The 56,646-nt window shown below is 62.9% G+C and carries 54 protein-coding genes (1 of these 54 only partly in view); 28 read left to right on the top strand and 26 right to left on the bottom strand.

All coding sequences use genetic code 11. From position 1 onward, the window contains the following. From MB818_RS17810 to MB818_RS17785, 6 genes are all read right to left on the bottom strand, one after another. Positions 1-553, bottom strand: partial view of an ABC transporter ATP-binding protein gene (locus tag MB818_RS17810; RefSeq protein WP_234137512.1) — the 5' portion only. It extends 446 nt beyond the left edge of the window; 553 of the gene's 999 nt are visible here — the first part of the coding sequence; the start codon lies at positions 551-553; the stop codon falls past the left edge of the window. Next, positions 554-1,543, bottom strand: a complete 990-nt coding sequence (locus MB818_RS17805; protein ID WP_238905917.1) for an ABC transporter ATP-binding protein — start codon at positions 1,541-1,543, stop codon at positions 554-556. Further along, a complete protein-coding gene (locus MB818_RS17800) occupies positions 1,543-2,430 on the bottom strand; it encodes an ABC transporter permease (protein ID WP_238905916.1) in 888 nt (295 codons plus the stop codon). Before MB818_RS17800 ends, MB818_RS17805 begins: the two co-directional genes overlap by 1 nt. Beyond that, positions 2,427-3,404, bottom strand: a complete 978-nt coding sequence (locus MB818_RS17795) for an ABC transporter permease (RefSeq protein WP_234142888.1) — start codon at positions 3,402-3,404, stop codon at positions 2,427-2,429. Before MB818_RS17795 ends, MB818_RS17800 begins: the two co-directional genes overlap by 4 nt. A 67-nt stretch (positions 3,405-3,471) precedes the next feature. After that, complete coding sequence (locus MB818_RS17790) at positions 3,472-5,046, bottom strand: ABC transporter substrate-binding protein (protein WP_238905915.1); 1,575 nt, start codon at positions 5,044-5,046, stop codon at positions 3,472-3,474. A 90-nt stretch (positions 5,047-5,136) separates the two neighbouring features. Continuing rightward, positions 5,137-6,099, bottom strand: a complete 963-nt coding sequence (locus MB818_RS17785; protein WP_234142886.1) for a LysR family transcriptional regulator — start codon at positions 6,097-6,099, stop codon at positions 5,137-5,139. A 98-nt stretch (positions 6,100-6,197) separates the two neighbouring features. On the opposite strand from MB818_RS17785, the gene MB818_RS17780 reads away from it, so the two are divergent. Both MB818_RS17780 and MB818_RS17775 read left to right on the top strand, forming a co-directional pair. After that, positions 6,198-7,841 carry an amidohydrolase gene (locus MB818_RS17780; RefSeq protein WP_238905914.1) on the top strand — a complete coding sequence of 548 codons (1,644 nt, stop codon included), beginning with the start codon at positions 6,198-6,200 and terminating at the stop codon, positions 7,839-7,841. After that, the gene (locus tag MB818_RS17775) at positions 7,841-8,737 is read left to right on the top strand and encodes a CobW family GTP-binding protein (protein ID WP_238905912.1); all 897 of its coding nucleotides are present in this window, start codon (positions 7,841-7,843) and stop codon (positions 8,735-8,737) included. The genes MB818_RS17780 and MB818_RS17775 overlap by 1 nt, the downstream gene beginning before the upstream one ends. Positions 8,738-8,743: 6 nt before the next feature. On the opposite strand, the gene dnaE is transcribed toward MB818_RS17775, so the two are convergent. Continuing rightward, positions 8,744-12,244 carry a DNA polymerase III subunit alpha gene (dnaE, locus tag MB818_RS17770; protein WP_238905906.1) on the bottom strand — a complete coding sequence of 1,167 codons (3,501 nt, stop codon included), beginning with the start codon at positions 12,242-12,244 and terminating at the stop codon, positions 8,744-8,746. Then, positions 12,241-12,618 carry a hypothetical protein gene (locus MB818_RS17765; protein WP_234137503.1) on the bottom strand — a complete coding sequence of 126 codons (378 nt, stop codon included), beginning with the start codon at positions 12,616-12,618 and terminating at the stop codon, positions 12,241-12,243. Before MB818_RS17765 ends, dnaE begins: the two co-directional genes overlap by 4 nt. A gap of 227 nt (positions 12,619-12,845) precedes the next feature. On the opposite strand from MB818_RS17765, the gene xdhA reads away from it, so the two are divergent. From xdhA to MB818_RS17720, 9 genes are all read left to right on the top strand, one after another. Beyond that, the gene (gene xdhA, locus MB818_RS17760) at positions 12,846-14,285 is read left to right on the top strand and encodes a xanthine dehydrogenase small subunit (protein ID WP_234137502.1); all 1,440 of its coding nucleotides are present in this window, start codon (positions 12,846-12,848) and stop codon (positions 14,283-14,285) included. Further along, on the top strand, positions 14,282-16,612 hold the full coding sequence (xdhB, locus tag MB818_RS17755) for a xanthine dehydrogenase molybdopterin binding subunit (RefSeq protein ID WP_238905904.1): 2,331 nt from the start codon (positions 14,282-14,284) through the stop codon (positions 16,610-16,612). Before xdhA ends, xdhB begins: the two co-directional genes overlap by 4 nt. Further along, positions 16,602-17,570, top strand: a complete 969-nt coding sequence (xdhC, locus tag MB818_RS17750; protein WP_238905902.1) for a xanthine dehydrogenase accessory protein XdhC — start codon at positions 16,602-16,604, stop codon at positions 17,568-17,570. Before xdhB ends, xdhC begins: the two co-directional genes overlap by 11 nt. Beyond that, positions 17,567-19,084: an ABC transporter ATP-binding protein gene (locus MB818_RS17745; RefSeq protein WP_234137499.1), complete on the top strand. Its 1,518-nt coding sequence runs from the start codon at positions 17,567-17,569 to the stop codon at positions 19,082-19,084. The genes xdhC and MB818_RS17745 overlap by 4 nt, the downstream gene beginning before the upstream one ends. A gap of 39 nt (positions 19,085-19,123) precedes the next feature. Next, the gene (locus MB818_RS17740) at positions 19,124-20,206 is read left to right on the top strand and encodes an ABC transporter permease (protein ID WP_238905900.1); all 1,083 of its coding nucleotides are present in this window, start codon (positions 19,124-19,126) and stop codon (positions 20,204-20,206) included. A gap of 3 nt (positions 20,207-20,209) precedes the next feature. Then, the gene (locus MB818_RS17735) at positions 20,210-21,130 is read left to right on the top strand and encodes an ABC transporter permease (RefSeq protein WP_234137497.1); all 921 of its coding nucleotides are present in this window, start codon (positions 20,210-20,212) and stop codon (positions 21,128-21,130) included. A gap of 53 nt (positions 21,131-21,183) precedes the next feature. Then, positions 21,184-22,257, top strand: a complete 1,074-nt coding sequence (locus tag MB818_RS17730; protein ID WP_234142876.1) for a BMP family ABC transporter substrate-binding protein — start codon at positions 21,184-21,186, stop codon at positions 22,255-22,257. Positions 22,258-22,504: 247 nt separating this feature from the next. Beyond that, entirely contained in the window at positions 22,505-22,738 is a 234-nt protein-coding gene (locus MB818_RS17725; RefSeq protein ID WP_234137495.1) for a hypothetical protein, read from the top strand. Between the two features lie 5 nt (positions 22,739-22,743). After that, entirely contained in the window at positions 22,744-23,142 is a 399-nt protein-coding gene (locus tag MB818_RS17720) for a hypothetical protein (RefSeq protein WP_234215999.1), read from the top strand. 45 nt (positions 23,143-23,187) lie between these two features. Here MB818_RS17720 and MB818_RS17715 read toward each other — a convergent pair whose 3' ends face one another. Together MB818_RS17715 and MB818_RS17710 are read right to left on the bottom strand one after the other, a co-directional pair. After that, positions 23,188-24,426, bottom strand: coding sequence for an HlyD family secretion protein (locus MB818_RS17715; protein ID WP_234142875.1), 1,239 nt, complete (start codon positions 24,424-24,426; stop codon positions 23,188-23,190). Positions 24,427-24,429: 3 nt separating this feature from the next. Beyond that, positions 24,430-24,831: a hypothetical protein gene (locus MB818_RS17710; protein WP_234216000.1), complete on the bottom strand. Its 402-nt coding sequence runs from the start codon at positions 24,829-24,831 to the stop codon at positions 24,430-24,432. Between the two features lie 151 nt (positions 24,832-24,982). Between MB818_RS17710 and MB818_RS17705 the strand changes: the two genes are divergently transcribed. The 4 genes from MB818_RS17705 (at position 24,983) to MB818_RS17690 (ending at position 28,041) form a co-directional block, all read left to right on the top strand. Next, positions 24,983-25,921, top strand: coding sequence for an aldo/keto reductase (locus tag MB818_RS17705; protein ID WP_238905899.1), 939 nt, complete (start codon positions 24,983-24,985; stop codon positions 25,919-25,921). Continuing rightward, on the top strand, positions 25,918-26,988 hold the full coding sequence (locus tag MB818_RS17700; protein WP_238905898.1) for an NAD(P)/FAD-dependent oxidoreductase: 1,071 nt from the start codon (positions 25,918-25,920) through the stop codon (positions 26,986-26,988). Before MB818_RS17705 ends, MB818_RS17700 begins: the two co-directional genes overlap by 4 nt. Further along, on the top strand, positions 26,985-27,635 hold the full coding sequence (locus MB818_RS17695) for a DUF938 domain-containing protein (protein WP_238905897.1): 651 nt from the start codon (positions 26,985-26,987) through the stop codon (positions 27,633-27,635). The genes MB818_RS17700 and MB818_RS17695 overlap by 4 nt, the downstream gene beginning before the upstream one ends. 70 nt (positions 27,636-27,705) lie before the next feature. Then, complete coding sequence (locus MB818_RS17690; RefSeq protein ID WP_234137488.1) at positions 27,706-28,041, top strand: carboxymuconolactone decarboxylase family protein; 336 nt, start codon at positions 27,706-27,708, stop codon at positions 28,039-28,041. A gap of 48 nt (positions 28,042-28,089) precedes the next feature. On the opposite strand, the gene MB818_RS17685 is transcribed toward MB818_RS17690, so the two are convergent. The 3 genes from MB818_RS17685 to MB818_RS17675 form a co-directional block, all read right to left on the bottom strand. Continuing rightward, positions 28,090-29,016, bottom strand: coding sequence for a PLP-dependent cysteine synthase family protein (locus MB818_RS17685; protein ID WP_238905896.1), 927 nt, complete (start codon positions 29,014-29,016; stop codon positions 28,090-28,092). A 4-nt stretch (positions 29,017-29,020) separates the two neighbouring features. Then, on the bottom strand, positions 29,021-29,632 hold the full coding sequence (locus MB818_RS17680; protein WP_234137486.1) for an MliC family protein: 612 nt from the start codon (positions 29,630-29,632) through the stop codon (positions 29,021-29,023). A gap of 73 nt (positions 29,633-29,705) precedes the next feature. Continuing rightward, positions 29,706-30,557 carry a LysR family transcriptional regulator gene (locus tag MB818_RS17675; protein ID WP_234142867.1) on the bottom strand — a complete coding sequence of 284 codons (852 nt, stop codon included), beginning with the start codon at positions 30,555-30,557 and terminating at the stop codon, positions 29,706-29,708. Positions 30,558-30,658: 101 nt separating this feature from the next. On the opposite strand from MB818_RS17675, the gene MB818_RS17670 reads away from it, so the two are divergent. Both MB818_RS17670 and MB818_RS17665 read left to right on the top strand, forming a co-directional pair. After that, complete coding sequence (locus MB818_RS17670; RefSeq protein ID WP_238905895.1) at positions 30,659-31,249, top strand: HD domain-containing protein; 591 nt, start codon at positions 30,659-30,661, stop codon at positions 31,247-31,249. A 308-nt stretch (positions 31,250-31,557) separates the two neighbouring features. Next, positions 31,558-31,986: an EF-hand domain-containing protein gene (locus MB818_RS17665; RefSeq protein WP_234137483.1), complete on the top strand. Its 429-nt coding sequence runs from the start codon at positions 31,558-31,560 to the stop codon at positions 31,984-31,986. Between the two features lie 56 nt (positions 31,987-32,042). Here MB818_RS17665 and MB818_RS17660 read toward each other — a convergent pair whose 3' ends face one another. The 4 genes from MB818_RS17660 to MB818_RS17645 form a co-directional block, all read right to left on the bottom strand. Next, positions 32,043-34,550: a GcvT family protein gene (locus MB818_RS17660; RefSeq protein WP_238905894.1), complete on the bottom strand. Its 2,508-nt coding sequence runs from the start codon at positions 34,548-34,550 to the stop codon at positions 32,043-32,045. A 255-nt stretch (positions 34,551-34,805) separates the two neighbouring features. Continuing rightward, positions 34,806-36,203, bottom strand: coding sequence for an FAD-binding oxidoreductase (locus MB818_RS17655; RefSeq protein WP_234137481.1), 1,398 nt, complete (start codon positions 36,201-36,203; stop codon positions 34,806-34,808). A 102-nt stretch (positions 36,204-36,305) separates the two neighbouring features. After that, a complete protein-coding gene (ggt, locus tag MB818_RS17650; protein WP_238905893.1) occupies positions 36,306-38,096 on the bottom strand; it encodes a gamma-glutamyltransferase in 1,791 nt (596 codons plus the stop codon). A 96-nt stretch (positions 38,097-38,192) separates the two neighbouring features. Next, on the bottom strand, positions 38,193-39,179 hold the full coding sequence (locus MB818_RS17645; RefSeq protein ID WP_234137479.1) for a 2-hydroxyacid dehydrogenase: 987 nt from the start codon (positions 39,177-39,179) through the stop codon (positions 38,193-38,195). A 200-nt stretch (positions 39,180-39,379) separates the two neighbouring features. On the opposite strand from MB818_RS17645, the gene MB818_RS17640 reads away from it, so the two are divergent. Next, on the top strand, positions 39,380-39,841 hold the full coding sequence (locus MB818_RS17640) for an SH3 domain-containing protein (protein WP_235775929.1): 462 nt from the start codon (positions 39,380-39,382) through the stop codon (positions 39,839-39,841). 28 nt (positions 39,842-39,869) lie between these two features. Here the strand turns inward: MB818_RS17640 and MB818_RS17635 are convergent, their stop codons facing one another. From MB818_RS17635 to MB818_RS17610, 6 genes are read right to left on the bottom strand one after another with little or no spacing between them, the layout of a single operon-like run. Continuing rightward, on the bottom strand, positions 39,870-40,607 hold the full coding sequence (locus MB818_RS17635; protein ID WP_234137477.1) for a TspO-related membrane protein: 738 nt from the start codon (positions 40,605-40,607) through the stop codon (positions 39,870-39,872). 34 nt (positions 40,608-40,641) lie between these two features. Further along, a complete protein-coding gene (locus MB818_RS17630) occupies positions 40,642-41,202 on the bottom strand; it encodes a DUF3833 domain-containing protein (RefSeq protein ID WP_234137476.1) in 561 nt (186 codons plus the stop codon). Further along, positions 41,199-42,425, bottom strand: a complete 1,227-nt coding sequence (locus tag MB818_RS17625) for an MFS transporter (protein WP_234137475.1) — start codon at positions 42,423-42,425, stop codon at positions 41,199-41,201. The genes MB818_RS17630 and MB818_RS17625 overlap by 4 nt, the downstream gene beginning before the upstream one ends. After that, positions 42,425-42,919 carry a hypothetical protein gene (locus MB818_RS17620; RefSeq protein ID WP_234137474.1) on the bottom strand — a complete coding sequence of 165 codons (495 nt, stop codon included), beginning with the start codon at positions 42,917-42,919 and terminating at the stop codon, positions 42,425-42,427. Before MB818_RS17620 ends, MB818_RS17625 begins: the two co-directional genes overlap by 1 nt. Then, on the bottom strand, positions 42,912-44,069 hold the full coding sequence (locus MB818_RS17615) for an SAM-dependent methyltransferase (RefSeq protein ID WP_234176497.1): 1,158 nt from the start codon (positions 44,067-44,069) through the stop codon (positions 42,912-42,914). The genes MB818_RS17620 and MB818_RS17615 overlap by 8 nt, the downstream gene beginning before the upstream one ends. Beyond that, the gene (locus MB818_RS17610) at positions 44,008-45,351 is read right to left on the bottom strand and encodes an NAD(P)/FAD-dependent oxidoreductase (protein WP_234165757.1); all 1,344 of its coding nucleotides are present in this window, start codon (positions 45,349-45,351) and stop codon (positions 44,008-44,010) included. The genes MB818_RS17615 and MB818_RS17610 overlap by 62 nt, the downstream gene beginning before the upstream one ends. Before the next feature lie 73 nt (positions 45,352-45,424). Here MB818_RS17610 and MB818_RS17605 point away from each other — a divergent pair, with 73 nt between their 5' ends. Both MB818_RS17605 and MB818_RS17600 read left to right on the top strand, forming a co-directional pair. Beyond that, the gene (locus MB818_RS17605) at positions 45,425-46,258 is read left to right on the top strand and encodes a DUF1365 domain-containing protein (protein ID WP_439653299.1); all 834 of its coding nucleotides are present in this window, start codon (positions 45,425-45,427) and stop codon (positions 46,256-46,258) included. Then, a complete protein-coding gene (locus MB818_RS17600) occupies positions 46,255-46,980 on the top strand; it encodes an SDR family NAD(P)-dependent oxidoreductase (protein ID WP_238905891.1) in 726 nt (241 codons plus the stop codon). The genes MB818_RS17605 and MB818_RS17600 overlap by 4 nt, the downstream gene beginning before the upstream one ends. A 99-nt stretch (positions 46,981-47,079) precedes the next feature. Here the strand turns inward: MB818_RS17600 and MB818_RS17595 are convergent, their stop codons facing one another. The 3 genes from MB818_RS17595 to MB818_RS17585 all read right to left on the bottom strand — a co-directional run bounded on the left by MB818_RS17595 (position 47,080) and on the right by MB818_RS17585 (position 49,040). After that, positions 47,080-47,595 carry a fasciclin domain-containing protein gene (locus tag MB818_RS17595; RefSeq protein WP_234137470.1) on the bottom strand — a complete coding sequence of 172 codons (516 nt, stop codon included), beginning with the start codon at positions 47,593-47,595 and terminating at the stop codon, positions 47,080-47,082. 177 nt (positions 47,596-47,772) lie between these two features. Then, positions 47,773-48,408, bottom strand: coding sequence for a ChrR family anti-sigma-E factor (locus tag MB818_RS17590; RefSeq protein ID WP_234137469.1), 636 nt, complete (start codon positions 48,406-48,408; stop codon positions 47,773-47,775). Further along, positions 48,405-49,040, bottom strand: a complete 636-nt coding sequence (locus MB818_RS17585; RefSeq protein ID WP_275671260.1) for a sigma-70 family RNA polymerase sigma factor — start codon at positions 49,038-49,040, stop codon at positions 48,405-48,407. Before MB818_RS17585 ends, MB818_RS17590 begins: the two co-directional genes overlap by 4 nt. 543 nt (positions 49,041-49,583) lie before the next feature. On the opposite strand from MB818_RS17585, the gene napF reads away from it, so the two are divergent. The 8 genes from napF to MB818_RS17545 are packed head-to-tail and all read left to right on the top strand — an operon-like array spanning position 49,584 to position 56,361. After that, entirely contained in the window at positions 49,584-50,339 is a 756-nt protein-coding gene (gene napF / locus MB818_RS17580; protein WP_238905889.1) for a ferredoxin-type protein NapF, read from the top strand. Then, positions 50,336-50,608, top strand: a complete 273-nt coding sequence (locus MB818_RS17575) for a chaperone NapD (RefSeq protein ID WP_234137467.1) — start codon at positions 50,336-50,338, stop codon at positions 50,606-50,608. The genes napF and MB818_RS17575 overlap by 4 nt, the downstream gene beginning before the upstream one ends. A gap of 1 nt (position 50,609) precedes the next feature. Then, positions 50,610-53,102 (top strand): nitrate reductase catalytic subunit NapA, encoded by a 2,493-nt coding sequence (gene napA / locus MB818_RS17570; protein ID WP_234137466.1) that lies wholly within the window; start codon positions 50,610-50,612, stop codon positions 53,100-53,102. A 20-nt stretch (positions 53,103-53,122) separates the two neighbouring features. Continuing rightward, positions 53,123-53,938: a ferredoxin-type protein NapG gene (napG, locus tag MB818_RS17565; protein WP_255700174.1), complete on the top strand. Its 816-nt coding sequence runs from the start codon at positions 53,123-53,125 to the stop codon at positions 53,936-53,938. Continuing rightward, positions 53,935-54,831 carry a quinol dehydrogenase ferredoxin subunit NapH gene (gene napH / locus MB818_RS17560; RefSeq protein WP_234162726.1) on the top strand — a complete coding sequence of 299 codons (897 nt, stop codon included), beginning with the start codon at positions 53,935-53,937 and terminating at the stop codon, positions 54,829-54,831. Before napG ends, napH begins: the two co-directional genes overlap by 4 nt. 22 nt (positions 54,832-54,853) lie before the next feature. After that, positions 54,854-55,297 carry a nitrate reductase cytochrome c-type subunit gene (locus MB818_RS17555; protein ID WP_234137463.1) on the top strand — a complete coding sequence of 148 codons (444 nt, stop codon included), beginning with the start codon at positions 54,854-54,856 and terminating at the stop codon, positions 55,295-55,297. 21 nt (positions 55,298-55,318) lie between these two features. Next, complete coding sequence (locus tag MB818_RS17550; protein WP_234137462.1) at positions 55,319-56,029, top strand: NapC/NirT family cytochrome c; 711 nt, start codon at positions 55,319-55,321, stop codon at positions 56,027-56,029. A gap of 59 nt (positions 56,030-56,088) precedes the next feature. Continuing rightward, positions 56,089-56,361, top strand: coding sequence for a hypothetical protein (locus MB818_RS17545; RefSeq protein WP_234216008.1), 273 nt, complete (start codon positions 56,089-56,091; stop codon positions 56,359-56,361). Positions 56,362-56,646 lie beyond the last annotated feature (285 nt).

Genomic DNA, 56,646 nt, shown 5'->3' with positions numbered 1-56,646 from the left:
AAACCGGCTCGTCGCAGATGATCAGCTCGGGCCGGGTCGCCAGCGCCCGGGCGATGCCGATGCGTTGCCGCTGTCCACCCGAAAACTGATGCGGGAACAGCCGTTTCTGCTCGGGCCGCAAACCGACCTGAACGAACAGCTCGTCTATCACCTTTTGCTGTTCATCGCGCGGCATGTCGGTGAGGCTTAGCAGTGGTTCGCGCACCACGTCCTCGGCCCGCTGGCGCGGGTTGAGGCTGGAGTAAGGGTCCTGAAAGATGAACTGCACCTTGCGGCGGACCTGGCGCAGGGCCTCGCCCTCAAGCCCCAGGATATCGGCCCCGTCCAGCTCGACCCGGCCCGAATGCGCCGCCACCAGCCGCGCCACCGCCAGCGCAGTGGTGGTCTTGCCCGAGCCGCTCTCGCCCACGATGGCCAGCGTCTCGCCCCGCGCCAGCGCAAAGCTGACGCCGTCGACCGCGTCCAGGAACTGTTTGCGGCCAAAGACGCCGCCACGGCGCACCGCGAAACGAACGGTCAGGTTTTCGACGTCGAGAAGGGGCCGGTCGGTCATTTACAGCGTCTCCGCATGCCAGCAATCGGCCAGCTGTCCGTTGTCAAACGCCATTGCCGGGGGGCGCTGGCGCAGGCATTGCTCGGTCCGATAGGCGCAGCGCGAGGCAAAGAGGCAACGATCCTGCCCGAATTCGCGCAAGCCAGGCACGATGCCGGGCACCTCGGTCAGGTCGGGGCGGTCCTCGGTCAGGGTTGCCATGATATGGGGCACACACGAGATCAGCCCCTTGGTATAGGGGTGGCGCGGATGCTCGATGATCTGGTCCACCGGCCCGATCTCGGCATTTCGCCCGGCATACATGACGATCATCCGTTCGGCCATTTCCGCCACCGCCCCCATGTCATGGGTGATCAGGATGATCGAGGTGCCGGTGTCGCGCCGCAGATCGCGCAGCAGGTCAAAGATCTGCGCCTGCACCGTCACGTCCAGCGCGGTGGTCGGCTCGTCCGCGATCAGGATCTTGGGACGGCAGGCCAGCGCCATGGCGATCATCACCCGCTGGCGCTGTCCGCCCGACATCTGGAACGGGTAATCGCCCGCCCGCGCCCGCGCGTTGGGGATGCGCACCGCGTCCAGCAGGTCGGCTGCCAGGTCACGGGCAGCGCGGGCCGACAGGCCCTGATGGGCGCGCAGCACCTCGGCGATCTGCTCGCCCACCGTATAGACCGGGTTGAGTGAGGTCATCGGCTCTTGAAAGATCATCGAGATCTCGTTGCCGCGAATGTCGCGCAAACGGCTGTCGCTGGCCGCGGTCAGGTCCTCGCCCTCGAACAGGATGCGGCCCGAGGCGACGCGGCCCACCCCCTCGGGCAAGAGCCCCATGATCGCCAGCGCGGTCATCGACTTGCCGCAGCCGCTTTCGCCGACAAAGCTGATATTCTCGCCATGCCCCAGCTCAAAGGACAGGTTGTCGATCACCGGCGCCACGCCCGCGCGGGTGGTCAGCTCGATCCGCAGGTTTTCGACCTTGAGCAGTGCTTCGGTCATCAGCGCGCCCTCAGTTTCGGGTTGAGCGCATCGTTGAGCCCATCGCCCACCAGCGAGATGCACAGAACGGTGACAAAGATCGCCACGCCCGGAATGGTCACGGTAAAACTGGCATCCAGGAAATAGGTCCGGTTCGAACCGATGATCTGACCCCAGCTGACCACGTTGGGATCGGTGAGGCCAAGGAATGACAGCCCCGCCTCGAACAGGATGGCAGATCCCACCATCAGCGCCGATTGCACGATGATCGGCGGCAGCGCGTTGGGCAGGATCACCCGGAACATCAGCTTGGCGTTTTTTGCACCCGAGGCGCGGCTGGCGGTGACATATTCCAGCTCGCGGATGCGCAGGAACTCGGCCCGGGTGATGCGCGCCACGGCGGTCCAGCTGACCACGCCGATGGCAACGGTGATCATCGGCAGCGAGGCCCCGAACAGGGCCACGATCACCATCGAGAACAGCAGCGTCGGCAGCACCTGAAAGAACTCGGTAAAGCGCATCAGCGCCTCTTCGACCCAGCCGCGATAGAACCCGGCCAGCGCCCCCACCGTGACGCCGATGAAGATCGAGACAAAGGCGGCGGACAGGCCGATGATGATCGACACCCGCGCGCCGCTGATGATCATCGCCAGCAGGTCCCGGCCCAGGTAATCGGTGCCCAGGATGAAATCCCAGTTCTCGCCGGGCTGGGTGAAGGGGGCCCAGACCATGTCATAGGGATCGCGGCCATACAGCGCCGGACCGATCACCGCCAGCACGCAGATCAGCACCAGCAGCACCAGCGCCACAAGCGCGGCGTGGTTGCGGCGGAACATCTCCCAGGCCTCGGTAAAGGGATGGCGGGCCTGTTCCGGGGCCTCTTCGGGAAGGGTCACGGGTTCGCTCATCTCTTGCCCCCCACGCGCGGATCGACCAGGCGCAGGGCCAGATCGGTCAGCAGGTTGCCCACGATCACCACCAGTGCCGAAAAGAACAGGATGCCCAGGATCAGCGGCGTGTCGCGGGCCAGGATCGACTGAAAGGCCAGCGTGCCCAAACCCGGCCAGGAAAACACGGTTTCCACCAGAACGGCACCCGACACGACGGCCGAAAGTTGCAGCCCCGCCAGCGTGATCACCGGCGACAGCGCGTTTTTCAACGCGTGTTTATAGACCACCTGACGCGGGCTCAGCCCCTTGGCCTTGGCGGTGCGCACATAGTCCGAGCCCAGCACCTCCATCATCGCGGCACGTGACAGGCGCGAATAGAGCGCCAGAAAGATCGAGGCCAATGTCAGCATCGGCAAGACCAGATGATGGGCGATATCCAGCGCCTGTACGAAAAAGCCGCCTTCGATGGTGACATCGCGCATACCGGCCACCGGGAACAGCGGCACCATCAGCGAGAACACCACCAGCATTAGCAACCCGGTCCAGAACACCGGCGCCGAATAGCCGAACAGCGCCAAGAAGGTCACGAAATGGCTGAGGATGCCATTGGGTTTGCGGGCCGAGAACACGCCCAGCACCACCCCCACCACCAGCGCCAGCAGCTGTGCCGAGATCACCAGAAGCAGTGTCGCCGGCAGGCGGCTGAGGATCAGGTTGGTGACCTTGTCGCTGTAGAAATAAGAATAACCCAGATCGAATTGCAGCACATTGCCGATATAGCGGCCAAGCTGCACCAGGAACGGCTGATCCAGCCCGTATTCGCGCCGGATCTGCTCCAGCGCCTCGGCGTCGATGCCGCCTGCCGCCTGGGCGATGGTATCGGCCACATCTCCCGGCGCCGCGTGCATCAGCGAAAAGTTCAGCACCAGAACCGCGATCAGCAGGATCGCCGCGTAGAGGATACGTATCAGGGTGACGCGCAGAAAGTTCACCAGAGGACCCCGCCGTTCGGAATTGCCCCGGCGGACCAGTGCCGCCGGGGTCGGTGTCGCGGTCGCGTTACTCTTTCAGCCAGACCTGATCGAGCGGCGACGAGGTGGACCAGATGCCGTTCACCGGCGCGTTCATCACCTTGTTGGAATAGACCGTGTGATAAGGCAGCGTCTGGATGAAGTAGATCGGCACTTCGTCATTCACGATGCTCTGGAACTCGGCATAAAGCGCCTTGCGCTTCTCGGGGTCGTTCTCCTTGCCGGCCATGTCCAGCAGCTCGTCCACCCGGGCGTTGGAATAACCCTGGGTGTTCGACCAGACGCCCTTGGCGATGTTCGAGCTGAGATAGGTGCGGTGCACCCCGATCGACGGGTCACCCCAGTTGAACACGGCGTCCCAGCTGAGATCGAAATCCATCGTGCCCATGCGCTTGGCCCAGGTCGGGAAATCGGCGCTGGCGCGGACCTCGACATTGATGCCCACCTTTTTCAATGCGGCGCGCACATATTCCACATGCGGCTTGGCCGAGGGCCAGCCATAGTCGATGGTGACCGCGAACCGCTCGTCCCCCTTCATCGGGAAGCCCGCCTCGTCCAGCAGGGCGTTGGCCTTGTCCAGATCCAGCGCATAGGTGTTAACGTCGGCGTTGTAGAACGGGCTGTCGGGGTGGATACCGGTATTGGAATCCTGCACCGTGCCCTGCATCAGCGCGTTCTGGATGAAGTTCTTGTCGATCGCATAGGCGATGGCCTGGCGCACCCGCTTGTCGGCCAGCGGACCCTTGGTCGTGTTGATCGCCAGCCAGTCCAGCGCGCCGATGGCGCCGTAACCGGTGGGCGTGACGGTCAGGTGATCGACCTTCTTCAGCCGGTTGATGATCAGTGGCTCGCTTTCAAAGGCACCGAAATCCAGCTCGCCATTTTCATAGGCGATGGCGCGGGCTGAACTGTCGGTGATGATCCGCATCACGATCTTGTCCAGATACGGGCGCCCCTCGATGAAGAAGTCGTCGAACCGCTCAAGGATGACATACTCGCCGTTCTTGTATTCGGCCAACTTGAAGGGACCCGATCCCACCACGTCCTCGATATTGCGGGGATGGGTCTTGAAGTCCTGCCCATCGCCATAGATGTGCTCGGGGATGATCGACATCAGCTGACCCGACATGGCCAGCATCAGGCCCGGATGCGGATGGGACAGGTTCAGCACCGCCGTATGGTCGTCCGGCGTGTCGACCGAGGTGACCGGTGCGAACATGGATTTGAACGGATGCGCCTCCTGGATCACCTTGACCGAAAAGGCGATATCGGACGAGGTGATCGGATGGCCGTCGTGAAACACCGCGTTCTTGACCAGATTGAGCGTGACCTTGAGACCGTCGGCCGAAACCTCCCAGCTTTCGGCCAGATAGGGCTGCGGCGTCCAGCTGTCGTCATAGCGCAGCGGCGAGGCAAAGAGCTGGGCGCCGGGGAAACCGGTGACAATCCCCGATTGCACCGCCGAATTGAGGGTGCGCAGATTGCTGCCAAGCTGGGTCTTGAGCGTGCCGCCCTGACGTGGCTCCTCGGCGGATGCGGTGGTTCCGACCAGAACAGACGCGACGGCAGTCGCGGCAATCAGGCCCTTGAACAGATGCTTCACGGGGTAGTCCTCCTGGTTGGGTCTTTTGTTATGGAATCGACCGTAGCCGACCCATTCGGACCAAAAAACAGGATTAATTATGCCTCATTCTCACATTTTTCTGGGGAATGGCGGGGTTGGCTGGCCTGGGCAGCGCACCACGAGATCCTCGAACACTCCGCGATCCCTCAACTCGGTACAGCTCTGCACGAAGGCGCGCACCATCCGGGTTTGTTGTGCGCCGTCCATGGTCGCGATGCCAAAAATCGGACTGAGCGGTGCATCGCTGATCGGCACGATGCGATAGCGCGACTCGCTTTCGCGATAGTCGACCGGCCGGATGTTGAGCAGCGAGAACCCGAAGCCTCCCGCCACCAGCGCGCGCACAATCTCGGACGAACGGGTGGAATGGGCGATGTTGGGCGACAGGCCCAGCGCCTCGAACATGCCGACGAAATAATCGCGCGTATGCGGCAGGTCGAGCATCACCATCGGCCGGGTCGCCAATTCGGCAAAGGTCGTGCTGGGCTGACCCGCCAGCGGATCATCGACCGAAACCATCGCATAGGGCGGCGCCTCGAACAGCGGCTCGAAATGGCAGCGGTCGCTCAGCACCTGGGAATAGGTAAAGGCGACATCGGCCTCGCCCTCGTCCAGGAATTCCATGATCCGGGCCATGTTCCCTTCGAGCAGCTGGATCGATAGATCGGGAAACCCCTCGGTGATCGCGCGCAGGACAGGCGGCAGGAACGAGGGGGCGGCGGTGGCATAACAGGCGATGCGGACAGTTCCGCGCGTGAGCCCGCCCAGCGAGCTCAGTTCCTCTTCGAACTGGTGCGACTGGTGGATAAACCGGCGGATCAGGCCCAGCGCGTCGCGCCCCGACGCGGTGGCGCGGATGCCGCGCGCCGGGGTGCGCACGAACAGGTCGAAGCCCAGCCCACTTTCCAGCGCGTCGATGGCCGCGGTGATCGAACTTTGCGAGATGTTCAGCTCTTCAGCCGCCTTGGCGATAGAGCCGGACCGGTCCGCCGCCTCGACATAGCGCAACTGTTTCAGGGTAAAGTTCAACATAGGCTTCCCCTAAAAATCCGATCTTAGCCCCCAGTTAATTCCATTTTTTCAACGAAAGAAAGCACCCTAAGCTCAGAGCGTCAGACAGGGAGGGCCCCATGGCCGAGACGATCATCTATGCCGCCCGCAAAATCATCACCATGGCCCCCTCTCGCCCCGAGGTGAGCCATGTGGCAGTGCGCGACGGACGTATCCTGGGCATCGGCACGCTCGAGGAGCTGGCCAGTTGGGGCGACTATCGTCTGGACGACCGTTTTGCCGGCAAGGTGCTGATGCCCGGCTTTGTCGAGGGGCACGCCCACACGATGGAGGGCACACTCTGGCGCAATGTCTATGTCGGCTGGTTCGACCGCATGGACCCTGATGGCCGGGTCTGGTCCGGATTGAAATCCATCGACGCGGTGGTGGACCGGCTGCGCGAGGCAGAGGCCCAGATGACCGACCCCGAAGCGCCTCTGGCGGCCTGGGCGCTGGACCCGATCTATATGGAGAACCGCCGGGTCACCCGGCAGGAGCTCGACCAGGTTTCGACCACCCGGCCAATCGGCATCCTGCATGCCTCGGGCCATATCATGAACGTCAACACCCGCGCGCTGGAACTGGCAGGGCTGATGAAACCCGGCGTGAACCATCCCGGCATCCCGCTGGGCGAGGACGGGCTGCCCCTTGGCCCGCTCTACGGCCCCGACGCGATGACACCGGTGGGGCCGCATGTGGGGTTCGACCGGGCGCTTACCGATTGTGACGAACGGGGCCTGCGCGACTATGGCAAGCTTTGCGTGCGGGCGGGGGTGACCACCTGCACCGACCTGGCCGCCCGCCTGACCGATGACAGCGTCGACATGATGCTCAGGGTCACCGCCGAGGACGACTATCCCGCCTGTATCGTGCCGCTGCGCGTGTTCTTTGGCATGAGCGCCGAGGAAATCGTGGACTATTGCGTTTCGCTCAAGCCGCGCTCGACCGAGCGGTTGCGGCTGGGGCGGATCAAGGCCGTGGCCGATGGCTCGATCCAGGGGTTTTCCGCCCGGCTGCGCTGGCCCGGCTATTACAACGGCGCGCCCAACGGCCTGTGGTACACCGCGCCCGAGCAGATGTCCGACCTCTATCACAGGGCGCTGGCCGCCGGGGTGCAGGTGCATACCCATACCAATGGCGATCAGGCCACCCAGATGGCGCTGGACATGCTGGAACCCGCGCTCAAGGCACATCCCAGCCCCGACCACCGCTTTACCCTGCAACATTGCCAGATGGCCGACGCGGCGCAGTTCCGCAAGATGCGCAGCCTGGGCATGAATGTGAACCTGTTTGCCAACCACCATTTCTATTGGGGGGACGAGCATTACCGGCTGACGGTGGGACCGGAACGCGCCTGCCGGATGAATGCCTGCCGCACCGCGCTGGACACCGGCGTGCCCATGGCCATCCACTCGGACGCGCCGGTCACCCCGCTGGGGCCGCTCTTTACCGCCTGGGCGGCGGTCAACCGGATCACCGCCTCGGGCCGGGTGCAGGGCGAAGCGGAGCGGATCAGCGTTTCCGAGGCGCTTTATGCGATCACCCTGGGCGCGGCCTATACCCTGCATATGGATGGCGAGGTCGGCTCGATCGAGGTGGGCAAGCGGGCCGATTTCGCGGTGCTCGACAGCGACCCGACCCAGACCGATCCGATGGCGCTCAAGGATATCGGGGTCTGGGGCACGGTGCAGGGCGGGCGCGTCTTTCCGGCATCGGCGCTCTGATGGCGCCGCTTCCGGTCACCGTCATCGGCGGCTATCTGGGCGCAGGCAAGACGACGCTGGTCAATCACCTGTTGCGCCATGCGGCTGGGCGGCGACTGGCAGTGCTGGTCAACGAATTCGGCGACCTGCCCATCGACGCCGACCTGATCGAGGCCGAAGAGGACGGCATGATCTCGATCGCGGGGGGCTGCATCTGCTGTTCCTTCGGCAGTGACCTGATCGGTGCACTTGGCGATCTGGCCGCGATGGAACCGCGTCCCGACCATATCCTGGTAGAGAGCTCGGGCGTGGCGATCCCCGGTGCCATCGTGTCGACCATGCTGCTGGCCGAAGGTATCCGATCCGACGGGATCGTGGTGGTGGTGGACGGCGAGACCGTGCGCCAGCGCGCACAGGACGATTATGTCGGCGACACCATCACCCGGCAGCTTTCGGATGCCGAGATCGTGGTGGTGAACAAGACAGACCTGCTGGCGCCTGCGGCTCAAACCGAGTTGATGGCCTGGCTGGCCGAGGCCGCCCCGGGCGCCATCGCCATCCCGGCCGAACGCGGCCGGGTGGCCCCCGGCGCGCTGCTGGGCGTGCTGCCCGCCCCCGGCGCGGGCCAGCCCGCTGACCATTCCGACCGCCTGTTCGACAGTGTGGTCTTGACCCCGGAAAGTGGCCAGCCAGTCAAGGAGCTGGCCCGCAACCTGGCCACCGGACCCCATGGGGTGATCCGCGCCAAAGGGTATCTGCGCGATATCGACGGGGCGTTGTGGCTGATCCAGACCGTGGGCCGCCGCTGGGAGGTTACCGCCGCCCAAGGCCCGCACGAAACCGGCCTTGTCTGCATCGGTTTTCGCGATCGGCTGGACCGTGACGGCCTGACCGCGCTGGTCGGGGCCACGGCCTGAGAGTGCTCACATCTCTTCGACGTCCACCACCCCGTCGAGCGATTTCAGCGCGCCCTTGATCTGAGGGTTCAGGGGAAACTCCTGTCCCAAATCCATTTCGACCTCGCCGGGCAGGCCCGGATCCATCAGGCAGAGTTGCACCGGTCCGCGCGCTGCATTGCGGGCGGCCTGCGCCGCCTCGGCCAGGATATGGGCCACCGTCTCGACCGCGCCGGCGCTGTCCATGAACACCCGCAGGCCGGTGGCCCCGGCCTCGGCCACCACCGCATCGGCGGGGCCGACCGAGCGCGCCAACAGCTTGAGCTGGTCGGCCTCCATCGTCGCTTCGGCGGTCAGCACCACATGGAACCCGGTTTCGAGAAACTCGCGGCTTTTCTCCAGCACGTCCGAGAACAGCGTCACCTCGAAGGCGCCGGTCGGGTCGGACATCTGGGCAAAGGCAAAGCGGTTGCCACGGGCGGATTTGCGCTCCTGCCGCCCGGCGACGACGCCGGCCATCTTGGCCAGCACCGGGCCCGAGCGCGCCTGTTCGGTGACCTCGTCCAGCGTCAGCACGCCCTTGCGTTTCAGCGAGAGCATGTAGTCGTCGAGCGGGTGGCCCGAGAGGTAGAAGCCGATGGCCTTGAACTCTTCGGAAAGGCGCTCGGCGGGCAGCCAGTCGGGGGCCTGCGCCAGACGCGGTTCGGGCAGGTCGTCACCTGCCTCGCCAAAGAGCGAGACCTGGTTGGAGCTTTTCTGTTCGAAGATCGCGCCGGAATAGGCCATCAGCGACTCGATACTGTCAAAGACGCGGCGGCGGTTGGGATCGAGCTGGTCAAAGGCCCCGGCGCGCGCCATCATCTCGAGCGGGCGCTTGCCGACCTTCTTCAGGTCGACCCGACGGGCCACGTCGAAGAGATTGACGAAGGGTTTGCTGCCGCGCCCCTCGACCACCAGGCGCATCGCCTCGACGCCCACGTTCTTGAGCGCGCCCAGCGCATAGACCAACTCTCCGTTCACCACGTCGAACGTGGCCTGAGACCGGTTCACGCAGGGCGGCACATAGGGCAGGCCCAGCCCCTTGCGGACCTCTTCGAAATAGACCGCCAGCTTGTCGGTCAGGTGGATATCGCAGTTCATGACACCCGCCATGAACTCCACCGGGTGGTTGGCCTTGAGCCAGGCTGTCTGATAGCTGACCACCGCATAGGCCGCCGCGTGCGACTTGTTGAAACCGTAGTTGGCGAATTTTTCCAGGAGGTCGAACACCTCGGAGGCCTTCTTGGCATCGACGCCGTTCTCTGCCGCGCCCTTTTCGAACTTGGGCCGCTCGGCGTCCATCGCCTCCTTGATCTTCTTGCCCATGGCCCGGCGCAGCAGGTCGGCGCCGCCCAGGCTGTAGCCCGCCATGACCTGCGCGATCTGCATCACCTGTTCCTGATAGACGATGATACCCTGCGTTTCCTCAAGGATGTGATCGATCAGCGGATGCACCGAAGTGATCTCGCGCAGCCCGTTCTTCACCTCGCAATAGACCGGGATATTCTCCATCGGACCCGGACGATAAAGCGCCACGAGTGCCACGATATCCTCGATACAGGTGGGCTTCATGCGCTTGAGCGCATCCATCATGCCCGAGCTTTCCACCTGGAACACCGCCACCGTCTTGGCCGCGGAATAGAGCTTGTATGTCGGTTCATCCTCCAGCGGGATGGCGTTGATCTGGTTTTCGGCCCCCTCGGCGGGCTCGTAAAGCTGCCGCCCGTCGGCGGCCACATGCAGCGGGCGCCCCGACTTGAAGATCAGATCCATCGCATTCTGGATCACGGTCAGGGTTTTCAGGCCGAGAAAGTCGAACTTGACCAGCCCGGCCTGTTCCACCCATTTCATGTTGAACTGGGTCGCCGGCATGTCGGAACGCGGGTCCTGATAGAGCGGCACCAGCGCGTCCAGCGGCCGGTCGCCGATCACCACGCCGGCGGCATGGGTCGAGGCGTTCCTGAGCAGCCCCTCGACCTGCTGGCCATAGGTCAGCAGCCGGTCGACGACCTCTTCGTTGCGGGCCTCTTCACGCAAGCGCGGCTCGTCTTTCAGCGCCTTTTCGATACTGACGGGTTTCACACCTTCGACCGGGATCATCTTGGACAGGCGGTCCACCTGGCCATAAGGCATCTGCAACACCCGCCCGATGTCGCGCACCGCAGCCTTGGACAGCAGCGCACCAAAGGTGATGATCTGCCCCACCTTGTCGCGGCCGTATTTCTCCTGCACGTAGCGGATCACCTCTTCGCGCCGGTCCATGCAGAAGTCGATATCGAAGTCGGGCATCGACACCCGTTCAGGGTTGAGAAAGCGTTCAAACAGCAGCGAATAGCGCAGCGGATCAAGGTCGGTGATGGTCAGCGCATAGGCCACCAGCGAGCCCGCGCCCGAACCCCGTCCCGGCCCCACCGGAATGTCATGATCCTTGGCCCATTTGATGAAGTCGGCAACGATCAGGAAGTAGCCGGGGAACCCCATCCCCTCGATGATATCCAACTCGAAATCAAGCCGTTTCTGATATTCCTCGGGGCTGACCGCATGCGGGATCACGGCCAGTCGCGCCTGTAGACCCTCATTGGCCTGGCGCCGCAGTTCCACAACCTCGTCATCGGCGAATTTCGGCAGGATCGGGTCGCGCCGATAGGCCATGAAGGCACAACGCCGCGCGATCTCGACGGTGTTCTCGATCGCCTCGGGCAGGTCGGCAAAAAGCGTCGCCATCTCTTGCGGCGATTTCAGATAATGCTGCGCGGTCAGGCGGCGGCGGCCCTCGGCCTGGTCCACATAGGCGCCGTCGGCGATGCAGATCAGCGCATCATGCGCCTCGTACATACCGGCCTCGGGGAAGTAGACGTCATTTGTGGCTACCAGCGGCAGGCCCTTGGCATAGGCCATTTCCACATGGCCGCGTTCCGTCAACCGTTCGGCTTGCGGAGCGCCATCCTCTCCCGGATGGCGCTGCAACTCGATATAAAGCCGGTCCGGAAAGATCGCCGCCAGCCGATCCACCAGCGCCTCGGCCGCCGGGCGCTGGCCCTGTTGCAACAGGCGCCCGACCGGACCGTCCGGCCCGCCGCTGAGACAGATGAGCCCGGCGCCCAGCGCCTCCAGTTCCTCCAGCGTGACCTGCGGCAGTTGCCCGCCCTTGTCCACGTAGAGGCAGCTGTTCAGCTTCATCAGGTTCTCATACCCGGCCTCGGTCTGTGCCAGCAGGACCAGCGGCGCCGGTGGCTTCGGCTTTTCGCCGGGCATCGTTTCGACATAGGCCAGATCCATCTGGCATCCGATGATCGGCTGAATACCCGCCCCGCTGGCTGCGACCGAAAACTCCAGCGCCGCAAACAGGTTGTTGGTATCGGTCACCGCCACTGCCGGCATGCCCATTTTCTCGCAGAGCGCAGGCAATTTCTTGAGCCGAACCGCGCCTTCGAGGAGCGAGTATTCGGTGTGAAGACGAAGATGGATGAATCGGAGATCACTGCTCATGGGCGCGACGATAGGCGATCCGGTTCAGGGGCGCCACGGCGGATGCTCTGCAACTGGCAAAAAGCCCGATTGCAGTGGATAAACGAATGACTTGGCTCGATGACTGGGTTGTCTTTGTCACCCTTGTCACCCTGGCTGTGTTCCCCCGTCTTGCGCTGGCGAGGGGGCCGCGGGGTCGTTCGCGCACCGATCCTGGGCGCGTTGAAACGCCGGGGCATCCCCTGACGATGGCGCTCGGGATATTGGCCATTTTCATCGGCCTGCATCGACGCGCCACGTTGCTCTGACACGGCGGCAAGGTCGGAAACTACCGTCAATCTCCCAAACAGCCAGAGATGATTATTCGTCAAAACCTGAAGGTCTTTCAAAGTCATTTTCCAGCCACCTTGGCAAATAGATGATTCAAATGAGTAAATTTTAGCGCCGAGGCCCCCTCTTGCGACAAGTTGTCGAAAATTGCTGCATTGCAGATTGAGTTTTTCTTGCCAGACAACGGTTCCGGTTTCTAACCTTCCTGTCAGACAACAGCCCGGCCCCTTTCTACGTCGCATCGAAGGTGGGCAGCCATGGGCCAACAGGGTAACGCGACCGGTTTCACAGGATGGACATCTCGTTTCTTCTGAATGGAGAGACAGTCACGCTGGCAGGGGTCGACCCCACGGCGACACTGCTTGATTGGCTGCGCGAGGCACGCGGATTGACCGGCACCAAGGAAGGCTGCAACGAGGGCGATTGCGGCGCCTGCACCGTGGCCGTCAGCGATGCCGATGGCACCCGCGCCCTGAACGCCTGCATCCTGTTCTTGCCGCAGCTTCACGGCAAGGCGGTGCGCACGGTCGAGGGGCTGGGCGGCAGCCATCCTGTGCAACAGGCCATGGTCACCCATCACGGCAGCCAGTGCGGTTTCTGCACGCCGGGCTTCGTGATGTCGATGGTTGCGGGCCATGCCGAGGGCGCCACCGATCACGACACCCAGTTGGCAGGCAATCTCTGCCGCTGCACCGGCTATGCCCCGATCATCCGCGCCGCCCGCGCCATCGAGGAGGCGCCCAAGCCTGATTGGCTCGACACCGATCGCGCCTTCATTTCGCCGGAAATACTCCGGGGGGAGACCGCAGGTCGGGGGGCAGAGCCCCCCTCTTCCAATGCGCCAGTTGCCCAAGAGGCAATGGCGCGGGGGGCAGAGCCCCCCTCCTCCCCCACCTCAAGCGATGAGCTCGCGGCCCTCTACGAAGCCCATCCCGACGCCACGCTGGTCGCCGGGGCGACCGATGTGGGCCTCTGGGTCACCAAGCAGTTGCGCGAGTTGCCCAAGGTCATTTTCCTTTCTGGCTGCGCCGATCTGAAAGGAATCGAGATCACCGATACCCATCTGCGCCTGGGCGCCATGGTCGACATGAACCGGATGCGCGACGCTATCGCCCCCCTGCACCCGTCCTATGGCGAAATGATCCGCCGCTATGCCAGCGTGCAGGTGCGCAACGCCGCCACCGTTGGCGGCAATATAGCCAATGGCTCGCCCATCGGTGACAACCCGCCCGCGCTGATCGCGCTGGGGGCGACCCTGCATCTGCGCCGGGGCGACACCCGCCGCGACCTGCCGCTCGAGGCGTTCTTCCTCGACTACGGCAAGCAGGACCGCGCGCCGGGCGAGTTTGTCGAGGCGGTGAGTTTCCCGCGCCAGCCCGACCGGCTGAAATGCTACAAGCTTTCGAAGCGTTTCGATCAGGATATCTCGGCCGTCTGCGGCTGTTTCAACATCACCGTCGAGGACGGCAGCGTCACCGCCGCCCGCATCGCCTTTGGCGGTATGGCGGGTATCCCGAAACGCGCCCGCGCGGTCGAGGCGGCGCTGATCGGCCAGCCCTGGACGCAACAGGTTGTTAACGCGGCCCTGCCAGAGTTCGAGGCCGATTTCACCCCGATGTCGGACATGCGCGCCTCGGCCCGCTACCGGATGGAGACCGCCAAGGCGATGCTGCGCCGCTATTTCGCCGAGGATCAGGGCCAGTTGGCCAATGTGCTGGAGGTACGGGCATGAGCGTCGCCAAACCCCTGCCGCATGACGCGGCACCGCTGCATGTGGCCGGCACCGCCCGCTATGTCGATGATATCCCCACCCCGCGCGACACGCTGCATCTGGCCTTTGGCCTGAGCACCATCGCCAAGGGGCGGATCACCGCGATGAACCTCGAAGAGGTGAAGCGCGCCCCCGGCGTGGTCCGGGTGATGGTGGCCGATGACCTGCCCTTTGCCAATGATGTCTCGCCCTCGGCCCATGACGAGCCGCTGTTGTCGGACGGTACCGTCCACTACGTGGGCCAGCCGATCTTCGTGGTGGTGGCGACCAGCCACCTGGCCGCGCGCAAGGCGGTACGGCGGGCGCGGATCGACTATGCCGAGGAACCCGCGATCCTGACCATCGAACAGGCGCTGGCGGCCGACAGCCGGTTCGAGGACGGGCCGCGCATCTATGAAAAGGGCGATGCCGAGGCGGCGATTGCCGGGGCGGCCCATGTGATCGAAGGCACGTTCGAGCTGGGCGGGCAGGAGCATTTCTATCTCGAAGGTCAGGCCGCGCTGGCCCTGCCCGGCGAGGGCGGCGACATGCTGGTGCACAGCTCCACCCAGCACCCGACCGAGATCCAGCACAAGGTGGCCGAGGCTTTGGGCGTGCCGATGCACGCCGTCCGGGTCGAGACCCGCCGCATGGGCGGCGGCTTTGGCGGTAAGGAGAGCCAGGGCAACGCGCTGGCGGTGGCCTGCGCCGTGGCGGCGCGCGCCACCGGGCGTGCCTGCAAGATGCGCTATGACCGCGACGACGACATGGTGATCACCGGCAAGCGCCACGCATTCCGCATCGCCTATCGTGCCGGGTTCGACACCGAGGGGCGCATTCTGGGTGTCTCCTTCCTGCATCACGCGATCTGCGGCTGGGCGCAGGATCTGTCGCTGCCGGTCGCGGACCGGGCGATGCTGCATGCGGACAATGCCTATCTGCTGCCCAATGCGCGGATCGAGAGCCACCGGCTGAAGACCAATACCCAATCCGCCACCGCCTATCGCGGCTTTGGCGGACCGCAGGGGATGGTCGGGATCGAGCGGGTGATGGACCATGCCGCGCATGTGCTGGGGATCGACCCGGTCGAGTTGAGGCAGCGGAATTACTATGCGGCACCGGTGGGGGGCCCTGCCCCCCACACCCCCCGGAGTATTTCCGGCGGAATGAAGGAGAATACCACACCCTATGGGCAGGTGGTCGAGGATTTCGAACTGCACGGGATGACCGAGGCGCTGCTGGCGTCGTCGGATTACGCCGCGCGCAAGGCGGCGGTGGCGGCGTGGAACGCGGCCAACCCGATCGTCAAGCGGGGCATCGCCTTTTCGCCGGTGAAGTTCGGGATTTCCTTTACCCTCACCCATCTGAACCAGGCGGGTGCGCTGGTGCATGTCTATCAGGACGGGTCCGTGCATCTGAACCATGGCGGCACCGAGATGGGCCAGGGCCTGTTCCAGAAAGTGGCGCAGGTGGCGGCAAGCCGGTTCGGCATTCCGCTGGAGATGGTGAAGATCACCGCCACCGATACCGCCAAGGTGCCCAATACCTCGGCCACGGCGGCCTCGTCGGGGTCTGACCTGAACGGCATGGCGGTGAAGGCCGCCTGTGACACCATCCGCGACCGGATGGCGGCCTATCTGGCCGAGCGGCATCAGGCGGAGGTCGCCTCGGTCCGGTTCGGGAATGGGCAGGTCGAGGTGGGCGAGGCGCGGTACAGTTTCGCCGAGGCGGCGGCGCTGGCCTATCAGGGGCGGATCAGCCTGTCGGCCACCGGGTTCTACAAGACGCCCAAGATCGAATGGGACCGGATCCAGGGACGTGGGCGGCCGTTCTACTATTTTGCCTATGGCGCCTCGGTGACCGAGGTGGCGGTGGACACGCTGACCGGCGAATACCGCATCCTGCGCGCGGACATCCTGCATGATGCGGGGGCCTCGCTGAACCCCGATCTGGATATCGGCCAGGTCGAGGGCGGCTATGTGCAAGGCGCGGGCTGGCTGACCACCGAAGAGCTGGTCTGGGACGACAAGGGTCGGCTCAGGACGCATGCGCCCTCGACCTACAAGATCCCGGCCTGTTCTGACCGGCCCGAAGTGTTCAACGTGGCGCTGTGGGACGGGCAAAACCGAGAGGACACGATCTATCGGTCGAAGGCGGTGGGCGAGCCGCCTTTTATGCTGGGCATCTCGGCCTGGCTGGCCTTGTCGGATGCGGTTGCCTCCTGTGGCGATGCCTATCCAGCGCTAAACGCGCCTGCGACGGCGGAGGAGGTCTGGAAAGGCATCCGGAGGCTTGGCGATGGCGTTTGATCTGGAGGGGTTGCGCGCAGCGGTGGCCGCACATGGGCGAGTGACCCGGGTGGTGATCGCGGCGATCAGGGGATCGTCCCCGCGCGAGATGGGTGCGGCGATGCTGGTCTGGCAAGACGGCCAGTCGGGCACGATCGGTGGCGGAGCCTTGGAGTTTCAGGCGGCAGAGGCGGCGCGCGCCGGGCGGCTTGGGCTGAGCTGGCATGCGCTGGGGCCGGAGCTGGGCCAATGCTGTGGCGGGGCGGTGACGCTGTTGACGGAGAGCTGGGACGCGGCGCGGATTGACACGGTCGATGGCACGGTGGTCGCGCGGCCCGCGCTGCCGTTTTCCGGCACGGAAAACGGACCGGAAACCTTGCAGGTTTCCGGCGCGCCTCTCACGGTCAAACGCCTGCTCGCGCGGGCGCGCGGACAGGGTGTGCTGCCCGAGGCGCAGCTGGTAGGCGACTGGATGGTCGAGCCGGTTCTGCGCCCCTCCCGGCAACTGTGGGTCTGGGGTGCCGGCCATGTTGGCCGGGCGCTGGTGAATGCGCTGTCCCCGTTGCCCGACTTCGCCATCACCTGGGTCGATACCGCGCCCGAACGGTTTCCCGAAACGATACCCGGCGGGGTTACCCGTCTCCCCGCGACGCGGCCCGCCGATCTGGTTCCCTATGCGCCGAAAGAGGCCGAACATCTGGTCCTGACCTATTCCCATGAACTGGACCTGGAACTCTGCAACCGGTTGCTGCGACATGATTTTACCTTTGCCGGGCTGATCGGCTCGGCTACCAAATGGGCACGATTCCGGTCGCGGCTGGCCGCGCTTGGCCACACGCCGCAACAGATCGACCGTATCACTTGTCCCATCGGCGATCCCGCCCTGGGCAAACATCCCGCATGCATCGCCATCGGCGTTGCCGCCCGGCTGTTGCGTCCGGAGCAAAGCGGCATCACAAGGAAGGAGCTCAGCGCGTGAGCACACCACTTCTGAGCATCAAGGGCCTGACCAAGGCCTATCCCGGCGTTGTCGCCAACGACAATGTCAGTTTCGACATTGGAGAAGGCGAGGTGCATGCCCTCTTGGGCGAGAACGGCGCGGGCAAGTCCACGCTGGTCAAGATGATCTATGGGCTGGTCAAGCCCGACAGCGGCAGCATGACCCTGCGCGGCGCGCCTTATGCCCCGCCCGAGCCGCGCGCGGCGCGCGCTGACGGGATTGCCATGGTGTTCCAGCATTTCTCGCTGTTCGACGCGTTGAACGTGGCCGAGAACATCGCGCTGGGGATGGAGAACCCGCCCGCGATGGGCGATCTGGCCGCGCGCATCCGCGCAGTGAGCGAGACCTATGGCCTGCCGCTGGATCCGTTCCGCACGGTGGGTGACCTGAGCGCGGGCGAGCGGCAGCGGGTCGAGATCATCCGCTGTCTGCTCCAGGACCCCAAGCTGCTGATCATGGACGAGCCGACCAGCGTGCTGACGCCGCAGGAGGTGGAGATCCTGTTCCAGACGCTGCAAAAGCTGCGCTCCGAGGGCACCTCGATCCTCTATATCAGCCACAAGCTGGAGGAAATCCGCACGCTTTGCGACCACGCGACCATCCTGCGGCTGGGCAAGAACGTGGGCGAATGCACCCCGCGCGAGACCTCGGCCCGCGACATGGCCGAAATGATGGTGGGCACGGCGCTGAAGACGCCGGAGCGGTCGGGCCGCGAATTCGGCGAGATCGCGCTGGATATCTCGGGCCTGTCGGTGCCCTCGCCCAGCGAATTCGGTACCTCGCTGAAGAACGTCCATATGACGGTGCGCAAGGGCGAGGTTCTGGGCATCGGCGGGGTTGCGGGCAACGGGCAGGACGAGCTCTTGGCGGTTCTGTCGGGCGAGATCCTGACGGCGGCGGACGCGGTCAAGAAGGATGGCCAGCCGGTGGGCCGGCTGGGTCCGGTGGCGCGGCGGCGGCTGGGTCTGCTGACGGCACCCGAGGAGCGGCTGGGCCATGCGGCGGCGCCGAACATGAGCCTGACGGAAAACGCGCTGCTCACCGGATCGGTGCGCGAAGGGCTGGAAAACAACGGGTTTCTGAAATGGGCCGAAACGCAGGCATTCGCCGAGCGGATCATCAAGGAATTCGACGTGCGCACGCCGGGGCCGGAAAACGCGGCGCGCTCGCTGTCGGGCGGCAACCTGCAAAAATTCGTCATCGGGCGCGAGGTGTTGCAGAACCCTGACGTGCTGGTGGTGAACCAGCCCACATGGGGTGTGGATGCATCGGCGGCCGCCGCGATCCGGCAGGCGCTCTTGGATCTGGCGGCCAAGGGCACGGCGGTGGTCTGCATCAGCCAGGACCTGGACGAACTGATGGAGATCTCGGACACGTTTGCGGCGCTGAACGAGGGGCGGCTGAGCGCGCCGCGCACCACTGTCGGTCTGACCGTGGACGAGATCGGCCTGATGATGGGCGGTGCCCACGGGATGGAGGTGGCGCATGTCTGACCTCGCCCCCAACACCAAGAAAAACAGGGAGACGCGCGCATGATCGTGCTGGAGAAACGTCCGCAGCCTTCGCGCTCTTGGTCGATGGCAACGCCGCTGGTGGCGGTGCTGGCGACAATGATCTGCGGCGGGCTGCTGTTTGCGGTACTGGGCAAGAACCCGGTCGAAGCGATCGGCACCATCTTTTGGGAGCCGCTTTTCGGCGAGTATGCGTTTTATTACCGTCCGCAACTGCTGGTGAAGGGTGCCCCTCTGGTGCTGATCGCCATCGGCCTTTCGCTGGGCTTTCGTGCGGGTATCTGGAACATCGGCGCCGAGGGGCAGTATATCATGGGCGCGATCGTGGGCGCCGGTGTCGGGCTGGCCTTCTACCCGATGGAGGCCTTCTATATCTTTCCCCTGATGGTCCTTGCGGGCGCTTTCGGTGGCTGGGTCTGGGCAATGATCCCGGCCTTTCTCAAGGTCCGGTTCGGCACCAACGAGATCCTGGTCTCGCTGATGCTGGTTTATGTGGCCGAGCAATTCCTGGCCTCGATGTCGCTGGGCCTTCTGAAGAACCCCGAAGGCTTCGGCTTTCCCGGCTCGCGCAACCTGCAATCCTATGCCAGCGCTCATAACGCCGAACTGATCGAGGGATCGGGGATGCATTGGGGCGTGGTGGCCGCCTTTGTCGCGGTTATCTTTGCCTATGTTCTGTTGAACCGGCACATGACCGGCTTTCACATCCGCCTGACCGGCGAGGCCCCGCGCGCGGCGCGGTTCGCGGGCGTGAAACCTGCCCGGCTGATCCTGTTCTGCCTGGGCATGTCCGGCGCGCTGGCCGGGCTGGCGGGGCTGTTCGAGGTCTCGGGCCCGTCGGGCCAGATCAGTATCGATTTCAACGTGGGCTATGGCTTTACCGCAATCATCGTGGCCTTTCTGGGCCGGTTGCATCCCGTGGGCATCCTGCTGGCCGGGGGGCTGATGGCGCTGACCTATATCGGTGGCGAGATCGCACAGGGCAGTCTGGGTCTGCCTGCCGCCGCGATCCAGGTGTTCCAGGGGATGCTCTTGTTCTTCCTGCTGGCGCTGGATCTGTTGACCAACTACCGCATCCGTGCGGCCCGCAAAGAGGTGGCGTGAACCATGGACCTGTCTGCAATCAATCCCGTCCTGCTGGTGGCCTCTCTCATGGTCGCGGCAACCCCTCTCTTGCTGGCCGCCATTGGCGAGCTGGTGGTGGAAAAGGCCGGTGTCCTGAACCTCGGTGTCGAGGGCATGATGATCACCGGCGCCATCTGCGGCTTTGCCATCTCGGTCGAGACCGGCTCGCCCTGGCTGGGCTTCATCGCCGCCGCCATCGGGGGGGCCATCCTGTCGCTGCTCTTTGTGCTGATGACCCAGGTGGCGCTGGCCAACCAGGTCGCCAGCGGTCTGGCGCTGACGCTGTTCGGCCTGGGGCTGAGCGCGCTTATGGGCCAGTCTTATGTCGGCATCAAACCGCCCGCGATGGGGCGGCTCGACCTGCCAGTGCTCAGCGATCTGCCGGTGGTGGGGCCGATCCTGTTCAGCCATGACCCGATCCTCTATCTGGGCATCCTGCTGACCGGCGCGGTCTGGTGGGTTCTGAAATACAGCCGCGCGGGCCTGATCCTGCGCGCGGTGGGCGAAAACCACGATGCCGCCCATGCGCTGGGCTACAAGGTGATCCGCATCCGCGTTCTGGCGATCCTGTTCGGCGGCGCCTGCGCGGGGCTGGGCGGCGCCTATATCAGCCTGATCCGGGTGCCCCAGTGGACCGAAGGCATGACCGCCGGTGTCGGCTGGATCGCGCTGGCGCTGGTGGTGTTTGCCAGCTGGAAACCCTGGCGCGCTTTGCTGGGGGCCTATCTTTTTGGCGGCGTCACCGTGGTCCAGCTGAACCTTCAGGCGGCGGGCGTTGCCATCCCGGTCGAGTATCTGGCAATGTCGCCCTATCTCATCACGATCCTTGTGCTTGTGATCCTTTCCGCGGACAAGAGCGGTGCGCCTGCCGCACTTGGACGCAGCTTCCACGCCTCTCATTGACGAGGGGCCAACCACAACGAAACTGCAAACGAACCATAAAGGGGAGTCACTACATGAAATTCACCTCACTTCTCGCAAGTGCCGCAATGGTGCTGGGTCTGGCGACCGGCGCCATGGCGGAGGACAAGACCAAGGTCGGTTTTGTCTATGTCGGCCCGGTCGGCGACGGCGGCTGGACCTATGAGCACGACAAGGGCCGCCAGGCCGTCGAGGCGGAATTTGGCGACAAGGTCGAAACCGTGTTCGTCGAAAGCGTGCCCGAAGGCCCCGATGCCGAGCGGGTGATGACCCAGATGGCGCTCGAAGGCGCCGATCTGATCTTTACCACCTCGTTCGGTTACATGGACCCCACGATCAACGTGGCCAAGAAGTTCCCGAAGGTGAAGTTCGAGCATGCCACCGGCTATAAGCAGGCCGAGAACGTGTCGGTCTATTCGGCCCGTTTCTATGAAGGCCGCGCCGTGCAAGGCACCATCGCCGGGCGCATGACCAAGTCGAACATCGTGGGTTATATCGGCTCCTACCCGATCCCCGAAGTGATCCGCGGCATCAACTCGGCCTTCATCCACGCCCGCAAGGTGAACCCGGACGTGCAGTTCAAGATCGTCTGGGCCTATACCTGGTTCGATCCGGCGAAAGAGGCCGATGCTGCCAAGGTGCTGATCGAACAGGGTGCGGACGTGATCCTGCAGCACACCGACTCGACCGCGCCGCAGGCCGCCGCGCAGGCCGCCGGCAACGTGATCACCTTTGGCCAGGCCTCGGACATGAGCGAATATGCCCCGATGCCGCGCGTCAGCTCGATCATCGACAACTGGGCGCCCTATTACATCGCCCGCACCAAGGCGGTGATGGATGGCACCTGGACCAGCGTAAGCACCTGGGACGGCATCGGTGCCGGCATGGTGGGCATCGGCGAGATCTCGGACGCGGTTCCGGCCGATGTGAAGGCCGAGGCGCTGGCGCTGAAGGACGCGCTTGCCAACGGCTCTTATCACGCATTCACCGGCCCGCTGAAGAAGCAGGACGGGTCGGACTGGCTGGCCGAAGGCGAAACCGCAGATGACGGCACGCTGGCGGGCATGAACTTCTACGTCGAAGGCATCGAAGGCGACATCCCGAACTGATCCCCGGTCTGATGACCGGACCAAAGGCCCCGCCCCGGCGGGGCCTTTTTCTTTGCGGCTTGCACCGCCGGGCCAAGAAAATTCGTCGAATTTTCTTGGCCGTTCCACCCGGCTCCGATCGGCAAAAACGTGCCGATGCGTATATGATGGTTCGGTTTTCCCGCATAGGGTGCGACCCGTTCAGCGTGTACCCTGTCCCTGCCCCATACGTATTTTCAGGGGTGGCATTTTCATAAAGGAGACTGACATGGCACGTTTTGTTGTCGATACCGGCAATCTGGAAATGGACAAGACCACCGAGATGGAGCTTCAGGGCGAAATCCAGAAGCTGGTCCTTGGCCATATCGCCCGCACCGGGTTCGAGAAGCCCTGGGTGACGAAGTTCCCCCGCGACTGGTACGGAATCATCCTGCACCCCGAACTCGACCCGTTGCTGGAGCGGGAAAAGCAGATGGGCAACATGCTCGCCCGCCTGGGGTGAGGCCGATGTCCAGCCCCGACAGAACCTGCCCGAGCGCGCGCTGCGCGCCGGGCAACCAGCTCTTGGGCGTCAAGGGGTCGGACGGGCATGTGCGCCATCTGCGCAGTTCCGTGACCATCGACGCCGATTTCGTCGAAACCGCCTCTGCCCATGGCAAGCCCGAGGCGCGCATGCGCTTTTCCTCCCCCTGCGCGACCTCGGGCTGTGCGCAATGGACCGGCAGCCGCTGCGGGGTGATCGACCATGTGCTGGAGCATCTGGAAGCGGCCCGTGTGCCTCTGGCCAATAGCCTGCCGCTCTGCCCGATCCGCGCCAGTTGCCGCTGGTTCGATCAGACCGGCGAAACCGCCTGTCGCGCGTGCAGCATGGTGATCACCGATCAGTCCGTGATCGCCGCCGAATAGGAAAGGGGCCGGAAACGGCCCCTTTCGCCTGATCACCGTGATGCTTTAGTGGCCCCCCGAGAAAACCAGGGTTTGCATCGGCATCAGCAGTACCCGCAGCCGCAGGCCTGCGGCATGCACCACGCCGATTGTGTCCACCACATGCAAAAAGGCGCGTTCGAAGCCACCCAGGTCAGGGTCATGCTCCAGACGGTCATGGTTGTTGGTGTACACGTTGGCAAGGCAGGCGCTGCCCGGTGGCAGCAGATCGGCCCCGCCTTCGTAGAGCGGCTCCAAATAGACGGTCACGCTGCCGGGCGTCAGGTTCTTGGCCGGGTCGCGCAGCACGTCGCTGGGGTGGATCTGTCCCGAGGGGATCACGTCCTGCACCGCCACTACCACCATGGGAACGATGGTAAAGGGCTTGGTCATGCAACCGATCTCGCCGACCATGCCCGGTTTGATCACTTGTGCCGCCATCTGATTGAACCCGGCCTGGAACCGGCCCCGGCCCGAATCCGACGGCACCAGAAGACCCGCAGGGCGCAGCAGCGGGCTGACATAGTCACCGACCTCAAGCCCGAACTGTTCGATACGGCCAGCTACCCCTGCGACGATCAGGGTCTTTCCCAGTTCGGCCTCAGCCAGTTCAAGCTGCGCCTGGGCGCTGGCCATCTGTGCCGGGATCAGAACGTCGATCTGCTGCTGCGCTGCCGCCTTGCCGGCCTCGGCCGCCTGCAACAGCGCCTCACGCTCGCTCACCAGATTGTCCAGCCGCTCGATTTCGGTCAGGCGCACGGCGCTCGACCCCTGATCCTTGAGCGTCTGGTTGCGGGCCAGATCCTCTTGCGCCTGGGTCAGCGCCGCCCGTGCCTGGGCAATGCCAGCATCGGCCATGGCCAGATCGGTTACCGCCAGTTTGCGCGCCGCCTCGATCTGGGCGATGCCGGCATTGGCCGCCTCGACTGCCGCCCTTTGCGAGAGGCCCTCAAGGCGTAGAATCGGCTGGCCCGCTTCGATTACCTGGTTGTTGGTCACATAGATCTCTTCGACGCGCCCGCCGACCTGGGGCAGGATCGTCACCGTGCGGAAATACGAGGTTACCGCGTTGGTCGCAGGATGAAAGTAGAAGAGCGTGGTGATGACCGTCAGGGTCAGCATCGCACAACTGGTAAGCCCCCAGCGCAATTCATACCAGACCGAGAACAGGGTTAGCTCATGCCCAATGCGCTTGCCCTGAACATAGCGGCGGAACAGATAGTCCGGCAAAAGCGTGACAAGCGCGCAGAGTATCGTTTCGAGCATGGGTCAGTGCCCCTCTGTCGCAGCGGCAGGATGGGAATGCGGTTCGGCAACCGTCTCAGGCGATGCATCGTCCTGCCTCTCGGAATCGGTGCCGCGCGCGCGGATTGCATCGGCGATGGCGCGCAGCGGTGCGGCCAGATCGGGAAGCTGGAACCCCGCCACCAGAACCGCAGCCACCCAGAACACGTTGTTATGAGTAAAGAGCGCCAGCAGCGCCAGAATCCCCACCAGCTGGAACTGGGAATGGTTGCTTTTGTGGGCCATGCGCTCCGGCAGGGCATGCAGGGTGAAATAGCCAACGCCGATCAGCAGGATCAGGCCAATGGTAAAGACCGCCATGAAACCCAGCAGGAAATCACTGCCGTCGGCGGCCACGATATAGGACGGCACATGTCCGGATGCCATCGGATGTATGTTCTCCGCGCTCAAACTGCTCTCCCGAAAACATTTAATCAGTCAGCGCAACTATGCGCCGCCGGAACCGCAGGGTGCAAGCCGTCGCGATCAAATAGGATTTGATCTTTTCGACCCTTTCGGTGCGTGCCATTGTCCGCGCATGACATCGCTCCTCACCACCCCCGACGGCAGCCCGGCAAGCGCTTTTGCCTTTGGAACCATGCAATTTGGCGGCCGCGCAGACGCAGCAGCATCGGCGGCAATGTTCGATGCCTGCCGCCAGGCGGGCCTCAGCCATTTCGACACCGCCTATGTGTATACCGGCGGCCAGTCCGAGACCCTTTTGGGAGAGATGATCCGGGCCGAGCGCGAACGGCTCTTTATCGCCACCAAGGTGGGCTATGACGGAGGCGCGGGCGCTGCCAACATGCGCGCGCAATTCGATGTCTGCCGACAGCGGCTGGGTCTCGACATGGTCGATGCGCTTTATCTGCATCGGTTCGACCCCGATACCGACCTGAACGAAACGATGGAGTGTTTTGCGCGGCTGCGTGACGAGGGGAAGATCCGCTATGTCGGCCTGTCGAATTTTGCCGCCTGGCAAGTGATGAAGGCAGTCGCTGTGGCCAGCCTGTTCGACCTGCGCATCGACCTGATGCAGCCAATGTACAATCTGGTCAAGCGCCAGGCCGAGGTCGAGATCCTGCCGATGTGCGCCGACCAAGGGATCAATGTGGCCGCCTATTCGCCGCTGGGCGGCGGGCTCTTGACCGGGAAATATGCGGGAGGCGGTGCCGGACGGCTGACCGAGGATCACCGATATGCCGCGCGCTATGGTATGGACTGGATGCCGCGCGCGGCCGAAGCGCTGGCCGAGATCGGGGCCGAGTTGGGCGTCGATCCGGCGACGCTGGCGGTGGCCTGGGTGGCGGCCAGCCCGCTGGACGCGCAACCCATCGTCTCGGCCCGTTCGGCCGAGCAGTTGCGCCCCTCGCTGGCGGCGATGGAATTTCAGATGTCGCCAGAGCTTTATGCGCGGCTCACGGCGCTGAGCCCGACGCCGCCCCCGGCGACGGACAGGATCGAGGAACAGGCATGATCGACTTTCTGGTGATCGGCGGCGGTATCGCGGGCCTGAGCGCGGGCGCGCGCCTGTCGGCGCATGGCAAGGTGACCGTGCTGGAGGCCGAGGACGCGCTGGGCTACCACGCCTCGGGCCGCTCGGCGGCGTTGTTCGAGGCGGCTTATGGCAAGCCTGCGGTGGTGGCATTGAACCGGGCCAGCGCCGATTATCACCACACCGCCAATGGCGGCTATCTGACCCCGCGCGGGCTGATGCTGGTGGGTGGCGCAGATCAGGCGAGTGCGTTTCAGACGGATGTCGCCGACATGGAGATGACGCCGATTTCGGTGGACGAGGCGCGGGCCATGGTGCCGATCCTGAACCCGGAAACGGTGGTCTACACCGCCCACCATGCCGAGGCCTGGGATATCGACACCGACCGGCTGATGCAGGATTTCGCGCGTGTCATTCGCGCCAATGGCGGCGCAGTGCTGACCCGGCGGCGGGTGACGCGGATATCGCGCGGCGCGGTCTGGCAGGTCGAGGCGGGTGACGTGTTCGAGGCGCGCAATATCGTCAACGCCGCAGGCGCCTGGGCCGATCAGGTGGCGGCGATGGCAGGGGTGGCACCGATCGGTTTACAACCCTATCGCCGGTCCATGGCGCGTATCCCCGCGCCGGGCGGTCATGACCTGAGCGGCTGGCCGATGCTGATGGGCGTGGGCGAGACCTGGTATGCCAAGCCCGATGCGGGCAAGCTGATCGTCTCGCCTGCCGAGGCCGACCCGGTCGAGCCGCAGGACGCCTGGGCCGACGACATGGTTCTGGCCGAGGGGTTGGCGCGCTATCAGGAGATGGTGACCGAGGAGGTCACCCGGATGGACAGCAACTGGGCGGGCTTGCGCAGTTTTGCCCCCGACCGGGTGCTGGTGCTTGGGCCGGACCCGGATCAGCGCGATTTCATCTGGTGCGCCGGTCAGGGCGGCTATGGGTTCCAAACCTCGCCCGCGGCCTCGCAACTGCTGTGCGACCTGGTGACAGGCGCCGCGCCCGAGATCGAAGCCGGGGTGGTGGCGCAGTTGCGGCCGGAGCGTCTGAGATGAGCCGCAAGCCGCCCTCGGTCGCCAGTATCGCCACGACTGGTGAAGGTGCGCGCATGGTCGCGCCCGCCGCGGAACGGAACGTGGGCGTGCTCTGCGACCTGCTGGAGCAGGTGGCGCCGCATCAGGGCCGCGCGCTGGAACTGGCCAGCGGCACCGGTCAGCATGTCAGCGCCTTTGCCGAACGACTGCCCGGGCTCAGCTGGCAACCGACCGAAGTGGACGCCCGGCGCCGCGCCAGTATCGACGCGTATTGCGAGGGCCTGGACAATGTCGCGCCAGTGCAGGAGCTGAACGCGACGCGCCCCGGCTGGGGCGCGGACTGGGCGGGGCAGGACCTGGTGGTGCTGATCAACCTGCTTCACCTGATTTCCGAGGGAGAGGCGGCGACCCTGATCGCCGAGGCCGCCGCCGCGCTGGCGCCCGGCGGGCGGCTGGTGATCTATGGCCCGTTCATGCGGGCGGGCGAGTTGACCAGCGAGGGCGATGCACGGTTTCACGCCGCCCTGACGGCAGATGATCCCGAAATCGGATACAAGGACGACTTCGACACGATGGACCGAATGCAGGCCGTCGGGCTTGAGATGGCCGACGTGGTCGAGATGCCCGCGAACAATCTGGCCCTGATCGCTGAAAAGCCGCGGGTCTGATCCAGATCAAGGCCGCCGGGCCTGCAACCCTTACACATGCCGATGTCAATATGTGTGTAAGGACATTCGAATGAACTGGAACGACAAGCTGTCAGCCACCCGCGCGGGGCTGCGCAATTTGCATGGCGCCATTCCTGACACCGCCCGCGCCTTTGGCGCGCTGGGCAAGACGGTAAAGGAAGGCGGCACGCTGGATTTCAAGACCAAGGAATTCGTAGCGCTTGGCATCTCGATCGCCTCGCGTTGCGAGCCCTGCATCTCTCTGCATGTCGAGGCGTTGGTCAAGGCCGGTGCCAGCCGCGAGGAACTGTCCGATGTGTTGGCCATGTCGATCCAGATGGGGGGCGGCCCGTCGATGATGTATGCCGCCAAGGCGCTGGAGTGTTTCGACGAACTGGTCGGGTAACGAGCAGCCCGGGGCGCGGACGAAGCGCGCGCCCCGCCACATCCGGGATCAGCCGTAGATATGGCCACCCAGGTATTTGCCACCGTTGTCGCAACAAAAGGTGACGACGCGTTTGCCCGGCCCGATTTCTTGCGCCAACTGGATTGCGGCGACCACGTTCAGGCCGGTCGATCCGCCACCGAAGACGCCGGTTTCCCGCGCCAGGCGTCGGCACATCTCGAACCCCTGCTCCTGGTCGATAGCGCGAATGTCAGACAGCCGCCCACGGTCCAGAAAGGGCGGTTCAAAGCCGACCCCCACCCCTTCGACCCGGTGCGCGCCGCCCTTGCCGGTGGTGAGCAACGGTGATTGCAGCGGTTCGAGCGCGATCACCTGCGCCGTGACCCCGGCCTGTGTCAGGCCATCGGCCGCACCCATCAGCGCCGCCCCGGTACCGACCGCCGAGACCAGAGCATCGACCTGCCCGCCCAGAGCCTCCGCAATCTCGCGCCCCATCGGTTCGTACCCCGCGCGCACTTCGGGCGAACCGAACTGATCGGCGTAATAGCTGCCCGGTTCCCCGGCCAGTGCAAAGGCGCGCGCCTTCATCCGCTGGATCAGGTCTGGCGTGATGCCCTGACCATGGCTCTCCTCAACCAGAACCTCGGCGCCGAAGGCCGCCATCGCCTGCCGCTTGCTGGCCGAGAAGGCATCGGAAAACACCGCCGTGAAGCGCAGCCCCAGCACCGCCGAGACAAAGGCCAGCGCGGTTCCGGTGCTGCCGCCGGTGTATTCGACCACCCGGTCGCCCGGGCGCAGATCGCCCCGCCGCATGGCACCGCCCAAGACCGATATGGCCATGCGGTCCTTGTAGGACCCGGTGGGATTGCCGCCTTCGAGCTTGATCCAGATCTCGGCGCCGCCTTCCGGCTCCAGCGCGCGGAGGCGGACCAGCGGTGTGTTGCCGACTGCCGTCAATGTTTCGTCACCACGCATCCCGTTATCCATTCGACGTCAACACGCAATCCCATTCGCTGCCGTCCGGGTCGGGGTCGCGATACAGGGCACTGTCGCCCTTGGTCCAGATCGAACGGCCAAAGCTGCCCTCGTATTTCGCACCCGACCCGGTCGGTACCAGGGTACCGGTATCGATGCTGTCGCCGCGTTCGAACCGGACGCTGGGCAGTTCGGTGGCATAGAAATAGGTCACGACCTCGTTCGCCGGATTGCCGCCGCAGGCCCAGAAGGCAATGCCGGTCGGCTCCTCCAGCATCCAGCGAGCGACCAGCTCGCCCTCGCGCCGCAGATAGGTATCGGCGATACAGGTACGCAAATCGCCCGCCTTCCAGCACTCGTCGCGGCCCTTGATCCAGCCGCGCTGTTCGGCGCGCAGGCTCTGTTTTGCCTGCTCGGCGCCAGTGTCCAATCCGTCAATCACCGCAAGCGCCGCAGTGTAGCGTTCCGCGACCAGCCGATCGAGCCGGGCAAGGTCGGCATCCTCACAGATCAGGGTTTCGACATCGCTCTGTGCCTTGGAGCAGTCGAAGGAGGGGCCTTCCTGAGCAAACGCCGGGGCGGCCAGCAGAAGGCACAAGGTGAAACAGGCGCGCATGGCGTCTCTCCTGAACAGCGAACTGAAAATCGCGTTTAGTCTAGCACGCCATCGCCACGGGCCAAGACCGCTGTCAGCGTCCACCGCGCAGCTTGCGCAGGCCGGTGATTGCGGTTTCGATCTGGCCAAGGCCCGGATTGTCGCGCAGGTGGATAGCGCGGCAGGCAAGCCGCATCTCGGGCGCGCCACGCACCGCGTGCAGCCGCCCGCGCCGCAGCGAGCCCATGACCATCGTATCGGGGAAATACCCCACCCCGCCGCGCCGCATCAGATAGCGCAGCCCCATCGCCGCATTGCCCAGAACGATATGCTGACGGCTGCCGGGCGGCATCACCTGCTGCCAGAGCCGGTCGTATTCGGCGCAGAATTCCAGGTTGATGAACAGCGGCATCTCGTCCCGCCCGAGCGTCAGGGGCTGGTCCGATACCAGCGTCAGCCGTTCGTCGGGCAGGTCAGTAACCTCGATCCCGGGCTGCGTCGGGCGGTCATGTACCAAAGCCAGGTCGACAAGGCGTTCGGCCACCGCCACCCCCATATCAAGCGCGTGATCATAGTTCAGGGTGAAGGGGACAACGCCCTGTTCCTGTTCCAGCCAGACCGCCATGTCGACCAACAGCGCATCCCAGAGCGACAGTTGCGCGCCCAGCCGCAAGGCACCACGCGCGCCGGGGCCGGCGGCCATTTCGGCTGTGACGAAGGTCCAGGTGCGCAGCATCTGCTCGGCATGCGGGCGGAACCGTTGTCCGGCAAGGCTGAGGCGCGTGCCAGCCGGACCACGCTCGAAAAGCGCGACCCCCAGCGCGGTTTCAAGCGCCTTGATGCGGGCGCTGACAGCGGTCTGGGTGACGTTGAGCCCACGGGCTGCCGCGTGGAAACTGCCGGCCTCGGCAATGGCGAGAAAGGTTTCAAGCGCGGCTATCTGCATAACTGAAAAGATTTTCAGATCACTCTGAGCAAATCAATTCGTTTTTCTGCTCAGTCGCGCTCTGCTACCTTTGCCCCAGGCAGACACGAAGGAAACGCGCCATGCTGGACAAGTCACAAAAACCCACCTGGACCAGTTTCGAAGAGGCCACCCAGGCCGATTGGGACGCGGTGATGGAATATGAAGAGGCCTATAACGCCGCCCTGCCCGACCGGATACTGGACGCGATCCGCTCGCTGGACGAGGCCTGGACCCCCTACCCGATCAACCGCTATCAGCACTCGCTTCAGGCCGCGACGCGCGCCCATGCCGATGGCGCCGAGGACGAGATCGTGGTGGCCGCCCTGGTGCATGACGTGGGCGATATCCTGTCGCCCTACAACCACGGCGAACTGGCCGCGGCGATGATGAAGCCCTATGTCAGCGAGAAATGTTACTGGATCCTGCGACATCACTGCGTGTTCCAGGGCTATTACTACAACCACTACTGGGGCGGCGACCGCAACGCCCGCGACAAGTATCGCGACAGCCCCTATTGGGAAGACGCGCGTTACTTCTGCCATGAATACGACCAATGCGCGTTCGACCCGGACTATCCGACCAAACCGCTGGAATTCTTCGAACCCATTCTGCGGCGGGTGCTGTCCCGCGGCGGCGGTCACATGGAGCTGAACGAGACCGCCGAAGGATAAGCGACGGAACAACGCCTCCCACCCGTTTCAGGTAATACCGGAACACATGACAGGGAGCGCGCTGATGAAATCCGCGATTCTGCTGGCCGCGATGGCCCTTGCCTCGATCCTGCAACAGTTGGCCCTGCGTGGGGCGGGGCCTCTCTAAGCGCCCGCGCCGCGCCCCGCGCGGCGCCCGGCCCAACGGGAGGGGGTGCATCTTTGATGCGCCTCCGACGGGCGGGAGCCCCCCTGCGGCGAAATGGCCCGACGGATCGGGGCGCATCACCCGTTTGACGCGTGAATGCCGTCAAACAGGAGTAACTCTGATGCGCCTTCTCCTTCTCGCTTCGGCCTGTGCCCTTGGCACCGCCGCCCTGGCCCAGGGCACGCCCGGAGCGCATTTCATCGAAAACTGGGACATGGATGGCGACGGGCTGATCACCGTCGCCGAGATCGCCGAGAAACGCGGCGAGATTTTCGTGATGTTCGACCAGAACGAGGATGGCGCGCTGGATGCCGCCGAATATGACCTGTTCGACGAAACCCGACGTGCCGATATCGAGGCCAATGCCGGTGGCCGCAAGGGGCCGATGGCGCTGGTCGATCAAGCGATGGACCGCAGCTTCAACGATGCCGATGGCGACGGTCTGGTCTCGCTCGACGAGTTCGGCGCCCAGGCCCCCGCCTTCTTCGACATGCTCGACAAGAACGGCGATGGCGTGATCAGCAGCGCCGATTTCAAACCGGGCGGCTGAAACAAACAAGAACGGCCCCGGGGGTCCGGGGCCGTCTCTTCATCTCAAGGGAGGCGTCAGCCGTCCTTGCGGATGGTCTCGTTCTTGGGGTCATAGGGGCTGTCGCAGGTCACGACCGCATCCCACAGCTGATCCAGCATCTTGACCTTCAGCTTGGTGCCTTCGACCGCCAGCTCAGGCTTCACATAGCCCATGCCGATCGACTTCTCGAAGGCCACCGAATAGCCACCCGAGGTCAGACGACCGACGCGCTCGCCTTCGGGCGTATAAAGCGCCTCGCGACCCCAGGGATCGGCATCGGCAGGCCCGTCGATCAGCAGCGTGCAGCATTTGGAGCGGATGCCCTTGGCCTCCATCTCGGCCTTGCCGTGGAAGTCTTTGCCAAGGTCCACGAAACGCGGCAGATCGGCCTCCAGCGGGGTCGCATCGCGGCCCAGTTCGGTGCCGAAGGCGCGATAGCTCTTCTCCTGGCGCAGCCAGTTCTGGGCGCGGGCGCCCACCAGCTTAAGCCCATGCTTTTCCCCGGCCTTCATCAGCAGATCCCAGAGATAGTTCTGCATCTCGATCGGGTGATGCAACTCCCAGCCCAGCTCACCCGTATAGGCCACACGGATCGCGTTCACGGGGCACATGCCCAGTTCGATCTGACGGGCCGACAGCCACGGGAAACGCTTGTTCGAGAGGGCGGTTTCGGGATCGGCGTCCTTGATCACCTCTTTCAGCACGTCGCGCGATTTGGGCCCGGCGATGGCAAAGACGCCCCACTGGGTGGTGACATCCTGGATCTCGATATAGCCGAACTCCTCCATCTTGTCCTCGGCCGCCTTGCGCAGGAAGTCGGCGTCATACTCCGTCCACGCCCCGGCGGAGACGATGTAGAAGTTGTTCTCGCCATTGCGCACGATGGTGTATTCGGTGCGGGTGGTGCCAGCGCTGGTCAGCGCATAGGTCAGGTTGATCCGGCCCACTTTCGGCAGCTTGTTGCAGGTGAACCAGTCCAGGAACTGGGTGGCGCCGGGGCCCTTGACCACATGCTTGGTAAAGGCGGTGGCGTCGATCAGGCCCACGCCGTTGCGGATCGCCTTGGCCTCGTCTACGGCGTATTGCCACCAGCCGCCACGGCGGAAGCTGCGCGCGTCATGGTCGAAATTCTCGGGCGCATCGAGCGGGCCGTAATAGTTCGGACGCTCCCAACCGTTGACGAAACCAAACTGCGCGCCCAGCGCCTTTTGCCGATCATAGGCGGGCGCGGTGCGCAGCGGGCGGCAGGCCTCGCGCTCTTCGTCCGGGTGGTGCAGGATGTAGACGTGTTCGTAGCATTCCTCGTTCTTGCGCGCCGCGAACTCGGTGGTCATCCAGTTCGAGCTGTAGCGCTTGGGATCGAGGCTGGCCATGTCGATCTCGGCCTCGCCATCGACCATCATCTGCGCCAGGTAATAGCCGGTGCCGCCGGCGGCGGTGATTCCAAAGGAGAAGCCTTCGGCCAGCCACATGTTGCGCAGGCCCGGTGCGGGGCCGACCAGCGGGTTGCCATCGGGCGTGTAGCAGATCGGGCCGTTGAAATCGTCCTTGAGGCCGCTTTCGGCGCAGGAGGGCACGCGCTCGGCCATCGCCATGTACTGATCGGCGATCCGGTCCAGATCGAGCGGGAACAGATCGGCGCGGAAGCTGTCCGGCACGCCATATTCGAAGCGCGCGGGCGCGCCGTGTTCGTAGATGCCCAGGATCCAGCCGCCGCGCTCCTCGCGGGCATAGGATTCGTTGTCGGCGTCGCGCACCACGGGGTGTTCGGGGTTGCCCGCCTCGCGCCATTTGACCAGTTCGGGGTCCTGATCCATGACGATGAAGGTGTGCTCGACCGGGATCGCCGGCATCTTGATGCCCAGCAGCTTGGCGGTGCGCTGCGCGTGGTTGCCCGATGCGGTGACGACATGCTCGGCGGTGATCACCACCTGCTCGTCGGAGGGCACGAGGTTGCCGCCTTTTTCCACCATCTTGGTGCAGGTCACTTCCCAATGGGTGCCGGTCCAGTGGAAGGCATCGGCCTGCATCTTGCGCACGATCTCCACGCCACGCTGGCGCGCGCCCTTGGCCATCGCCTGGGTCACGTCGGCGGGGTTAATATAACCGTCCTCGGTATGATAGATCGCGCCCTTGAGGTCCGAAGTCTCGATCAGCGGCCAGCGTTCCTTGATCTGCTCCGGGGTCAGCCATTCGTACTTCACACCACAGGTCTCGGCGGTCGAGGCATAGAGCATATACTCGTCCATGCGCTCCTGCGTCTGCGCCATGCGCAGGTTGCCAACCACGGCGAAACCGGCATTCAGCCCGGTTTCCTCTTCCAGCGTCTTGTAGAAATCGACCGAGTATTGGTGGATATGGGTGGTCGCGTAGGACATGTTGAACAGCGGCAACAGGCCCGCCGCGTGCCAGGTCGAGCCGGAGGTCAACTCGTCACGCTCGATCAGCATGACGTCGTCCCAGCCGGCCTTGGCCAGGTGATAGGCGATCGAGGTACCGACGGCACCGCCGCCGACGACCAGTGCTTTGACTTGGGTTTTCATGGGACCGCTCTCCGGAATGAGTCTCTTTGGCATGGTTTATGCCGAAGCCCATTCTCACAAGCCAAGTCCATCCGACGCAAAAACGTGCAAAACCGACCTCCGCCTTGACAACGACGCGCGCGCCCGGTCCGGACACGGTCGCAATTGAGTATTTTGGGCGGAATGAAGGGCCATCACCGCTTCATTCCGCGACAAATACTCCCGCCGGAGGCGAGGTTTTTCGTCGAAAAATCTCTGGCGTCGCCGCCGTACCGGCTAGAGAATCTTGCCCGGGTTCATGATGTTCAACGGGTCCAGTGCGGCCTTGATCGCGGTCATATAGCGGGTGGTCGCACCAAGTTCCTGGCCGAGATAGGCGCGTTTGCCCTGACCGATACCGTGTTCGCCCGTACAGGTGCCATCCATCGAGATGGCAAGCTCGGCCAGCCAGGCGGTGAACGCCTCGGTCTTGGCGATCTCGTCCGGGTCATCCTTGTCGATGAGCGGCGAGATGTGGAAATTGCCGTCGCCCACATGCCCGACCAGCGGCGCAAAAAGGCCGAGTTCCTCGGCCTTGGCGGTGGCGGCGTTGACGCATTCCGCCAGACGCGAAATCGGAACGCACACATCGGTGGCCAGCGCCGTGCGGCCCGGGCGCAGTTGAAGCGAGGCCCAGTAAAACTCGTGCCGCGCCTTCCAGAGCCGGTTGCGTTCCTCTGTCGAGGTGGTCCAGGCAAACCCGCTCCCCTCGTTTTCCTCGGCGATGCTGCCAAACAATTCGGCCTGCTCGGCGACGCCCGCCTCGGAGCCGTGGAACTCCAGCAGCAACAGCGGCGTTTCCGGCAGGTCAAGCTTGGAATGGGCGTTGACCGCCTGCACCGCAATCACATCGAGCAGTTCCATCCGCGCCACCGGGATGCCGAACTGGATCGTCGTCATCACCGCCTGACAGGCGGCATCGACCGTCGGGAAGGAGCAGCGGGCGGCCGAGATCGCCTCGGGGATGCCCTGCAGTTTCAGCGTGATCTCGGTGATGATGCCCAGAGTGCCCTCGGCGCCGATCATCAGCCGGGTCAGGTCATAGCCTGCCGAGGTCTTCTTGGCCCGTTGCGCGGTGCGGATCACCTCGCCGTCTGGCATCACCACTTCGAGCGCCAGGACATTGTCCTTCATCGTGCCATAGCGCACCGCGTTGGTGCCGCTGGCCCGGGTCGATGCCATGCCACCCAGCGAGGCATTCGCGCCGGGGTCGATGGGAAAGAACAGGCCCTGGTCGCGTAGATGGGTGTTGAGCTGTTCGCGGGTGACGCCGGGCTGGACCACGCAATCCAGATCGCCCGCGTGCACGGCGAGAATATTATTCATCTGCATCAGGTCGACCGAGATGCCCCCGGCGGGTGCGTTCACGTGCCCCTCGAGCGAAGTGCCGGTGCCAAAAGGGATGACCGGCACCTTGTGTTCGGCGCAGGTCTTGACGATCTCGGACACTTCGGCGGTGGAGGTGGGAAAGACCACCGCATCGGGCGGCTGGTTCTCGATCCAGGTGGTGGTGTGGCCATGCTGTTCGCGGATCGCCTGGCCGGTCTGTACCCGATCACCGAAGCGCTGTTTCAGGATACCGATCACGGTTTCGATGCCGGTCTCGTTACGCGGCAATGCGGTGATCTGAGCCATGTCTGTCCCCCCATTGGCCCCGGCGGGCCAGCCCCGCCAAGGTTCATGTGTTAAGTAGAGAGCCGGGGGCTTGCGGGTCAATACCCACAAACCCCGACCGGCTCATTCGCCCATGGCGATGCCTTCGCGGCGGGTATCGGCAGCACCCTTGAGGGTTTCACCGATCTCGATGGCATGCAGGCCCGAAGTCAGCGCCCGCACCGAGACCTTGTATCCGAAGCCGGTCAGCGCCTCTTCCATCGCTGCCGCATCGGTGCCCTCTTCCAGGTCATAGGTGCCGAAGCGGTTGACCAGATGCGGCGCGTTCAGCGCCTGTTGCACGTTCATGCCCCAATCAGCCCAGGCGATGATCGACTGGGCGACATAGCCGATGATACGGCTGCCGCCGGGCGAGCCGATGGCCAGAACCGGCTTACCATCCTGCGTGACGATGGTGGGCGCCATCGAGGAGCGCGGGCGCTTGCCCGGCTCCAGCCGGTTGGCGATGGGTACGCCGTCGGCATGGGTCTTGAACGAGAAATCGGTCAGCTCGTTGTTGAGCAGGAACCCGTTCGTCATCAGCCGCGAGCCAAAGCCGTTTTCGATGGTGGTGGTCATCGACAGCACGTTGCCATAGCGGTCCACGATCGAGATATGTGAGGTCGAAGGCAACTCGATGGAAATGTCATCGGCCCAGTTCGAGGCATGGTCGAACTCCGGGTTGCCGGGGTCTGCGCTCTCGAGCGCGTTGGGGCCGGCGAGCAACTCGCTGCGCGATTTCAGATAGGCCGGGTCGACCAGCCCCTTGGTGGGCATCGGGACAAAGTCGCTGTCAGCCATGTAGCGGCCCCGGTCGGCGAAGGCGAGGCGCGAGGCATCGCCGATGAGCCGCCAACTTTCGGGGTTTTCGGCGCCCAGCGCCGCCAGGTCGTGGTGTTCGAGCATACCCAGGATCTGGCCTACGGTCAGCGCACCCGACGAGGGCGGCCCCATGCCGCAAACCTCAAAGGCGCGATAGCTGGCACAGACCGGTTCGCGTTCGATCACCTGGTAAAGCGCCAGATCGGCGCCCGACAGCACGCCCGGATTGCCCTCGGCACTGCGGACGGTGCGCACGATATCGGCGGCGATGGGGCCGCTGTAAAAGGCCGAAGCGCCATCGCTGGCCAGTGCGCGCAGGGTGGCGGCATAGGCGGGGTTCTTCAGCGTGTCACCGGCCTTGATGGCGGTGCCGCCGGGCAGGAAATAGGCCGCCGTTTCGGGGAAACGGCCCAGCCTTTCGGCGTCCCCCTCGACCAGACCGGCAAGGCGCGGCGAGACGGTGAACCCGTTTTCGGCCAGCCAGATCGCATCGCCAAACAGCGCGCCCCAATTGGCCCGTCCCCAGCGGCGGTGCGCCTCTTCCAGCAAGGCGGGCGTGCCCGGCGTGCCGACAGAGAGGCCACCAACCACCGCGTCAAAGAATTTCAGCGGTGCGCCGGTCTCGTCCTGAAACAGGGTCGGCGTTGCCTCGCGCGGGGCGGTTTCGCGGGCGTCGAGCGTGGTCATCTGACCGGTGTTGCCATCATACCAGACCAGAAAGGCCCCGCCGCCGAGCCCTGAGCTTTGCGGCTCGACAAGGCCCAGGACGGTCTGCACGGCCACCATCGCGTCGGCGGCAGTGCCCCCCTGGCGCAGCACATTACCCCCGGCCATGACCGCAAGCGGGTTGGCGGCGGAAACCATCCAGTTCTGTGCCTCGACCGGCTGTCCTGCCTCCTTGGCCGCCTGGGCGGCCTCGACCACGGCAGAGAACGGCCTGACCTGACCTGCTGCCGCGCCTTCGGGCGCCACCGTGTCGGCCTCTTGCTGCGCCATTGCGGCCCCTGCCGCCAGCGCCGAAAGCCAGAGGCCCGCCATCATACCCGTTCGCATCGTCACTCTCCCTGCTGTCGCGTTACCGCGTTCATCCTGACAGCGATACGGGGACGATACAATCTAAGGCTGTTCGGCTCTATCCACCTTGGCAGCTCACAGCATCGCCGGCACCACCTGATCGGGCGGCCGGTGACCATCGGCGAAGGTCTTGATGTTGATGATCACCTTCTCGCCCATCTCGATCCGCCCCTCCAGCGTGGCCGAGCCCATATGCGGCAACAGCACGACATTGGGCAATTCGCGCAGACGCGGGTTCACCTGGGTGCCGTGTTCGTAGACGTCCAGCCCCGCCCCCGCAATCTCGCCCGCGCGAATCATCCGGGTCAGCGCATTCTCGTCGATCACCTCACCACGCGAGGTGTTGACGATGACACCCGAGGGTTTCATCAGCTTCAGACGCCGCGCGTTCATCAGGTGAAAGGTCGAGGGCGTCGACGGGCAGTTGACCGAGATCACGTCCATCCGGGCGATCATCTGGTCAAGGCTGTCCCACCAGGTCGCTTCCAGTGCATCCTCGACCTCGGGCCGCAGCCGGCGGCGGTTGTGATAGTGGATCTGCATGCCAAAGGCACTGGCGCGACGGGCCACCGCCTGACCGATGCGGCCCATGCCAAGAATGCCAAGCCGACGTCCACCGACGCGCCCGCCCAAGAGCGCGGTGGGCGCCCAGCCGGTCCATTCGTTCTTTTGCATGACCGCCAGCCCTTCGGGGATGCGGCGGGTGACGGCGAGAATCAGCGCCATGGTCATGTCGGCGGTGTCGTCGGTCAGCACACCCGGCGTGTTCGAAACCAGAATGCCGCGCTGACGTGCCGTGGCCACGTCAATGTGATCGACCCCGGCCCCATAATTGGCGATCAGCCGCAACCGCTCGCCCGCCTGCGCCAGCAGGCCCGCGTCGATGCGGTCGTTCAGCGTCGGCACCAGCACATCGGCCTCGCGCAGGGCCGCGGCCAGCTCGTCCCGCGACATTGGCGTGTCGTCATCCCGCAGGCGGACATTGAACAGTTCGCTCAGGCGGGTTTCCACCACCTCGGGCAACCGTCGCGTTACGACAACACTCAGACGTTCTCTTGGCACTTGAGCTCTCCCACGGCTTTGCAATTCGGTGCGCGCCATGGCATCGTGGCGCAGGAGAGAGCGGGGCACAAGAACCCCATGCGCAAATGACGCAGGCTTTTTCCGATTGAGCAGGCAGACATTCCGGCAGGCAGACAGTGACAGGTTACAGCAGTTTCATGCGCCCATTGGTGGCGGCTATCCTTTCGACATTCATAGCCATGGTACCAGGCGCTCCGGTAGCGGAAGAAGCCAAGCGTGGCACGGTGACCAATCTGCCGATTCCCCGATTTGTTTCGATGAAGGCGAACGAAGGTAACGTTCGGCGCGGCCCGTCGCTGACCCATCGGATCGACTGGGTGTTCAAGCGGCGCGATATGCCTTTGCAGATTACTGCCGAACATGGACATTGGCGCAAGGTCCAGGATCGAGACGGCGCTGGCGGCTGGGTTCACTATGCGCTGCTGTCGGGTGTACGTACGGTGCTTGTGGAAAGGGACATGATGCCACTCTACGCTCGCCCCGACCCGGCCTCTCAAGTCGCCGCCCATTTTGAGATGGGCGTGGTGGCCCGATTGGGTAGTTGCACACAGGACTGGTGCCGTATTTCTGCCGGCGGGTATCGCGGCTGGGCCCCAAAGGAAAACCTTTGGGGCGTGGGCGCCGACGAACTTCGCGAATGAGGCGCTCGCAGAGCGCTAGAATTCACCCCTAATTCTTCCACCGCAAGCTACGCGGTCCTCCGCGCAGCAAGAAGCCAAGCGCCAGCGCCACGATCCCGACTGTGGCCAGCAAAATCACCGACCAGTTTGCTAACGCGACATTTGCCGCGATAACTCCAGCAAGCGCCCAAATGACTGCGAGCGGATAGGCCCATTCAGCTGGCCGCGCGCTCTGGACGATCAAGGCGACGACCAGGACTGCCACAAGCATCACCAGAGCCGATACTTGAGCGGTCAGAACACCGTAACCGCCGAGAACCACGCCCGTCGCCACGCCGGTTGCCACCGTCAACCATCCCGCATAGAGCGCCACCGGCGCAGCTTGCCAAATAGCGGCCGTGGTTCCTGCGCGCAGCATGGCGGCAATAGCAAACGCCGCCATTGCACCGATCATGAACGTTGCAAGCAGCGGCGACGCGTTGGCCACCGCGATCCAGAAGGTTCCCAGACCAAGGCTCACCAATAGCGGCGCCCGCATACGCTCCCAGTCGAAATCGCGCCGCGCGTTCACAAGCCCCCAAATCGCCCCAAGAATCAACCAGACATAGATCACTCCCCAGATGCCAAACGCCCAGCCCGCGGGCTGAACCGGCCAGAAGTCCAAGACCACGGGAAACTGCTCGGGGCGAAAACCTGCAAACTCGCGAGTCATCAGCGGCGACAGGGCAAACGCGATCGAAGCCAGCGTCACCGCAACGGCGAGATAGGGTGTTTTCTGGTGTGACATGCCGATTTCTCCGTGCGCGCGCTTAGGTGGGCGATCAGCGTCCTTCACCGGGATTCGGGCGTATGGTTGCAATCAGTTCTGCCACCTTGATACCGAACTTGCGCATCTCGGATTTGTTCATGATGACACCATTTTCGGTAAGATATAGCCAGTCGGTCGCGAACAGGCGATGCCCGCCCGCGTCTTCTGGCAAAACGATCTGGTATTCCATCTTGACGGTCGCTCCGGACATGGTGCCCCTGGCCTCTCCGACAATGTCATCGGCGATTGCCGTGAAGCTGTTGCCCTCGCCAAGCTTCAGGAACCATTTGCGGCTTTGCTGCTTGCCGTTGGAATAGGTGAATTCCTCGCTCAACGTACCAGTGTCCCCATCCCACTCACCAACCATCCGGGCTACGAAACTGTTGGTCATCTTGCCGGTCGGCCCATAAATCAGGCCCTCGGACAAGAACTCGCCCGAAAGATGGGTCTTTAGGGTAAAGACGGGCCCGGTGTCGGCATAATTGGACGGTTTCTGCGCCCGAAAGCTCAGAAACAGGGATTTTGCGGCCATGATCAGAATGACCAGAACTAGCAGAGTGGTGAGAAGCTTCATGCGATTTGGTTCTCTGTGGGAAGCGCAAGAACAAGTGCCAATGCGCCAAGTTTCAGGAGACATGGGAAGACGGCGTAAGAGACGTTGAGCGCACCCAACGCGGCGGCGCTGTTTGACGCGCCCGGTACAAAACCGCTGAACTCAAGCAACGGCAACGTTAGGAACGCAGCCAATGCAAGGCCAAGCTTGCCTGCGAAGGACCAGATACCGAAGGCCGCCGACGCTTCGAGCCCCGCTTTTGTCAGTGCCACCGAAAACATGGTCGGCAGAATGACCATGTCGGCTCCCAGAGCGGCGCCGGAGGCCAGGCAAATCGCAGCGAATCCGATCAGGTTACCGGGAGCTAGGAACGCTGCACCGACAAAGCCTAGAATGGCCAACGGCATGGCGATCATCAGCGTCGCTTTCGCCCCCATCTTTTGGCTTGTCCACACCCAAAACGGCACGCTGAAACCCGCGCTGAGAAAGAATAGGATCAACAAGGGGCCTGCTTTGCCTGCCAGCTGTAGGCGGTCCTCGACGAAGAAAAGGAACAAGGTAGAAGTAATCGCCACCGGCAGGCTATTCACCAAGGCAAGGGTCAAAAGCCGCATAGCCCCAGCCTGACGAAGACCAACGAGTGAAAGACGTTCCGCCTGGAGCGGTTCCCGGCGCCAAATTGGTAAAGTAAGCACCGCAGTGCCCAATGCGATAGCTCCGAGAAACAGTCCAAACGCACCATAACCTTGTTCGGCTGCTCCCAGAGTGACCAGGATCGCCGGAGCAATGGCCGCAACGATCACTCCCGCCAACATACCGGCCTCGCGATACGCCGCCAGCCGCATCAATTCGCGCGGTGTGGGCTCCGCAGCCAGGGTTGCGCTGCGCCCATAGAGCAAGATCATGCCCAAGCTATATGCCGAGAACAGCAGCACAAGGATCACCAAAAGACGCGCCACAACGCTTGACCCCGGTTGCGTCGCAAAAAGCAACGGAAAGCCGATCGCCAACCCAAGGGCGGCAGCCACGGCAAACAGGCTTTGAGCGCGTGGCCATCGGTCGATCGCCCAGCCGATCAGCGGGTCCTGGACAAGATCAACCAACCGTATCGCCAACAGGATCGCACCGATCGCACCAAGACCAATGCCAAGCTCCACCGAAGCAAACCTAGGCAGATGTATATAGAGAGGGATGCCGGCCGCGGCCAGCATCAGCGCATAGAGGCTGACACGCGGGTAAATCATCACTCGCCCTTCAGTTTCCGAGTAAAGGAGCTCGACCGTGTGTTCTCACCCAGAAAAATCGCCATGAAGTAGGTTTTGATCTCGGGGTAGCTGAGTGTGCATACCCTGTTCCCATTCAACCAGAACCCGATCTGGTTCTTTCCGCTGGACACGGCGACATAGCGGTCGCCCTTGCTCACATCGCGGAAGCACTTCTCAAGCTGTCCGCGTACCGGCAGGTCGACTCCGGTGCGATTCAGCTCGCGCATGGTACCTTCGACCAGGTCTTTTCCGGTCAGGTCGCGCATGTATTTCAGTTCAAGCGCGAAATCCTTGCTCCAATCCAACGGGGCGCCTGACCTAGTGTACAGCTGCGCCTCGTAGAGTGGGAAACCGACATAACGAAAAGTCGCTGCACCGCGCAGTTCCGCCCCCGGCAGAGCTGAAGTGATGGTAGAGGCCAGCGCAGCAAAGGGAACAAGCAGCGTGGCCATAACGATCAAGAGGCTACGCATGAGCGAGCTCCACCTGAACGACGTTGGTGTGCCCCACGGCAAAGGACGCGGCACAGATTTCAAGATAGTAGTGCCAGTTCCGGAAGAATCCTTCGCCATATCCCAAATCGGATATCTGTCGCTTTTGAGCACTCAGGCGTTCGGCCCAAATACGGCAGGTTCTGGCATAGTCCTGCCCAAAGGCGAAATTGTCGCGCACCGCAAGGCCCGCGCCCTTGGCTTGGGTCGCGATCACGCTGTCCGACAGCAGCATGCCCCCGGGAAAGACATATTGGCGGATATAGTCGGACGAGTTCTTGTAGGTCTCAAAGAAACTGTCCTTGACGGTGATCGCCTGCAACAGTACGCGCCCGCCCTCGGCCAGATTGCGTTTGAGGGTGGCAAAGTAGCTTGGCCAATAGCGTGCTCCGACCGCCTCTACCATTTCGATCGACACGATGTTGTCGTACCGGCCATTGATGTCACGGTAATCGCTCAACTGGATGTCCGCGCGCCCATCCAGGCGGCATTCTGCATAGCTGTGCTGGTTTCGGGAAATCGTGACACCAGTGACATCATATCCATGTGTGCTGGCCTGCTCGGCGAAACCGCCCCAACCACAGCCTATTTCAAGCAAGCGGTCCCCGGATGCCAATCGCGACAGGGCGCGCGCATTCTTGCGGGTTTGAGCGTGAGCCAGGTCATCGTCGGTCAGGTCGAACAACCCAGACGAATATGTCATCCCCTCATCCAGCCACAGCGCATAAAACTCGTTGCCCACGTCATAGTGAGAGCGGATATTCTTGCGCGCGCCGCTCCGTGAATTCGCTCTGAGGACTGTGTCTACAAGCCGGAACTTGGCCTTGTTGAGTGGACTGGCCTTATCATATGCCCCAAAATGCTCGCGATTTTTCATCGCGACGGTCATCAGCCCCTCGATCGAGGATGTGTCCCAAAGTCCATGAACATAGCTTTCACCCAGGCCGACCTGCCCATGTGCGGCCATGGCGGACACGGCAGACCAATCACGAATAACCATTTCGACCTCTGGCCCGGTATGGCCGAAGCGATAGAGTTCGCCCTCTGGCGTTCGCAGGGTCAGTTGGCCGTCACGCAGTTGCTCGCAGGTCGACAGGAAATTCGATCTCAAGGCCTTGTTGGTGAAGCGCATTTTCCATTCCTTTGAATTGGTGACGTTCATTGAGCCCACGCACGACACGCAGGGCGCTGGCAATGCCATCCTCGTGGAAACCGTGCCGGTTCCAGGCGCCTGCAAACCAGGTCCGATTGAGGCCCTGCATCTCCCGAATGGCCTGCTGGGCCTTCAAAGCGGCGCTGTCAAAGACAGGATGGGCAAACTCCACCTCGTCATAGATCGCCTCCTGAGGGATCTCGATCGATGGGTTCAGGGTGACAAACAGTGGATCAGTCTGAGGGATGCTCTGCAGCTTGTTCATCCAGTAGGTGACGCCGATACTGCCCTCCTGAGAGCGGTAGGACCAGCTTGACCAGCAGGCCCGGCGCCTAGGCATCTGTCGTGTGTCACAATGCAAGACGGCGGTGTTGGGCTGATAACGGATGGAACCCAGTGCCTCCAGCTCGGCACGGGTGGCGTCCTCCCCCAGCATGCCCAGGGCCTGGTCGGAATGGCAGGTCAGAACCACTTCATCAAAGGACTCCGGGGCATCACCGCCAGCGACGATGCGAACCTCGAAGGCATCTCTTTGAACATGTCGGACGGACGTGTTGGTGCGGATCGTGCAGCCCCGAGCGATCAGTGCTGCCTCCAACCTGCGCACATACTCGATGCTTCCGCCCTTGACGGTCCACCATTGATGTTCACCGGCACCCGCCAGAAGAGCGTGATTGCGGAAGAACCGCACCAGCGATTTCGCCGGAAATTGATCAATCTCGCCCATTGGTGTCGACCAGATCGCTCCGCACATCGGCATCAGATAGTTGTTTCGAAACCAGTCCCCCAATCCCAGATCGTCAACGAGTTGCCCGATGGTTTTGCCATCATCCTTAGCAGCAGCTTCTGCGTTCTTTCCGAACCGGATGATGTCGGCGATCATCTTGTAGAATTGCGGGCGCAGCAGGTTGCTTTTCTGTGCCGTGATCGCGCCCATGTTCGACAGGCCATATTCCAGCCAACCGTCGTTGATGCTGGCACCAAAACTCATCTCACTTTTGATGACCGGCACGTCGAGCTCGCGAAATAAGCGTGTCAGGTAAGGATAGGTCACGTAGTTGAAAACGATGAACCCGGTATCGACCGGTTGGTCGCCATTCCTGCCTGCCATCACGGTGCGCGCATGCCCGCCGAGCCTGGGCGCGGCCTCGAACAGGGTGACATCGTGATATGGCGTAAGGTAATACGCGGCGGAAAGGCCAGAGATGCCGCCTCCGATTATGGCGATCTTTTTACGCGGCCCCTGGGTCTGATCAAACATTCCGTCCTCGTGTTTCCAACGTCTTTAAGCATTTACGCACCAGCTCTCAGGTTGGATCAGATCTGCCGCGAAAATGATAAAAAAGATTCAGATTGACATTGATCCATCCAAGACGCCTGCGCGTAATGCTTTTATGCAGATGGAACACATCCAGGCCCGGACCCTTCACGCCAGACGCGGCACGCTGAAAAACGTGTTCAGCTATGGCGTCGATTTCGTGCTGACCGATCTAGAAGAAGCGACGCCACGGCTGATGTCTCGCAATCGCTTCAACCTCTGGTCACTGTGGGACCGCCACCACGGCGGGGCTCGCAGAGGCGGACAGGGAATGGCATGGTTCAGGGAGGTGCTGGACAGTCGGGGCTTCCAGTCCGAGGCGGCCCAACTTCTGCTGCTGACGCAACCGAGTTTTCTCTGGTTCCATTTCAATCCTGTCAGCTTCTGGATCGCATTAATCGACGGGACCCCGCGCGCATTTGTTGCCGAGGTCAACAATACCTTTGGCCAGCGGCATTGCTATTTCTGCGCGCATGAGGACTTTCGCACAATCCGGCCTGCTGACACGCTGATCGCCGAGAAGATTATGCATGTCTCTCCGTTTCAAAGGGTTTCCGGAGTCTACCGGTTCAATTTCAACATCAGCGAAACGAAGATCGACATCCGCATTTCCTTTGAAGATGGGGACAAAGGCGTCTTGGCAACCTTGTCGGGTCATCGCCGCATCGCGACGGACAAGTCGTTGATGTGGGCAGCGGCCCGGCGCCCGTTTGGCGCGCTGCGAGTCCTCGCGCTGATCCATTGGCAGGCTGCGAAACTCTATTTAAAGCGCGCACCCTTCCTCAAAAGGCAGCCCGCCCCTACGAAAGCGATAACCGTCAGCCAGAATCTGGGCAGGGCTTCCGAATGACCGAACTTTCCGGCAAGACATATTGGCTCGTCGGAGCCAGCGAAGGCATGGGGCGTGCCCTTGCAAGGCAGTTGAACGCAGCGGGGGCGCATCTGGTGCTGTCTGCGCGCAACAAACAGCGGCTCGACGAGTTGTGTGCCGATCTGGAAAACGCGCGCGTGCTTCCGCTGGACGTCACCAACGCTGACGCGGTGCGCCAAGCCGTCGCCGTTATCGGCGACGTGGATGGCGTGATCTACAATGCCGGCGCATATGAACCGATGCACACGACACAGTGGGACAGCGAGGCTGCGCTGATGATGTGTGAGGTCAATTTCAGCGGGGCGCTCCGCGTGCTGGGCGAAATCGTGCCGCGATTTCTCGAAAACGGCCAGGGCGATATCACCCTGATAGGATCGCTGGCTGGCTACCGGGGACTGCCAAGCGCCATCGGTTATGGGGCCAGCAAGGCGGCACTGATCAGTCTGGCGGAAACCATGCGATTTGATCTCAAGGATACGGGCGTTGTTGTACGGCTCGTAAATCCCGGTTTCGTCAAAACCCGGCTGACACAGAAAAACAGCTTTCGGATGCCGATGCTGATGACCGCTGACAAAGCTGCGTCCCGTGTACTAAAGGCGATGAGAAAGCGGCGTTTTCGCACCGATTTTCCAGCGCCGTTCTCTTGGGCGATCAAGACATTGGCGATTTTGCCGGATTGGCTGGTTTTCCGGGGCAAGTAAAGGCAAACCCCATGATCAAGCACAGAAATGGGCTGCCGGATCGCCGGCAGCCCTGTTGCGTATTCAGACGACCGGCCACAATTGGCCGAGCGGTCGTCGTCAGTGACAGGCCGGACGCGCGCCGGGCAAAAGCACCTTATCCACGACATGGATCACGCCGTTGTCGGCCTGGATATCCGCGATGATCACGTTGGCCACTTCGCCCGTCCCATCCGCGATGCTCACACCCTCTGCGCCAGCAGTGATGCAAAGGCGTCCGCTTGCCAGGATGGGTTTGAAATAGTTCGAGCCGGCAGGGATCATTTCTGCCGTCAGTTTACGGTCATCAACGTGATACAACAGCACGTTGGTCAGCTGATCCTTGTTTTCGGGCTTGAGCAGAGTTTCGACCGTGCCTTCCGGCAAGGCCGCAAAAGCGTCATTCACCGGGGCATAGACAGTGAACGGGCCCGGGCCGGACAGTGTTTCAGCGAGGCCTGCTGCGGTTACGGCGGCGACCAGGGTCGAGAAGCGCTCGTCTCCGGCGGCGATATCGACGATTGTGTTGGCCTGTGCGGAGGCGGCGGAAACACTGAGCGCGGCGGCAGCAATGGTAGTCTTGATCGTCATCTTCATTCTGGCTCTCCTTGGCGATGGGTGTAATTACCCGGACTGAATTGTTGTTCGTATAGGGGTTACGCAGCGCCCCGTCTTTGGATCACCACCTCACAGCTTTGTGATGCAAGGCATTGTAAAAAAAGAAACCACCGGAAATCCGATGGCTTCAAGAAGGTGACGTCCAGTCTTTGATACCTAGATCTGGAACAAGGGTTGCAAAAGACGAGGCACCAGCGCGCGAAACCGCAATCGTGCGTCGGTGGCAGCCAGACAAATACAGGCTTCGCCATCATCGGCAATTGGCGTGTGTTCCAGATCTTCATCTGCGATCTCGAGATCGCCGACCCCGAACCGGCCGGTCTCGTCGCTAAAACTGCCCTGCAGCACAAGAGTTAGCTCCAACCCGCTATGGCTGTGGTCCGGCACTGCCTGCCCTGGTGGAATATAGAGCAATCGCACCGAACCATTGGTATCAGCTGTAAGGATATCCTGACGCACACCCATACCCAGCTTTTTCCACCTCGGCGCACGGCCTTTCAGCGCCTCTATCACCGGGCCGGGATAAATCCCGTTGCGCTCGTAGACTGGTTCAGGCCTAAAGGGTGCGTCAAGCTGGGCCAGGATGTCATTCTTCAGCGAGGACGACACAGCTACTGCGGCGATTTCTTCCAAAACTGCACCGCCGACCGCCTGATGCGCTTCCAATGCGACGCGGCATTGTTCGCAAAGCGACACATGGCTTGCCACCACAACAGCAAAAGCATGCGGCAGGTTGCCCGCTGCATAGGCCGCCAACATTGCGTCGGGGATATGATGGGTTATGGCACTCATTGCTTGAGGTCCTTCAACTCGTGTCTAAGTCGTTCCAGCCCAAGCCGAATACGTGACTTTATGGTTCCTAATGGAAGGCCGGTCTGAGCGCTGATCTCCTGATGGGTCAGCTCGCCAAGATAGGCCTTTTCAATCATTTCGCGTTGTTCGGGTTTTAGTTTGGTAAGTGCTTGCTTCAAGCGTCCGGCTTCCTGTTCCAGACCCAGTATCTGGCTCGCGTCCGCTTCAGTGCCCGGCTCTTCTTTCAACTCTTCGGGCATCGGGCGACGCTCCTTGCGCGCGATGTCGATCTGTCGGTTTCGGGCAATCTGGTATATCCACGCGGACACCTGCGCCCGATGCGGATCGAACATCGCCGCCTTGCGCCAGATCGTCAGCATGACATCCTGTACGATTTCCTCGGCCTGATGCGCCGATAGGCCGGACCGCATCATGAACCCCTTGAGCCGCGGCGCGAAGAAATCAAACAGCGCGGCGAATGCGGCGCGATCACGGTTGTCTCGGACGGCGATCATCCATTGGGTCTGTTCCGAGATCTCGATATTGCTTTGAGACACAGTTGCTCTTTCGTGACCGCGCGCAAAGCTTGCACGCTGAACGCTTCGAGGGGTTTCAAGGATCTGTGTCAACATAAGCAGTTTACGACCGGCTAGGAAATACGGATCATTTTTTCTAATTACCCTGCCGATTTCTCGAAACAGCCCCGGATCATCATGGCAATTGGCGCCCCCACTGGAGAATCCCGCGAGCCTCGGGCGGCAGGTCCCCGACTTGTGCTGGGCGGTCTATGAGAAGGAACAAAAGACCTGCGATGGGTAAGTTCAGCGTCTCCTGGAACAGGAAGCCCGGACAGGGCGATCTGAGGCAACCCTGAATGCGCAACTCGCGAGTGAGGCCTACAGCCTTAGAATCAGGTAGATTGAGGACTTTTGGAGGCAGCGCAGGCTTCGTAGTTGAAGCATCAAACCTGCAAAGGTGGACGACCCTCAGCTACCGTTCAGGCTCTTGACACAGGATGCCGGTCCCAGCCCAAAGCGGACGCGATCAAAAGGATCTTGCATTTGAGAAAGTACATGAAGGTCAAGCGGATTCCAAGCATTCACCGCGTTGGGTAGGAAGGCTTGCTCTGCACAACATGGCGAAAGCAGGCCCCGGATACCTGTCTTGTCCGAGGCATGTCAGAGATGGACCAATTGACCGTAGTCCATCGCGCCTCGAGAGCCGCATGCCAACAATCACATGCAATTATCCGAATTGATTTGGAAAATGACTTAAGTCAATTCGTGGGCGCTCCAGCGACAATAAGAATGATCAAGCGGCACTTCGCCCGAAAGTGCCCCGAAATTCACCATGCGCACGTTCCGATCAAGCGGCAGTGGCACGGAACGTGTTTCGGTTCGCAATACGGGATGGACAAGACCTTGATGCCTAAGCACAGCCGACGCGACATTCTGCGAGGAGCTTTCCGGGAAAGCCGCGAACCGGTCATACGTCCGCCCGGTGCGCAGCCGGAGTTTGACCGTCTTTGCGACGATTGCGGCCATTGCTCTCGCGCATGTCCGCAACGCATCGTCCGCCACGCAGCGTCCGGCGGGCCGAAACTGGATTTTTACCACGGCCCCTGCACGTTCTGCGGCGACTGCGCGCAGGCCTGTCCAACCGGGGCATTGGCGGTCGAGGATCAGGTTGACTGGCCCTGGCGGGCCACGATCCTGAAAACCTGCCTATCTTTTCGGGGGATTTCCTGCCGCACCTGCGAAGATGCCTGCGAACACCGCGCAATCCGATTCCGCCTGCAAACTGGAGGGCGCGCAGTCCCAGTTCTGGACCAGGAGCAGTGCACCGGCTGCGGCGAATGCGCCTTCACCTGCCCGGCCCAATCTGTCGCTTTCGAGCGCCCCAAGCCCGCCAAAACGGAGATCACAGCATGAACATCTGCGGATGCCTTGTCCATGTCGCGCCAGAGGTGCTGACTGCGACCCGCCCCCGGATCGAGGAAATGAACGGCGTCGAAATTCACGCCGGAACCGAGGACGGTCGCCTTGTCGTCGTCGTCGAGGACACCGGCGACACCTATGCCTCGGACACCATCATGGCGCTACACCAGATTCCAGGCGTCATCTCGTTGACGCTCAACTACCACCATTTCGAAGACCTCTCACCGCGAGCCGAGCTCGCCGCTACCCAGCCGGAGAACTGACATGACCATCTCGGACTCACGCCGGGCTTTCCTGAAAGCCACCGCCGCAGCCAGCACCGCAGCCGCAGTTGGCATTCCGCTTGCGACCGGTCCTGCGGTTGCACAAACCGCCGCCGCCGGCATCCGCTGGGACAAGGCCCCCTGCCGCTTCTGCGGCACGGGCTGCTCGGTTCTGGTAGGGGTAAAGGAAGGGCGCGTCGTCGCCACACAGGGCGACCCGGACGCACCGGTGAACCGCGGCCTGAACTGCATCAAGGGCTATTTCCTGTCCAAGATCATGTACGGATCGGACCGCCTGACCATGCCGCTGCTGCGCAAGACGAACGGCATCTACGACAAGAACGGCGAATTCGAACCAGTCAGCTGGGACGAAGCCTTCGATATCATGGCGCAGAAGTGGAAAGAGGCGCTGTCCAAGAAGGGTCCGACCTCGGTGGGAATGTTCGGATCGGGGCAGTGGACCGTGTGGGAAGGCTATGCCGCGGCCAAGTTTATGAAGGCCGGGTTGCGATCGAACAACATCGATCCGAACGCTCGTCACTGCATGGCCTCAGCCGTGGTGGGCTTCATGCGCGCCTTCGGCATAGACGAACCCATGGGGTGCTATGATGACCTCGAACACGCGGACACTTTCGTGCTGTGGGGCTCCAACATGGCCGAGATGCACCCGATCCTGTGGTCGCGCCTGACCGACACGCGCCTGACCAAGCCGGGCGCCGAGGTGCACGTGCTGTCGACCTTCGAGCACCGGTCGTTCGAACTGGCCGACAACGGAATCGTGTTCGCGCCCCAGTCGGACCTTGCGATCCTGAACTACATCGCGAATTACATCATCCAGAACGACGCGGTGAACTGGGACTTCGTCAACAAGCACGTCAACTTCACGAAGACCGATACCGACATCGGCTATGGCCTGCGTCCTGAACACGAACTGCAACAGGCGGCCGCCAACCCGGATTCGGGCAAGCTGACCCCAATGACCTTCGAGGAATATGCCGCCTCGGTTGCCGAATACACAGTGGAAAAGGCATCCGAGATCTCGGGCGTGCCCGTGCACCAGCTGGAACGCTTGGCGCAGCAATACGCCGACCCGAACCGCAAGGTGATGTCGCTGTGGACGATGGGCTTCAACCAGCACACGCGCGGGTCTTGGGTGAACGGGCTGATGTACAATGTACACCTCCTGACTGGCAAGATTTCCGAACCCGGCAACTCGCCCTTCTCGCTGACCGGGCAGCCGTCTGCCTGCGGTACCGCGCGCGAAGTGGGCACCTTTGCCCACCGCCTGCCCGCCGACATGGTTGTGATGAACGACAAGCACCGCGAGATTTGCGAAACGGCATGGAACATCCCCGCCGGTACCATTCCTGCCAAGCCGGGCTTTCACGCAGTGTTGCAGAACCGGATGCTGAAGGACGGCGTCCTGAACGCCTATTGGGTGCAGTGCAACAACAACATGCAGGCCGCGCCCAACATGAACGAGGAAGGCTTTCCAGGCTATCGCAACCCGGAGAACTTCATCACCGTGTCCGACCCCTACCCGACCGTGACGGCCATGGCCGCCGACCTGATCCTGCCCACAGCTATGTGGGTCGAAAAGGAAGGGGCCTATGGCAACGCGGAGCGCCGCACCCAGTTCTGGCGCCAGCAGGTCGATGCCCCCGGCGAGGCGCGCTCGGACATGTGGCAGGTCATGGAGTTCTCCAAGCGCTTCACCGTCGAAGAAGCCTGGGGCGAGGAGCTTGTGGCGCAAAAGCCCGAACTGGCTGGCAAGACGCTGTTCCAAGTCCTGTTCGAGAATGGCAAAGTCAATGCCTACCCTGTTTCCGAAATCGCCGACGGGTTCGAGAACCAGGAAAGCAGGGATTTCGGATTCTACGTCCAGAAGGGGCTGTTCGAGGAATATGCCGATTTCGGGCGTCATCACGGGCACGACCTTGCCGATTTCGACACCTACCATAAGGCGCGCGGCCTGCGCTGGCCGGTCGTTGATGGCAAGGAAACGCTGTATCGCTTCCGCGAAGGCTATGACCCCTATGTGCCTGCCGGAGAAGAGGTCCGTTTCTACGGGCACAAGGATGGAAAGGCCAAGATCATCTTCGCACCCTTCGAAGAGGCGGCCGAGGCTCCGGACGATGAATACGACCTGTGGCTGTGCACCGGCAGGGTGTTGGAGCACTGGCATTCGGGATCGATGACCCGCCGGGTGCCGGAACTGCACCGCGCTTTCCCGAACGCGATGGTGTTCATGCACCCAGACGATGCGCAGGCGCGCGACCTGCGACGCGGGCAAGAGATCATGATCTCGACCCGCCGGGGTGAAATGCTGAGCCGGGTAGAAACCCGCGGGCGCAACAAGCCGCCCAAGGGTCTGGTCTTCGTGCCGTGGTTCGACGAGGGACAACTGATCAACAAGCTGACGCTGGACGCGACCTGCCCACTGTCGAAGGAAACCGACTTCAAGAAGTGCGCCTGCAAGGTCGAGCGCGCATAACCCCTTTGAAGGAATAAAGAATGCTCAGCCCCGCCCCCATGTCACCTGCCCGCCGGAGGTTCCTCACGGACACCGCCCGCATGGCTGGCGGCTGCGCGGTGGCGGGACTGGGCCTTGCCTATGTTGTGACAGATGCCCGCGCCCTGCCGGCTGAAGCCTTGCGCCCGCCGGGAGCGCTGCCCGAGGGTGATTTTCTGGCCGCTTGCATCCGCTGCGGGCTGTGCGTGCGGGATTGTCCATATAACACCCTCAGCCTTGCCGAGCTTGGTTTTGACGGCCCGGCCACGGGCACCCCGTTTTTCACCGCACGCGATGTGCCGTGCGAGATGTGCGATGACATCCCCTGTATTGCCGCCTGCCCGACAGGCGCGCTGGACCCCGCCCTGACCAATATCGACGACGCGAGAATCGGCACCGCCGTGCTGGTTGACCAAGAGAACTGCTTGAACTTTCTGGGCCTGCGCTGCGACGTTTGCTATCGCGTCTGCCCCGTCATCGACGAAGCAATCTCGCTCGAGCTGTCGCACAACGACCGCTCGGGCCACCACGCGATCTTTGCGCCGACCGTCCACGCAAACAAATGCACCGGCTGCGGCGTCTGCGAGAAAAGCTGCGTCCTGCCCGAGGCCGCAATCAAGGTCCTGCCCGTGCGGCTGGCGCGCGGCGCCGCTGGCGAACACTACCTGAAAGGCTGGGAAGAAAAGGACGCCAAGGGCGCGCCGCTGGTCGAGGGGATCATCGACCTTCCCGACCGCCTTCCGGGGCCGGGCACCGACAACCTTGCCGCGCCCGGCGGGTTTGAACCGGCCTTCAAACTGCCGGGGGCAAGCCAATGAGCACCAAGACGAAACTGCCCACCGGACAAGAGGCCGTCGCCGCAAAGGGCTGGCTGGGCGCCCACAAGTGGCTGATCCTGCGCCGCTTTTCACAGAGTTCCTTCCTTTTCCTCTTCCTGATGGGGCCATGGCTTGGCATTTGGTGGGTTACCGGCACCCTTGCCGGATCGCGAACCTTTGGCGTGCTGCCGCTGACCGATCCGTTCGTGCTGCTGCAGAGCATGGTCGCCGGTCATTGGCCCGAACTGACCGCTATCATCGGTGCCGGAATCGTCCTGGCCGTCTATGCGCTGGTCGGCGGCCGGGTCTATTGTTCTTGGGTCTGCCCGATCAATCCCGTCACCGACGCGGCGCATTGGCTGCATGATAGGCTTGGCTTACCGAAGGGCTGGCAACCCAAGCGGTCGACCCGCCTTTGGATCCTCGGTACGGTCCTTGTTGTCACGGCCCTCACCGGCGCCATTGCCTGGGAAGTCGTGAACCCCATCACCATGCTACATCGCGGACTAGTCTTCGGCATGGGTTTCGCATGGGCGCTCGTCGGTGCGGTTTTCCTGTTCGATGTCGTCGTGGCACGGCATGGCTGGTGCGGCCACCTCTGCCCCGTTGGCGCCTTCTACAGCCTTGTAGGCCGGAAAAGCCTGCTGCGCATCTCTGCATCGGGCCGGGCCGCCTGCGACGACTGCATGGACTGCTTCGCCGTCTGCCCCGAAAACCAGGTTATTTCTCCCGCGCTGCGCGGCAAGTCCGGCGAGACGCCTCTGATCCTATCACCCGACTGCACCAATTGCGGACGCTGCATCGACGTCTGTTCCGTCGATGTCTTCGCCTTCACTCACCGCTTCGACAACCACGTCAAGGACACCGAACTGGTCGCCGATAAGGCCGCCTGAACGACAAACACGGAGAAAGCAGATGAAATTTCCGGCCATAGCGGGCATCTCCGCCCTCGCGACAACCCTGCTGATCAGCGGTCTGGTTGCAGCGCAAAACACGTCCCCGGTGCAGACCCTGCGCGGCGCTGACATCAATGCGACCCTTCCCGCCGACGAGATTCATCGGCAGATGGAGGGGCGTGAGGCCCGCAACTATCGCCAGCAGCCACCGCTGATCCCGCATTCGACCGATCAATACCAGATCGATCTGCGGGCGAACCAATGCCTGTCCTGTCACGACTGGACCAACGCGGGTGAACGCGGTGCGCCTACGCTGTCGATGACCCATTACCTGGACCGCAATGGCACCCAGTTGGACACGGTCGCCGGCACGCGCTGGTTCTGCAATCAGTGCCACGTGCCACAGGCCAATGCGCCTGCTCTGGTCGGCAACACTTTCAAGCCGTCAAACAGCTCCAACTGATACCGCACAGGAAACGACATCATGGCTGATCCAAAGGATGAACTACCTCCACGCCGCCGTGGCCTGTTGCGCCGCGCTTGGGACGCATTCTGGAGTCCGACCGGAGTGCTCAGCACAGGCTTTCTGTTGATCGCAGGGTTCATTGGTGGAATCCTGTTCTGGGGCGGATTCCACTGGTCGCTCGAACTGACCAACACCGAAGAGTTTTGCACCTCATGCCACACGATGGAAACGAACCTTGGCGAATACCGCGAGACAATTCACTACAACAACCACTCGGGTGTCCGCGCGATCTGCTCGGATTGCCACGTTCCACACGAATGGCAGTACAAGATGAAGGCCAAGATCATGGCCGTGAAGGACGTCTACCACGAGTTGCTGGGAACCATATCGACCCCCGAGAAATACGAGGAACGCCGCCTGGAAATGGCCGCGGCCGTCTGGAAGAAGATGAAGGCCACCGACTCGCGCGAATGCCGCAACTGCCACGCGTTCGAATACATGGATTTCACCATCCAGGAGGCACGGGCGGCCGACAGTCATCAAAAGGCCATTGATGAAGGCATGACTTGCATAGACTGCCACCAAGGTATCGCACACGACCTTCCGCCCGGCTATCTCCAGGAATACCGCCACGTGGTCGAAACACTTGCCCAGACTGAACGCGGCGGTCGTGAACGTCAAATTGACGTGGCCCAGATCAAGACCTACCTCGGCATCGAGGCCGACTGATTAAATCCGGGCCCGAACCGAGCGCCGGACGGGCCCCGCCTTTCGTAGGAGACACAAAGATGATCAGCACTCTGGACCTGCTCGGCACCATCGGCGCCAGTGTTCTGGGCTTGCCGGGTATTCTGGGCGTGGCCTTGGGAATGATGACGCGCAACTGGATCGCGGCTGCCGTGATGGGCGGGATCGTTGGAGTGATTGCACCGCTGCTGCTTGGCGGGTCGCATTCGACACACGTTGCGATCTCGGGCGCCGAATATGCCATCGCAATCGTCGTAGGCATTCTCGCAGGTCTCGTCGGAACCGCAGTCCGTCATAAGGGCGCGTCGATCTGAAATTGTCCCGAGACCTTTCTGTTAGGCAGCCACCTTTGGATTCCCTACTCAGGTTCTTCCTTCTCTCTAAGTCATCCTCTCCATTACTTATACCTATTTATGGGGAGGGATAACCCTGGATAAGAGGCCCTCTAGGTGGGGCATAAACAGGGGCATTCTCAGGTCCCTAGAGATGCCTGATTACTTGCTGTGAATATCTGGAGAGAGATGGCTGGGGTGGTAGGAAACCTAGCCTGATGATCCCTTTCTTGGGCTTACCTTGCCAGAGAGGGAAACTGGGGCATT

It is taken from the genome of Ruegeria alba (assembly GCF_022321465.1).
Lineage (GTDB): Bacteria > Pseudomonadota > Alphaproteobacteria > Rhodobacterales > Rhodobacteraceae > Ruegeria_B > Ruegeria_B alba.
The sequence above is the reverse complement of the archived record's forward strand: the minus strand, read 5'-3'. Positions and strand labels throughout refer to the sequence as shown.

Bases quoted from the DNA above. Each gene is read 5' to 3' on its own strand.
- MB818_RS17670 (WP_238905895.1), top strand. From the start codon at position 30,659: ATGCTGGACAAGTCACAAAAACCCACCTGGACCAGTTTCGAAGAGGCC.
- MB818_RS17665 (WP_234137483.1), top strand. From the start codon at position 31,558: ATGCGCCTTCTCCTTCTCGCTTCGGCCTGTGCCCTTGGCACCGCCGCC.
- MB818_RS17705 (WP_238905899.1), top strand. From the start codon at position 24,983: ATGACATCGCTCCTCACCACCCCCGACGGCAGCCCGGCAAGCGCTTTT.
- MB818_RS17695 (WP_238905897.1), top strand. From the start codon at position 26,985: ATGAGCCGCAAGCCGCCCTCGGTCGCCAGTATCGCCACGACTGGTGAA.
- MB818_RS17700 (WP_238905898.1), top strand. From the start codon at position 25,918: ATGATCGACTTTCTGGTGATCGGCGGCGGTATCGCGGGCCTGAGCGCG.
- MB818_RS17800 (WP_238905916.1), bottom strand. From the start codon at position 2,430: ATGAGCGAACCCGTGACCCTTCCCGAAGAGGCCCCGGAACAGGCCCGC.
- MB818_RS17555 (WP_234137463.1), top strand. From the start codon at position 54,854: ATGAAATTTCCGGCCATAGCGGGCATCTCCGCCCTCGCGACAACCCTG.
- MB818_RS17625 (WP_234137475.1), bottom strand. From the start codon at position 42,425: ATGATTTACCCGCGTGTCAGCCTCTATGCGCTGATGCTGGCCGCGGCC.
- MB818_RS17635 (WP_234137477.1), bottom strand. From the start codon at position 40,607: ATGTCACACCAGAAAACACCCTATCTCGCCGTTGCGGTGACGCTGGCT.
- MB818_RS17655 (WP_234137481.1), bottom strand. From the start codon at position 36,203: ATGGCTCAGATCACCGCATTGCCGCGTAACGAGACCGGCATCGAAACC.
- MB818_RS17805 (WP_238905917.1), bottom strand. From the start codon at position 1,543: ATGACCGAAGCACTGCTCAAGGTCGAAAACCTGCGGATCGAGCTGACC.
- napH (WP_234162726.1), top strand. From the start codon at position 53,935: ATGAGCACCAAGACGAAACTGCCCACCGGACAAGAGGCCGTCGCCGCA.
- MB818_RS17680 (WP_234137486.1), bottom strand. From the start codon at position 29,632: ATGCGCGCCTGTTTCACCTTGTGCCTTCTGCTGGCCGCCCCGGCGTTT.
- napA (WP_234137466.1), top strand. From the start codon at position 50,610: ATGACCATCTCGGACTCACGCCGGGCTTTCCTGAAAGCCACCGCCGCA.
- MB818_RS17595 (WP_234137470.1), bottom strand. From the start codon at position 47,595: ATGAAGATGACGATCAAGACTACCATTGCTGCCGCCGCGCTCAGTGTT.
- MB818_RS17640 (WP_235775929.1), top strand. From the start codon at position 39,380: ATGGTACCAGGCGCTCCGGTAGCGGAAGAAGCCAAGCGTGGCACGGTG.
- MB818_RS17575 (WP_234137467.1), top strand. From the start codon at position 50,336: ATGAACATCTGCGGATGCCTTGTCCATGTCGCGCCAGAGGTGCTGACT.
- MB818_RS17685 (WP_238905896.1), bottom strand. From the start codon at position 29,016: ATGCGTGGTGACGAAACATTGACGGCAGTCGGCAACACACCGCTGGTC.
- MB818_RS17605 (WP_439653299.1), top strand. From the start codon at position 45,425: ATGATAAAAAAGATTCAGATTGACATTGATCCATCCAAGACGCCTGCG.
- MB818_RS17620 (WP_234137474.1), bottom strand. From the start codon at position 42,919: ATGCGTAGCCTCTTGATCGTTATGGCCACGCTGCTTGTTCCCTTTGCT.
- xdhC (WP_238905902.1), top strand. From the start codon at position 16,602: ATGGCGTTTGATCTGGAGGGGTTGCGCGCAGCGGTGGCCGCACATGGG.
- MB818_RS17615 (WP_234176497.1), bottom strand. From the start codon at position 44,069: ATGCGCTTCACCAACAAGGCCTTGAGATCGAATTTCCTGTCGACCTGC.
- MB818_RS17585 (WP_275671260.1), bottom strand. From the start codon at position 49,040: ATGTTGACACAGATCCTTGAAACCCCTCGAAGCGTTCAGCGTGCAAGC.
- MB818_RS17690 (WP_234137488.1), top strand. From the start codon at position 27,706: ATGAACTGGAACGACAAGCTGTCAGCCACCCGCGCGGGGCTGCGCAAT.
- napG (WP_255700174.1), top strand. From the start codon at position 53,123: ATGCTCAGCCCCGCCCCCATGTCACCTGCCCGCCGGAGGTTCCTCACG.
- MB818_RS17710 (WP_234216000.1), bottom strand. From the start codon at position 24,831: ATGGCATCCGGACATGTGCCGTCCTATATCGTGGCCGCCGACGGCAGT.
- MB818_RS17660 (WP_238905894.1), bottom strand. From the start codon at position 34,550: ATGAAAACCCAAGTCAAAGCACTGGTCGTCGGCGGCGGTGCCGTCGGT.
- napF (WP_238905889.1), top strand. From the start codon at position 49,584: ATGTCAGAGATGGACCAATTGACCGTAGTCCATCGCGCCTCGAGAGCC.
- MB818_RS17740 (WP_238905900.1), top strand. From the start codon at position 19,124: ATGATCGTGCTGGAGAAACGTCCGCAGCCTTCGCGCTCTTGGTCGATG.
- MB818_RS17600 (WP_238905891.1), top strand. From the start codon at position 46,255: ATGACCGAACTTTCCGGCAAGACATATTGGCTCGTCGGAGCCAGCGAA.
- xdhA (WP_234137502.1), top strand. From the start codon at position 12,846: ATGGACATCTCGTTTCTTCTGAATGGAGAGACAGTCACGCTGGCAGGG.
- MB818_RS17765 (WP_234137503.1), bottom strand. From the start codon at position 12,618: ATGACTTTGAAAGACCTTCAGGTTTTGACGAATAATCATCTCTGGCTG.
- MB818_RS17720 (WP_234215999.1), top strand. From the start codon at position 22,744: ATGTCCAGCCCCGACAGAACCTGCCCGAGCGCGCGCTGCGCGCCGGGC.
- MB818_RS17780 (WP_238905914.1), top strand. From the start codon at position 6,198: ATGGCCGAGACGATCATCTATGCCGCCCGCAAAATCATCACCATGGCC.
- MB818_RS17590 (WP_234137469.1), bottom strand. From the start codon at position 48,408: ATGAGTGCCATAACCCATCATATCCCCGACGCAATGTTGGCGGCCTAT.
- MB818_RS17725 (WP_234137495.1), top strand. From the start codon at position 22,505: ATGGCACGTTTTGTTGTCGATACCGGCAATCTGGAAATGGACAAGACC.
- MB818_RS17785 (WP_234142886.1), bottom strand. From the start codon at position 6,099: ATGTTGAACTTTACCCTGAAACAGTTGCGCTATGTCGAGGCGGCGGAC.
- MB818_RS17775 (WP_238905912.1), top strand. From the start codon at position 7,841: ATGGCGCCGCTTCCGGTCACCGTCATCGGCGGCTATCTGGGCGCAGGC.
- MB818_RS17730 (WP_234142876.1), top strand. From the start codon at position 21,184: ATGAAATTCACCTCACTTCTCGCAAGTGCCGCAATGGTGCTGGGTCTG.
- MB818_RS17610 (WP_234165757.1), bottom strand. From the start codon at position 45,351: ATGTTTGATCAGACCCAGGGGCCGCGTAAAAAGATCGCCATAATCGGA.
- MB818_RS17735 (WP_234137497.1), top strand. From the start codon at position 20,210: ATGGACCTGTCTGCAATCAATCCCGTCCTGCTGGTGGCCTCTCTCATG.
- dnaE (WP_238905906.1), bottom strand. From the start codon at position 12,244: ATGAGCAGTGATCTCCGATTCATCCATCTTCGTCTTCACACCGAATAC.
- MB818_RS17675 (WP_234142867.1), bottom strand. From the start codon at position 30,557: ATGCAGATAGCCGCGCTTGAAACCTTTCTCGCCATTGCCGAGGCCGGC.
- xdhB (WP_238905904.1), top strand. From the start codon at position 14,282: ATGAGCGTCGCCAAACCCCTGCCGCATGACGCGGCACCGCTGCATGTG.
- MB818_RS17550 (WP_234137462.1), top strand. From the start codon at position 55,319: ATGGCTGATCCAAAGGATGAACTACCTCCACGCCGCCGTGGCCTGTTG.
- ggt (WP_238905893.1), bottom strand. From the start codon at position 38,096: ATGCGAACGGGTATGATGGCGGGCCTCTGGCTTTCGGCGCTGGCGGCA.
- MB818_RS17545 (WP_234216008.1), top strand. From the start codon at position 56,089: ATGATCAGCACTCTGGACCTGCTCGGCACCATCGGCGCCAGTGTTCTG.
- MB818_RS17715 (WP_234142875.1), bottom strand. From the start codon at position 24,426: ATGCTCGAAACGATACTCTGCGCGCTTGTCACGCTTTTGCCGGACTAT.
- MB818_RS17630 (WP_234137476.1), bottom strand. From the start codon at position 41,202: ATGAAGCTTCTCACCACTCTGCTAGTTCTGGTCATTCTGATCATGGCC.